43 protein-coding genes, 3 tRNA genes and 1 pseudogene are annotated in these 45,911 nt (G+C 72.5%); 26 read left to right on the forward strand and 21 right to left on the reverse strand.

What is annotated here, in order from left to right:
• Positions 1 to 25: 25 nt before the first annotated feature.
• Genes ABC138_RS11360 through ABC138_RS11370 form a run of 3 tightly spaced genes read right to left on the reverse strand, consistent with a single transcriptional unit; the run spans position 26 to position 1,924 of the window.
• The gene (locus ABC138_RS11360; RefSeq protein ID WP_345913742.1) at positions 26 to 820 is read right to left on the reverse strand and encodes an inositol monophosphatase family protein; all 795 of its coding nucleotides are present in this window, start codon (positions 818 to 820) and stop codon (positions 26 to 28) included.
• A 22-nt stretch (positions 821 to 842) separates the two neighbouring features.
• Positions 843 to 1,472 (reverse strand): hypothetical protein, encoded by a 630-nt coding sequence (locus ABC138_RS11365; RefSeq protein ID WP_345913743.1) that lies wholly within the window; start codon positions 1,470 to 1,472, stop codon positions 843 to 845.
• Positions 1,469 to 1,924: a thioesterase family protein gene (locus ABC138_RS11370; RefSeq protein ID WP_338537832.1), complete on the reverse strand. Its 456-nt coding sequence runs from the start codon at positions 1,922 to 1,924 to the stop codon at positions 1,469 to 1,471. Before ABC138_RS11370 ends, ABC138_RS11365 begins: the two co-directional genes overlap by 4 nt.
• Positions 1,925 to 2,012: 88 nt before the next feature.
• Between ABC138_RS11370 and ABC138_RS11375 the strand changes: the two genes are divergently transcribed.
• The 13 genes from ABC138_RS11375 (at position 2,013) to ABC138_RS11435 (ending at position 17,049) form a co-directional block, all read left to right on the forward strand.
• Positions 2,013 to 4,130: a RecQ family ATP-dependent DNA helicase gene (locus ABC138_RS11375; protein ID WP_345913744.1), complete on the forward strand. Its 2,118-nt coding sequence runs from the start codon at positions 2,013 to 2,015 to the stop codon at positions 4,128 to 4,130.
• A 60-nt stretch (positions 4,131 to 4,190) separates the two neighbouring features.
• Positions 4,191 to 5,153, forward strand: coding sequence for an acyl-CoA thioesterase II (locus ABC138_RS11380; protein WP_338537830.1), 963 nt, complete (start codon positions 4,191 to 4,193; stop codon positions 5,151 to 5,153).
• A gap of 200 nt (positions 5,154 to 5,353) precedes the next feature.
• Complete coding sequence (locus ABC138_RS11385) at positions 5,354 to 6,151, forward strand: helix-turn-helix domain-containing protein (RefSeq protein WP_345913745.1); 798 nt, start codon at positions 5,354 to 5,356, stop codon at positions 6,149 to 6,151.
• Complete coding sequence (locus tag ABC138_RS11390) at positions 6,148 to 9,870, forward strand: nitrate reductase subunit alpha (RefSeq protein ID WP_068322634.1); 3,723 nt, start codon at positions 6,148 to 6,150, stop codon at positions 9,868 to 9,870. The genes ABC138_RS11385 and ABC138_RS11390 overlap by 4 nt, the downstream gene beginning before the upstream one ends.
• Positions 9,870 to 11,537 (forward strand): nitrate reductase subunit beta, encoded by a 1,668-nt coding sequence (gene narH / locus ABC138_RS11395; RefSeq protein ID WP_338537827.1) that lies wholly within the window; start codon positions 9,870 to 9,872, stop codon positions 11,535 to 11,537. The genes ABC138_RS11390 and narH overlap by 1 nt, the downstream gene beginning before the upstream one ends.
• Before the next feature lie 35 nt (positions 11,538 to 11,572).
• Entirely contained in the window at positions 11,573 to 12,280 is a 708-nt protein-coding gene (narJ, locus tag ABC138_RS11400; RefSeq protein WP_345913746.1) for a nitrate reductase molybdenum cofactor assembly chaperone, read from the forward strand.
• Positions 12,277 to 13,029, forward strand: coding sequence for a respiratory nitrate reductase subunit gamma (gene narI, locus ABC138_RS11405; RefSeq protein WP_068322624.1), 753 nt, complete (start codon positions 12,277 to 12,279; stop codon positions 13,027 to 13,029). The genes narJ and narI overlap by 4 nt, the downstream gene beginning before the upstream one ends.
• Positions 13,030 to 13,048: 19 nt before the next feature.
• Positions 13,049 to 14,209: a ThiF family adenylyltransferase gene (locus ABC138_RS11410; protein ID WP_345913747.1), complete on the forward strand. Its 1,161-nt coding sequence runs from the start codon at positions 13,049 to 13,051 to the stop codon at positions 14,207 to 14,209.
• Positions 14,206 to 15,432 (forward strand): gephyrin-like molybdotransferase Glp, encoded by a 1,227-nt coding sequence (gene glp / locus ABC138_RS11415; protein ID WP_338537824.1) that lies wholly within the window; start codon positions 14,206 to 14,208, stop codon positions 15,430 to 15,432. The genes ABC138_RS11410 and glp overlap by 4 nt, the downstream gene beginning before the upstream one ends.
• Positions 15,433 to 15,912: a cyclic pyranopterin monophosphate synthase MoaC gene (moaC, locus tag ABC138_RS11420; protein ID WP_068322615.1), complete on the forward strand. Its 480-nt coding sequence runs from the start codon at positions 15,433 to 15,435 to the stop codon at positions 15,910 to 15,912.
• Complete coding sequence (locus ABC138_RS11425; RefSeq protein WP_068322612.1) at positions 15,909 to 16,535, forward strand: NTP transferase domain-containing protein; 627 nt, start codon at positions 15,909 to 15,911, stop codon at positions 16,533 to 16,535. The genes moaC and ABC138_RS11425 overlap by 4 nt, the downstream gene beginning before the upstream one ends.
• Positions 16,532 to 16,813 carry a DUF6457 domain-containing protein gene (locus ABC138_RS11430; protein WP_068322609.1) on the forward strand — a complete coding sequence of 94 codons (282 nt, stop codon included), beginning with the start codon at positions 16,532 to 16,534 and terminating at the stop codon, positions 16,811 to 16,813. Before ABC138_RS11425 ends, ABC138_RS11430 begins: the two co-directional genes overlap by 4 nt.
• On the forward strand, positions 16,810 to 17,049 hold the full coding sequence (locus ABC138_RS11435; RefSeq protein ID WP_068322607.1) for a MoaD/ThiS family protein: 240 nt from the start codon (positions 16,810 to 16,812) through the stop codon (positions 17,047 to 17,049). The genes ABC138_RS11430 and ABC138_RS11435 overlap by 4 nt, the downstream gene beginning before the upstream one ends.
• 3 nt (positions 17,050 to 17,052) lie before the next feature.
• Here the strand turns inward: ABC138_RS11435 and moaA are convergent, their stop codons facing one another.
• From moaA to ABC138_RS11455, 4 genes are all read right to left on the reverse strand, one after another.
• Complete coding sequence (gene moaA, locus ABC138_RS11440; protein WP_345913748.1) at positions 17,053 to 18,051, reverse strand: GTP 3',8-cyclase MoaA; 999 nt, start codon at positions 18,049 to 18,051, stop codon at positions 17,053 to 17,055.
• Positions 18,051 to 18,494, reverse strand: coding sequence for a molybdenum cofactor biosynthesis protein MoaE (locus ABC138_RS11445; RefSeq protein ID WP_068322601.1), 444 nt, complete (start codon positions 18,492 to 18,494; stop codon positions 18,051 to 18,053). Before ABC138_RS11445 ends, moaA begins: the two co-directional genes overlap by 1 nt.
• A complete protein-coding gene (locus ABC138_RS11450) occupies positions 18,494 to 18,985 on the reverse strand; it encodes a MogA/MoaB family molybdenum cofactor biosynthesis protein (protein ID WP_068423259.1) in 492 nt (163 codons plus the stop codon). The genes ABC138_RS11445 and ABC138_RS11450 overlap by 1 nt, the downstream gene beginning before the upstream one ends.
• A gap of 123 nt (positions 18,986 to 19,108) precedes the next feature.
• Complete coding sequence (locus tag ABC138_RS11455) at positions 19,109 to 20,263, reverse strand: acyl-CoA dehydrogenase family protein (protein ID WP_068323411.1); 1,155 nt, start codon at positions 20,261 to 20,263, stop codon at positions 19,109 to 19,111.
• A gap of 79 nt (positions 20,264 to 20,342) precedes the next feature.
• Here ABC138_RS11455 and ABC138_RS11460 point away from each other — a divergent pair, with 79 nt between their 5' ends.
• Entirely contained in the window at positions 20,343 to 20,954 is a 612-nt protein-coding gene (locus ABC138_RS11460) for a TetR/AcrR family transcriptional regulator (protein ID WP_245634743.1), read from the forward strand.
• A 29-nt stretch (positions 20,955 to 20,983) separates the two neighbouring features.
• On the opposite strand, the gene ABC138_RS11465 is transcribed toward ABC138_RS11460, so the two are convergent.
• Positions 20,984 to 21,589, reverse strand: coding sequence for a pentapeptide repeat-containing protein (locus tag ABC138_RS11465; protein WP_345913749.1), 606 nt, complete (start codon positions 21,587 to 21,589; stop codon positions 20,984 to 20,986).
• A 140-nt stretch (positions 21,590 to 21,729) separates the two neighbouring features.
• Between ABC138_RS11465 and ABC138_RS11470 the strand changes: the two genes are divergently transcribed.
• The 5 genes and pseudogenes from ABC138_RS11470 to ABC138_RS11490 form a co-directional block, all read left to right on the forward strand.
• Complete coding sequence (locus ABC138_RS11470; protein ID WP_345913750.1) at positions 21,730 to 23,904, forward strand: glycosyltransferase; 2,175 nt, start codon at positions 21,730 to 21,732, stop codon at positions 23,902 to 23,904.
• Entirely contained in the window at positions 23,901 to 24,665 is a 765-nt protein-coding gene (locus tag ABC138_RS11475; protein WP_345913751.1) for a hypothetical protein, read from the forward strand. The genes ABC138_RS11470 and ABC138_RS11475 overlap by 4 nt, the downstream gene beginning before the upstream one ends.
• On the forward strand, positions 24,662 to 25,969 hold the full coding sequence (locus ABC138_RS11480; RefSeq protein ID WP_345913752.1) for a polysaccharide biosynthesis C-terminal domain-containing protein: 1,308 nt from the start codon (positions 24,662 to 24,664) through the stop codon (positions 25,967 to 25,969). The genes ABC138_RS11475 and ABC138_RS11480 overlap by 4 nt, the downstream gene beginning before the upstream one ends.
• A 1-nt stretch (position 25,970) precedes the next feature.
• Positions 25,971 to 27,230: a glycosyltransferase gene (locus ABC138_RS11485; protein WP_345913753.1), complete on the forward strand. Its 1,260-nt coding sequence runs from the start codon at positions 25,971 to 25,973 to the stop codon at positions 27,228 to 27,230.
• A gap of 641 nt (positions 27,231 to 27,871) precedes the next feature.
• Positions 27,872 to 28,309: pseudogene (locus tag ABC138_RS11490) on the forward strand (O-antigen ligase family protein); the annotation flags it as partial.
• Positions 28,310 to 28,445: 136 nt separating this feature from the next.
• On the opposite strand, the gene ABC138_RS11495 reads toward ABC138_RS11490, so the two are convergent.
• The 6 genes from ABC138_RS11495 to ABC138_RS11520 form a co-directional block, all read right to left on the reverse strand.
• Positions 28,446 to 29,747, reverse strand: coding sequence for a polysaccharide pyruvyl transferase family protein (locus tag ABC138_RS11495; protein ID WP_345913754.1), 1,302 nt, complete (start codon positions 29,745 to 29,747; stop codon positions 28,446 to 28,448).
• A 113-nt stretch (positions 29,748 to 29,860) separates the two neighbouring features.
• On the reverse strand, positions 29,861 to 31,543 hold the full coding sequence (ettA, locus tag ABC138_RS11500; protein WP_345913755.1) for an energy-dependent translational throttle protein EttA: 1,683 nt from the start codon (positions 31,541 to 31,543) through the stop codon (positions 29,861 to 29,863).
• A 46-nt stretch (positions 31,544 to 31,589) separates the two neighbouring features.
• Positions 31,590 to 32,174 (reverse strand): single-stranded DNA-binding protein, encoded by a 585-nt coding sequence (gene ssb / locus ABC138_RS11505; RefSeq protein WP_345913756.1) that lies wholly within the window; start codon positions 32,172 to 32,174, stop codon positions 31,590 to 31,592.
• 152 nt (positions 32,175 to 32,326) lie between these two features.
• Positions 32,327 to 33,985, reverse strand: a complete 1,659-nt coding sequence (locus ABC138_RS11510) for a YfjP family GTPase (RefSeq protein WP_338537820.1) — start codon at positions 33,983 to 33,985, stop codon at positions 32,327 to 32,329.
• Positions 33,982 to 35,706 carry a dynamin family protein gene (locus ABC138_RS11515; RefSeq protein ID WP_068322564.1) on the reverse strand — a complete coding sequence of 575 codons (1,725 nt, stop codon included), beginning with the start codon at positions 35,704 to 35,706 and terminating at the stop codon, positions 33,982 to 33,984. Before ABC138_RS11515 ends, ABC138_RS11510 begins: the two co-directional genes overlap by 4 nt.
• A 60-nt stretch (positions 35,707 to 35,766) precedes the next feature.
• Positions 35,767 to 35,843: transfer RNA gene (locus tag ABC138_RS11520), tRNA-Arg, on the reverse strand.
• A gap of 74 nt (positions 35,844 to 35,917) precedes the next feature.
• Here ABC138_RS11520 and ABC138_RS11525 point away from each other — a divergent pair.
• On the forward strand, positions 35,918 to 36,595 hold the full coding sequence (locus ABC138_RS11525; protein WP_068322561.1) for a 4'-phosphopantetheinyl transferase superfamily protein: 678 nt from the start codon (positions 35,918 to 35,920) through the stop codon (positions 36,593 to 36,595).
• Positions 36,596 to 36,613: 18 nt separating this feature from the next.
• Here ABC138_RS11525 and ABC138_RS11530 read toward each other — a convergent pair whose 3' ends face one another.
• Positions 36,614 to 38,179 (reverse strand): PrsW family intramembrane metalloprotease, encoded by a 1,566-nt coding sequence (locus tag ABC138_RS11530; protein ID WP_345913757.1) that lies wholly within the window; start codon positions 38,177 to 38,179, stop codon positions 36,614 to 36,616.
• Positions 38,180 to 38,262: 83 nt separating this feature from the next.
• Here ABC138_RS11530 and orn point away from each other — a divergent pair, with 83 nt between their 5' ends.
• Positions 38,263 to 38,889 carry an oligoribonuclease gene (gene orn / locus ABC138_RS11535; RefSeq protein WP_211596861.1) on the forward strand — a complete coding sequence of 209 codons (627 nt, stop codon included), beginning with the start codon at positions 38,263 to 38,265 and terminating at the stop codon, positions 38,887 to 38,889.
• On the opposite strand, the gene ABC138_RS11540 is transcribed toward orn, so the two are convergent.
• Both ABC138_RS11540 and ABC138_RS11545 read right to left on the reverse strand, forming a co-directional pair.
• The gene (locus ABC138_RS11540; RefSeq protein ID WP_082807422.1) at positions 38,805 to 39,890 is read right to left on the reverse strand and encodes a phosphatase PAP2 family protein; all 1,086 of its coding nucleotides are present in this window, start codon (positions 39,888 to 39,890) and stop codon (positions 38,805 to 38,807) included. The genes orn and ABC138_RS11540 overlap by 85 nt on opposite strands.
• Before the next feature lie 94 nt (positions 39,891 to 39,984).
• Positions 39,985 to 40,060: transfer RNA gene (locus ABC138_RS11545), tRNA-His, on the reverse strand.
• A gap of 108 nt (positions 40,061 to 40,168) precedes the next feature.
• On the opposite strand from ABC138_RS11545, the gene ABC138_RS11550 reads away from it, so the two are divergent.
• The gene (locus ABC138_RS11550; RefSeq protein ID WP_338537818.1) at positions 40,169 to 41,020 is read left to right on the forward strand and encodes a copper resistance CopC family protein; all 852 of its coding nucleotides are present in this window, start codon (positions 40,169 to 40,171) and stop codon (positions 41,018 to 41,020) included.
• Between the two features lie 6 nt (positions 41,021 to 41,026).
• Here ABC138_RS11550 and ABC138_RS11555 read toward each other — a convergent pair whose 3' ends face one another.
• The 4 genes from ABC138_RS11555 to bcp all read right to left on the reverse strand — a co-directional run bounded on the left by ABC138_RS11555 (position 41,027) and on the right by bcp (position 43,259).
• The gene (locus ABC138_RS11555; RefSeq protein ID WP_345913759.1) at positions 41,027 to 42,160 is read right to left on the reverse strand and encodes a sugar phosphate nucleotidyltransferase; all 1,134 of its coding nucleotides are present in this window, start codon (positions 42,158 to 42,160) and stop codon (positions 41,027 to 41,029) included.
• A gap of 100 nt (positions 42,161 to 42,260) precedes the next feature.
• A tRNA-Lys gene (locus ABC138_RS11560) sits at positions 42,261 to 42,336 on the reverse strand.
• 134 nt (positions 42,337 to 42,470) lie between these two features.
• Positions 42,471 to 42,773, reverse strand: coding sequence for a DUF3618 domain-containing protein (locus tag ABC138_RS11565; protein ID WP_068322385.1), 303 nt, complete (start codon positions 42,771 to 42,773; stop codon positions 42,471 to 42,473).
• Positions 42,774 to 42,788: 15 nt separating this feature from the next.
• Entirely contained in the window at positions 42,789 to 43,259 is a 471-nt protein-coding gene (gene bcp / locus ABC138_RS11570; RefSeq protein WP_068322382.1) for a thioredoxin-dependent thiol peroxidase, read from the reverse strand.
• A gap of 44 nt (positions 43,260 to 43,303) precedes the next feature.
• Here bcp and ABC138_RS11575 point away from each other — a divergent pair, with 44 nt between their 5' ends.
• The 4 genes from ABC138_RS11575 to ABC138_RS11590 are packed head-to-tail and all read left to right on the forward strand — an operon-like array spanning position 43,304 to position 45,861.
• On the forward strand, positions 43,304 to 44,038 hold the full coding sequence (locus tag ABC138_RS11575) for an energy-coupling factor ABC transporter permease (RefSeq protein ID WP_245634853.1): 735 nt from the start codon (positions 43,304 to 43,306) through the stop codon (positions 44,036 to 44,038).
• Entirely contained in the window at positions 44,035 to 44,340 is a 306-nt protein-coding gene (locus ABC138_RS11580; protein WP_338537816.1) for a PDGLE domain-containing protein, read from the forward strand. Before ABC138_RS11575 ends, ABC138_RS11580 begins: the two co-directional genes overlap by 4 nt.
• 1 nt (position 44,341) lies before the next feature.
• A complete protein-coding gene (gene cbiQ / locus ABC138_RS11585; protein WP_068322373.1) occupies positions 44,342 to 45,106 on the forward strand; it encodes a cobalt ECF transporter T component CbiQ in 765 nt (254 codons plus the stop codon).
• A complete protein-coding gene (locus ABC138_RS11590) occupies positions 45,103 to 45,861 on the forward strand; it encodes an ABC transporter ATP-binding protein (protein ID WP_068322370.1) in 759 nt (252 codons plus the stop codon). Before cbiQ ends, ABC138_RS11590 begins: the two co-directional genes overlap by 4 nt.
• Positions 45,862 to 45,911 lie beyond the last annotated feature (50 nt).

The following is a 45,911-nucleotide window of genomic DNA, read 5'->3' on the forward strand; positions in this document are numbered from 1 at the left end:
GGCCGGTCGTGCGGCTCGACCCTGATCAGACCCGGCTGCGCAGCGCCGCGAGGACCTGCTCGACGGCCGTGGGGCGCCCGGCGACGCTCCACACGTGGCCGCGCACCTCGACCTGCTCCGCGCGGCCGCCCGCCGCGGTGACGAGGGCGGCACCGGGCAGCCAGTCCCACTCCGGCACCGACTGCTGGGCCCACACGCCGATGCGGCCCGCGGCGACGGCGGCGAGGTCGCACGAGCCGGAGCCGAACATCCGCACCGTCGCCGCGCCAGCGATGGCCGCCAGCCACGGCTCGCGCAGGTCGTCGACGTGCAGGACGGCGGGGTGCAGGTAGGTCGCCATGGCCACCTCGGCGAGCGGCAGGTCCGCGAGCTCCCCCGCGGCCGTGCCGTTGAGCGAGGTCGGCAGGTCGCGCCCGCCGAGCCAGGCCTCGTCGACGGCGGGCTGGTGCACGGCGCCCAGGACCAGCCCGTCGGTGTCGCGCAGGGCCAGCGCGCTGCACCACGTCCCGAGCCCGGCGAGGAAGTTGTACGTCCCGTCGACCGGGTCGACGACCCAGGTGCGGCCGGACCGCGACTCGGCCTCGGCGCCCTCCTCGCCGAGGATGCCGTCGTCGGGCCGCAGGCGACGCAGGGCGCCCTCCACGAGCTCCTCGGCCGCGTGGTCGGCGGCCGTCACCACGTCGGAGATCGAGGTCTTGGCCTGCCCCACGAGCCCGTCGGCGCGCATGCGGGCGGCCAGCTCCGCGGCCCGTCGGGTCAGCGCGGCGGCGAGGGCCGCGTCCTCGATGTCGGCGGGCAGGTCGGCGAGGTGGTCGTCCACGCGCCCCACACTATGGCCGTCCTCAGCGGGCGATGACGAAGCCCCGGTCGGTCGCCACCCGGGTCCACGGCCCGGCCGCGTGCACCTGCGCGACGGCACCGGCGGTGGGCCGCAGGAAGCCGAGCGCGTGCAGCCCGAAGGCCGTCCCCGCCGGCACCGGCGGCGTCGTCCGGGTGGGCCGTCCCCACACCCGGGCGCGCAGGTCGGCAACGGCCGCGGCGCCCGAGCCGTCGGGAGCCCCCTCGGCGACCTCGGCGACCCCCTCGCGGGCATGGGCGAGCAGCAGCTCGTCCGGCACGCGCCCGACGGGCTCCCAGCCGGAGCGCGGCGGGCTGATCGCGGCCCACGTGGGCGCGGAGGTCATCGGCGGGTCGGGCACCTCGGTGCCGCCGCGCGCGAGCCGGTCGGTCACGGCCGCGATCGGCACGGTGAGGTCGCGCTCGACCGGCTCGGCCAGGGCGAAGGTCCGCAGGCCCAGCACGAGCCCACCGTTGCCCAGGCCGCGGCCGGGCAGCACGCAGGTCCAGGCCGCGAGGACCGGACCGACCGCCTGGAGGCGCACGTCGCCCCCTTCGTCGACCCGCTTGGCCCGGCTGAGGTAGGTGGTGAGGTCGGCCGCGGACTCCTCGTCGGCGAGACGAAGGGGGGTCATCGCCGGCGGCGCATCGCGACGGGCTCGCCGAGCAGCGAGCCGAGAGCGGCCCGCTCGTCCGCAGTCAGCCGTCGAGGGCCCTGCGCGGCGAGGTCGAACGCGACGAGCGTGGACTCTGCCCGGGCGTACAGCATGTCGCGGTCGCGGATCTCGTAGCCCATGTCCCAGGTGGCGCCGCCGACCTGGGTCACCCACATCTCGATGGCGATCGGCTCGGGCCGGTAGACCATCTGCTCGAGGTACTCGATCTCCTGCCGCGCGAGGAGCACGCCGGAGCGGAGCATCGTGTCGCCGCCGCTGGAGTGGAACCACTCGCCGAAGGCCCTGATGCGTGCCTCCTCGAGGAGCCGGTGGTACTGCACGTTGTTGACGTGGCCGAAGGCGTCCATGTCGCCCCAGCGCAGGACCACCTCCGCCGTGAACCTGGGGTGGGCAGGGCTCTGGCTGGTCATGTCCACAGTCTCCCACCGGCTCGGTCGCCCGTCCCCAGGGTGTCCGCAGCCCACGGCGACGTCGGTGGGCTCGCCTACGGTGGACGTCATGAGCACCTCCACCACCACGACCCTGGCCGACGACGCGACCGCGGTCCTGCGCCGGCTCGTCGGACGCGACGACGTCACCTTCCGCGACGGCCAGCTCGAGGCGATCGAGGCGCTGGTCGGCGGCGGCCGTCGCGTCCTCGTCGTGCAGCGCACCGGCTGGGGCAAGTCGGCCGTGTACTTCGTCGCCTCGCGGCTGCAGCGGGCGAAGGGAGCCGGCCCCGCCCTCATCGTCTCCCCCCTCCTCGCCCTCATGCGTGACCAGATCGCGGCGGCCGAGCGCGCCGGGGTGCGTGCCGTGTCGATGAACTCCGCCAACGCCCAGGAGTGGGACGAGGTGCGAGACCGCCTCGCGCGCGACGAGGTCGACGTGCTCCTCGTGAGCCCGGAGCGGCTCAACAACCCGCGCTTCCGCGCGGAGCAGCTGCCCGACCTCACCCGACGGTGCGGCCTGCTCGTCGTCGACGAGGCGCACTGCGTGAGCGACTGGGGGCACGACTTCCGGCCCGACTACCGCCGGATCAAGGACCTGCTCGGGGAGCTCCCGCAGGGCACGCCGGTGCTCGCGACGACGGCGACGGCCAACGAGCGGGTCGTGCACGACGTCGAGGAGCAGCTCGCGGCGGGGACGCAGGACGAGGTGCTCACCGTGCGCGGACAGCTCGCGCGCGACAGCCTGCGGCTGGCGGTGCTGCCCCGCGCCGGGATGGACCAGCACCTCGCGTGGCTCGCCACCCACCTCGGGCAGCTCGAGGGCAGCGGCATCGTCTACACGCTGACCGTGAGCGCCGCCGAGGACGTGGCCGCCGCCCTGCAGGAGGCCGGGCACACGGTGGCCGCGTACACCGGGCGCTCCGACGCCGAGGAGCGCGCGTCGATGGAGGAGGCCCTGCGGCGCAACGAGGTCAAGGCGCTGGTGGCGACGAGCGCGCTCGGCATGGGCTTCGACAAGCCGGACCTGGGCTTCGTCGTCCATCTCGGGGCCCCGTCCTCGCCGGTGGCGTACTACCAGCAGGTCGGTCGCGCCGGTCGCGCCACCGAGCGGGCGGACGTCGTCCTCCTGCCCGGGCACGACGACGTGTCGATCTGGGAGCACTTCGCCTCGGCGTCCATGCCGCGCGAGGACCAGGCCGCGGCGGTGCTCACGGCCCTGGCCGAGGCCGGGCGCGCGCTGTCGACCGCGGCCCTGGAGACCATCGTCGATATCCGGCGCACCCGGCTGGAGCTGCTGCTCAAGGTGCTCGACGTCGACGGCGCCGTCCAGCGCGTGAGCGGCGGCTGGATCGGCACCGGCCAGCCGTGGGTCTACGACGCCGAGCGCTACGAGCGCGTCGCCGCTGCCCGCCAGGCGGAGCAGCAGCACATGCTCGACTACATCGCGACGGACGGGTGCCGCATGGCCTTCCTCCAGCGCACCCTGGACGACCCGAGCGCGCAGGACTGCGGCCGCTGCGACCGCTGCGCGGGACCGTGGATCGACGCGGACGTCGCGGCCGAGGCCCTCGGGTCCGCCCGCTCGACCCTGGACCGCGCCGGTGTCGACCTCGACCCGCGCGCGCAGTGGCCCACCGGCATGGACCGGCTCGGCGTGCCGGTCAGGGGCAAGATCCCGCCGACCGAGGGGATGTCACCCGGCCGCGCCCTGGCCCGCGTCACCGACCTCGGCTGGGGACCGCGGGTGCGCGACCTCCTGGCGCAGGACCAGCCGGTGCCCGACCAGGTGGTCCGCGCCGTCGTCCGCGTCCTCGCCGAGTGGGGCTGGCAGACCCGGCCCGCCGGCATCGTCGTGGTCCCGTCCCGCAGCCGGCCCACCCTCGTCACCTCCCTCGCCGAGCAGCTCGGCCAGATCGGCCGTCTGCCTGTCCTCGGGACGCTCGACCTCGTCGACGGCGGACCGGTCGGCGACCCCGGCGGCAACTCCGCCTACCGGCTCTCGGGCGTGTGGGAGCGGCTCGCGGTCGGCCCGGAGCTCGCCGCCGCCCTGCCCGGTCTCAGCGGGCCGGTGCTGCTCGTCGACGACATCGCCCACTCGCGGTGGACCCTCACCGTCGCCGCGCGCGCCCTGCGGCGTGCCGGGGCGCAGGAGGTCCTCCCCTTCGTCCTCGGCCTGGACGGCTGACGACACGTCCCCCACGTCGTCGCCTAGAGTCACGTCGTTGACCACCAGTCGAGGAGCCCCATGACCGCAGAGTCGATCGAGCAGGCACAGCGCATCGCGCTGAGCACGGCCCTGGCGGCCCTGGACCTCGAGGAGGTCGGGCACGCGACGATCCGGGTCGAGGGTCCCGAAGGGGTGGGCGAGCTCGGCGCGAGCGCCGCCGACGTCTTCGAGGGCGAGAGCATCGCGATGCCCCACGGCCGGGTCTTCGGCGGCCAGGTCCTCGCGCAGGCGCTCGTCGCGGCCGGACGCACGGTCCTGCCCGAGATGCCGCACCGCATGCCGCACTCCCTTCACGCGTACTTCATGCGGCCGGGCGACTCCAGCCTGCCGATCCGCTTCGCCGTCGAGCGCATGCGGGACGGCCGGTCCTTCTCGACCCGGCGGGTCCACGCGCTGCAGCACGGACGACCCATCCTGTCGATGACCGCCTCCTTCCAGGACCCCTCCGACGGGTTGGACCACCACCTGTCGATGCCCGAGGTGCCCTACCCCGAGGACCTCGAGTCGGTCGCGGACGCGTTCGCGCAGGTCGACCACCCCCGTGCGGAGTACATCGCCAGCCGGCCCGTCGACCACCGCTACGTCGACGGCGACGTGACGGTCGTCCCCGCACCCGACCACGAGGGCCGTCAGCGGGTGTGGTTCCGCACCGTCGCCCAGCTGCCCCACGACCAGCTGACCCGCTGCGCCGTGCTCGCCTTCGCCTCCGACTACACCCCCATCGACACCATGCTGCGTGCCCACGGGCTGACCTGGGCGGAGCCCGGGCTGACCGCCGCGACGATCGACCACACCATCTGGTTCCACCGACCGGTCGACCCGGGTGCCTGGTTGCTGTACGACCAGGAGTCCCCGTCGACCCGCTCCGGCCGCGGTCTCATGGTCGGCAAGGTCTTCAACGAGGACGGGGCGCTCGTCGCGACCATCGCCCAGGAGGCGATGGTGCGGATCAAGCCGCCCCGGGCCGACGGCACTGCCTGAGCCCTTCCTCTAAATTCGCGTCCCCGGCCCGCCCCGCGCGGCCCGGGTGGGGCTGCCAGTCGGCGGACGACCGGCCGCCCCGCTGCCGAGATCCGCGATGATCCAATGTTCTACGACATCGTCCTGTTGCCCAATTCACAGCCGATGCCGCGCCCGCGTCCACCTCGTGCCAATCATTTTTATCTGGCAGACTCCGGACTGTGACGAGCACACCGGCCCAGCCCGGACGCCGTAGCACTGTGGCCCCGCAGGAGGCCGGCGGCGGGAGCGACCTGCTGGACTCGGCCGTGCGTCGTGACCTCGTCGAGACCCTGGCCGCCCTGCCCGCGGGGCGGCGGGAAGAGGGCCTGACCGCACAGGAGCTGGGCGAGCTCGCCGGGCTCCACGTGACCACCGTCCGCTTCCACCTGGAGCGGCTCGTGGCGGGCGGACTGCTGACCACCCACTCCGTGCGCACCCGCGGCGTCGGACGCCCGCGCAAGAAGTACGCCATCGCCCGCGAGAGCCTGCCGGCGCCGCAGCGCGACGAGGCCTTCGTCCGGCTCGCGGAGCTCCTCGCGGAGACCTTCACGGCGCGGACCGAGGACGGCAGCCCGCTCACCCCGGAGCAGGCCGGCGCGGCCTGGGCCCACGAGCACGCCGCCCGGCTGCTCGGCGACCGTCCGCCCTCCGGGCCGGCCACCTCCCCCGGCGCCTGGCTGGCCACGGTCGGCCGGATGATCGACGTCCTGCGCGACTGGGGCTACACCCCGGACCTGCGCACGAGCGCCGAGGGCCGCACCGCCGACATCGACATCATCGGCTGCCCCTTCATCGAGCTCGCCCGCAGCCGGCCCGAGGTCGTGTGCGCCGTCCACCGCGGGCTCATGCGCGGCACGCTCGAGGTCCTCGGCGAGCCCGGTGCCGAGCTCGAGCTCACCCCCTTCGCCACCCCCACCCGCTGCACCGCCCACGTGACCACCCGGACCCCGTTCGCCCCTCGAGGAGGCACCGCATGACCCCTTCGCCCACCGGTGGACCCACCACCGACCTCCCCCGCTCCGCCGGGCTCGACGGGCCGCTGTCCGAGGCGCTCGTCGGCACCCGGCGCTTCTTCACCCGGGCGGGGATCTCGCAGGACCACCGGGCGATGTTCGTCGAGGGCGGACGCAGCGGCGACGCCTTCTACCGCGACCGCTGGAGCCACGACAAGGTCGTGCGCTCGACGCACGGCGTCAACTGCACCGGGTCGTGCTCGTGGAAGATCTACGTCAAGGACGGGATCATCACGTGGGAGGCGCAGCAGACCGACTACCCGAGCACCGGCGGCGACCGTCCCGAGTACGAGCCGCGAGGCTGCCCCCGAGGTGCCGCCTTCTCCTGGTACACCTACTCACCCACCCGCGTGCGCTACCCCTACGTCCGCGGCACCCTGCTCCAGATGTTCCGCGAGGCCAAGGAGCGCTACGGCGACCCCGTCGTCGCCTGGGGCTCGATCGTGCAGGACCCCGAGCTGACCCGCACCTACAAGAGCGGCCGTGGCAAGGGCGGGCTCGTCCGCGCCACGTGGGAGGAGGTGGTCGACATGGTCTCGGCCGCCTATGTCTACACGATCAAGCGGTGGGGCCCGGACCGCATCGCCGGCTTCTCCCCGATCCCCGCGATGTCGCAGGTCAGCTACGTCTCCGGCGCCCGCTTCAACGAGCTCATCGGCGCACCGATGCTCTCCTTCTACGACTGGTACGCCGACCTGCCCAATGCCTCGCCGCAGATGTTCGGAGACCAGACCGATGTCCCCGAGTCGGGCGACTGGTGGGACGCGGCCTACCTCATCATGTGGGGCTCCAACGTCCCGCTCACCCGCACCCCCGACGCCCACTGGATGACCGAGGCCCGCTACCGGGGGCAGAAGGTCATCGCCGTCGCCCCCGACTACGCGGAGAACGTGAAGTTCGCCGACGAGTGGGTCGCCGCGGCGCCGGGCACGGACGGGGCGCTGGCCATGGCGATGGGCCACGTGCTGCTCAAGGAGTACTTCGTCGACCGGCAGGTCGACTTCTTCACCGACTACAACCGGCAGTACACCGACCTGCCCTACCTCGTCACCCTCGAGCCCACGAGCGAAGGGGGGTACGCCCCCTCGAAGTTCCTCGTCGCCGGCGACTTCGACAACCCGGAGCAGACCTCGCAGAACGCGATGTGGAAGACCGCGGTCATCGACGAGGTGAGCGACGAGGTCGTGATCCCCAACGGCTCCATCGGCCACCGCTTCGGTGACGAGGGCCTGGGCCGCTGGAACCTCGAGCTCGGCGACGTGCGCCCGCGCCTGAGCCTCTACGGCGAGGCGCAGTCGGTGGAGGTCGAGCTGCCGCGCTTCGACAACCTCGACGGCGAGATGGGCACCGAGCGACGCGGCGTCCCGGTGCGCCGCGTCGGCGACCACCTCGTGACGACCGTCCTCGACCTGATGCTGGCCCACTACGGCGTCGCCCGCGAGGGTCTGCCCGGCGCCTGGCCCACGGGCTACGAGGACCCGAGCGTCCCCGCCACCCCGGCGTGGGGCGCCGAGATCACCGGTGTGCCCGTCGAGCAGATCGTGCGCCTGTCGCGCGAGTGGGCGGACAACGCCATCGACACGACCGGCCGCGGGATGATCCTCATGGGCGCCGGCACCAACCACTGGTACCACTCCGACCAGATCTACCGGGCGATGCTCGTCCTGACGACGATCACCGGCTGCCAGGGACGCAACGGCGGCGGCTGGGCCCACTACGTCGGCCAGGAGAAGGTGCGCCCCCTCATGGGCTTCCAGCACATGGCCTTCGCGCTCGACTGGGTCCGCCCGCCACGGCACATGAACCAGACGGCGTACTGGTACGTCAACACGAGCCAGTACCGCTACGACACCTTCGACGCCGACGAGGTCAACGGCAGCACGGGCACCTTCGCCGGACGCACGACGATGGACCTGCTCGCCCAGTCGGTGCGGCTGGGGTGGACCCCGAGCTACCCGCAGTTCGACCGCAGCTCGCTCGTCGTCGCCGACGAGGCCAAGGAGGCCGGTGTCCCCGTCGGCGAGTACGTGGCACGCTCCCTCACCGAGGGCAGCCTGCGCTTCGCGATCGAGGACCCCGAGGCGGAGGACAACCACCCGCGGATCCTGTCGCTGTGGCGGGCCAACCTCTTCGGCAGCTCGGCCAAGGGCAACGAGTACTTCCTGCGGCACCTGCTCGGCACGGACAACGCCGTCAAGGCGCGTGAGGCCGACGAGGCGCACCGCCCGCAGGACGTCGTCTGGGCCGACGAGGCCCCGGAGGGCAAGCTCGACCTGCTCGTCACCCTCGACTTCCGCATGACGAGCTCGACCCTGCTGTCGGACGTCGTCCTGCCGGCGGCCACCTGGTACGAGAAGCACGACATCAACACCACCGACATGCACCCCTTCATCCACTCCTTCAACCCGGCGATCGCGCCCCCGTGGCAGTCCAAGAACGACTGGGACACGTGGAAGGTCATCGCCAAGCGCTTCTCCGAGCTCGCGGCCGACCACCTCGGCACCCGCACCGACGTCGTCGCCAAGCCCCTGTGGCACGACACCCCCGAGGCCATGGCGACCGTCCACGGGCGCGTCCTGGACTGGGCGAAGGGAGAGTGCGAGGCGGTCCCCGGCAAGACCCTGCCGGTCCTGGCCGAGGTGACCCGCGACTACACCGCGGTGTACGACAAGATGACCTCGATCGGCCCGCTCCTCGACACCGTCGGCATGGTCACGAAGGGGGTGCCCTACGACCCCTCGCGCGAGATCGACCTGCTGCGCCAGCGCAACGGCACGGTCCACGGCGGCGCCGGCGACGGCCGCCCCCGGCTCGAGACCGACATCCACGTCGCCGAGGCGATCATGCACCTGTCGGGCACGACCAACGGCCACCTGTCGACCCAGGGTTTCAAGGCGCTCGAGAAGCGCACCGGCACCCGGCTGCACGACCTGGCCGCCGAGCACGAGGGCAAGCTGATCACCTTCGCCGACACCCAGGCGGCGCCCGTGCCGGTCATCACCTCCCCCGAGTGGTCGGGCAGCGAGTCCGGCGGTCGGCGCTATGCCCCCTTCACCATCAACATCGAGCGGCACAAGCCCTTCCACACCCTCACCGGACGCCAGCAGTTCTTCGTCGACCACGACTGGATGCTCGGCATGGGCGAGGGGCTGCCCACCTACCGACCACCGCTCAACATGACCCGCCTGTTCGGGGAGACACCGATCGGCGAGCAGACCGAGCTCGGGGTGAGCGTGCGGTACCTGACCCCGCACAACAAGTGGTCCATCCACTCGGAGTACCAGGACAACCTCTTCATGCTCAGCCTCAGCCGCGGCGGGCAGACCGTGTGGATGTCCGACGTCGACGCCGCCAAGATCGGCGTCAAGGACAACGACTGGATCGAGGCGGTCAACCGCAACGGCGTCGTCGCGGCACGCGCGGTGGTGAGCCACCGCATGCCGGAGGGCACCGTCTTCATGCACCACGCGCAGGACCGGCTGATCGACGTGCCGCTCACCGAGACCGACCAGCGACGGGGCGGCATCCACAACAGCCTGACCCGGATCCTGCTCAAGCCGAGCCACATCATCGGCGGCTACGCCCAGCTGTCCTACTTCTTCAACTACATCGGGCCCACGGGCAACAACCGCGACGAGGTCACGATGATCCGTCGTCGCACCAACCAGGAGGTCCAGTACTGATGCGCGTCATGGCACAGATGGCGATGGTCATGAACCTCGACAAGTGCATCGGGTGCCACACCTGCTCGGTCACCTGCAAGCAGGCGTGGACCAACCGCTCGGGCACCGAGTACGTGTGGTTCAACAACGTCGAGACCCGCCCGGGTCTGGGCTACCCGCGCGGCTACGAGGACCAGGAGGAGTGGAAGGGGGGCTGGGAGCGCGCCGCCAACGGTCGCCTCAAGCTGCGGGCGGGGGGACGGATCAACAAGCTGCTCAACATCTTCTCCAACCCGAAGATGCCGAGCATCCACGACTACTACGAGCCGTGGACCTACGACTACGAGACCCTGCTCAACGCCCCGGCCCAGAAGCACTTCCCCGTCGCGCGTCCCTACTCGCTGATCTCCGGCAAGAAGATGAACGTGTCGTGGTCGGCCAACTGGGACGACGACCTGGGCGGCAGCCTCGAGCACGCCGTCAAGGACCCGATGCTCAAGGGCATCGAGGACAAGGTGAAGTTCGAGTTCGACCAGACCTTCATGTTCTACCTGCCGCGGATCTGCGAGCACTGCCTCAACCCCAGCTGCGCGGCCTCCTGCCCCTCCGGCGCGATCTACAAGCGCGAGGAGGACGGCATCGTCCTCGTCGACCAGGACCAGTGCCGCGGCTGGCGCATGTGCGTCACCGGGTGCCCCTACAAGAAGGTCTACTTCAACCACAAGACCGGCAAGGCGGAGAAGTGCACCTTCTGCTACCCGCGGGTCGAGGTGGGCATCCCGACGGTCTGCGCCGAGACCTGCGTGGGACGCCTGCGCTACATCGGGATCATGCTCTACGACGCCGACCGGGTCCTCGACGCGGCCTCGGTGGAGGACGACCACGACCTCTACGAGGCCCAGCGCTCGGTCTTCCTCGACCCCTTCGACCCGCAGGTGCAGCGGGCCGCAGAGCAGGCCGGCATCCCCGGTGACTGGGTCGAGGCCGCCAAGGCCTCGCCGGTGCGCCGGTTGATCATGGACTACAAGGTGGCGCTCCCCCTGCACCCGGAGTACCGCACCATGCCGATGGTCTGGTACATCCCGCCGCTGTCGCCGGTCGTCGACGTCATCAAGGACACCGGGTACGACGGCGAGGACAAGGACAACCTCTTCGCGGCCATCGACACCCTGCGCATCCCGGTCGAGTACCTCGCCAACCTCTTCACCGCCGGCGACGTCCGGCCGGTCGACGAGGTGCTCAAGAAGCTCGCCGCCATGCGCAGCTACATGCGCGACATCAACCTCGGCCGCGACCCCCGGGCGGAGATCCCGGAGGCCGTCGGCATGGAGGAGGAGGCGATGTACGACATGTACCGCCTGCTCGCCCTGGCCAAGTACGACGAGCGCTACGTGATCCCCACCGCCCACGGCGAGCAGGCCCACGGGCTCGAGGAGCTCGCCACGGACTGCGCCGTCTCCGGCTACGACGAGGAGATCGACCTGTCCGGCCCCTTCGGCGAGGGGTCCGGCCGTGGTGCCCTCACCCCGGTGGCGGTGGAGAACTTCCAGATGCTGCAGGAGCGGCAGACCTCCGACCAGCTCGTCGCGGGTGGCACGAAGGCCGGCCGGGTCAACCTGCTCAACTGGGACGGCAAGGGCACCCCAGAGGGGCTCTTCCCGGACCAGTCGCGCGGTGACCGGCCATGATGCCCTGGCGACGCCACCGCAGGAGCGAGCCCGCCGTGCAGGGACGGGCCCTCGCCGACGCCTGGCAGGTGATCTCGCTGCTCCTCGACTACCCCGACGAGCGTCTCGTCGCGCTCGTCCCCGTCCTGCGCCAGAGCGCGCAGGGGCTGCCGGCCTCGGTCGGCGAGCCCCTCGTCGACCTCCTCGACCACATCGAGCGCACCGACCTGACCGACCTGCAGGCGCAGTACGTCGACACCTTCGACGTGACCCGTCGGTGCGCGCTGCACCTGACCTACTTCCTGCACGGTGACACCCGGAAGCGGGGGGTCGCGCTCGTGCAGTTCAAGCAGGCCTACCGGGCCGCCGGGGTGCAGCTGGACGACGAGGACGCCGAGCTGCCCGACCACCTGTGCGTCCTGCTCGAGTTCGGTGCCACCTGCGACCCGGACACGGCGTGGCGGCTGCTCAACGACCACCGCGTCGGGATCGAGCTGCTGCACACCGCCCTCACCGGCAAGCAGTCCCCGTGGCTGCCCGCCGTCCGGGCGCTGCGCGCCACCCTCCCCCGGCTGCGGGGCGACGACGAGGAGGCGCTCGGCCGCCTCATCGCCGAGGGCCCGCCGCAGGAGGACGTCGGCATCGACACCGCCCCCTACGCGCAGGACCCGGCGCTCGACGAGCACCTGGCCGGCCCCCTTCGTCCCTCGCCTCCCGCCGCGTCCCACCTCGGCGCGACCATCCCCGTAGGAGCCCCCCGATGAGCACCTTCCTCTGGGTCATCGTCCCCTACCTCACCCTGGCGACCTTCGTCGTCGGGCACGTCTGGCGCTACCGGTACGACAAGTTCGGCTGGACGACGCGCTCCTCCCAGCTCTACGAGGACCGGCTGCTGCGCATCGGCAGCCCGCTCTTCCACTTCGGCATGCTCGGCGTCATCGCCGGTCACGTCATCGGCCTGGTCATCCCGCAGGTGTGGACCGACGCGCTCGGCCTGAGCCGGCACGCCTACCACGTCATCGCGCTGGCCGGCGGCATCCCGGCCGGCATCGCGACCCTCGTGGGCCTGGCCATCCTCGTCTACCGCCGGCGCACGACCGGCCCGGTCTTCTCCGCCACCACGACGAACGACAAGGTGATGTACGTCTTCCTCGCCGCCGTCATCGTCCTGGGCATGTGGAACACCGTCGCCGGCTCGCTCCTGCAGTTCGGCGGCGAGTACAACTACCGTGACGGGGTCTCGCCGTGGTGGCGCGGGGTCTTCACCTTCCGTCCGGACGCCCAGCTGATGCAGGACGCGCCGATCGGCTTCAAGCTGCACGCCCTCGTCGCCATGGGGCTCTTCGCGATGTGGCCGTTCACCCGGCTCGTCCATGTCTTCAGCGCACCCGTCGGGTACCTCACCCGGCCCTACCTGGTCTACCGCTCCCGGGACGCCCGCAGCGGGTACGGCACGGGCACCTCGGCGCCGCGCCGTGGCTGGGACAAGCCCGACCTGCCCAGCCGGAGGTGACCGGGCTACCGTCGGCACCATGACCCTCTCCCCGCTCGTGGCTCCCGGTCCGGCGCTCACCGGGGACCAGGTGAGCCGGTACTCGCGCCACCTCCTCATGCCCACGATCGGCGAAGGGGGACAACGTCGCCTCCTCGCCGCCCGGGTCGCCGTCATCGGTGCGGGAGGGCTCGGCTCCCCCTCGCTGCTGTACCTCGCGGGCGCGGGCGTCGGGCGCCTCACGGTGGTCGACGACGACCGCGTCGACGAGACCAACCTGCAGCGACAGGTCATCCACGCGACGGGCGACGTCGGCCGCCCCAAGGTCGACAGCGCTCTGGAGCGGGTGCGGGCGCTCAACCCCGACATCGAGGTCGTCGGCGTGCGCGAGCACCTCGACGCGGACAACGCCCGTCAGCTGCTCGCCGACCACGACCTCGTGCTCGACGGCAGCGACAACTTCGAGACGCGCTACGCCGTCGCCGACGCCTGCGACGAGCTCGGGATCCCGCTCGTGTGGGCGGCGGTGTACCGCACCGAGGCCCACCTGACCGTCTTCTGGCCGGGGGCACCCGAGGGACTGCCGGCGCCCGGTCTGCGGGACCTCTTCCCCGAGCCGCCGGCCCCCGGCAGCGTGCCGGCCTGCGGCGACGCCGGGGTCGTCGGGCCGCTCGTCGGGCAGGTCGGCTCGATGATGGCGACCGAGGCCATCAAGCTCATCACCGGTGTCGGAGCGCCCCTGCTCGGGCGGCTGCTCTTCATCGACGTGCTCGCCGCGACCCAGCGCGAGATCCCCCTCGTCGCGCGGCACCCGCGGGCGGCGGGGACGCCCCGCCCGGCCCGCACGGCACCAGCACCCCCGGAGGAGCCGGGCGTCCCGACGCTCTCCGCCGCGGAGCTGGCCGCTCGTCTGGCTGGGGCGGACGCCCCCTTCGTCCTGGACGTGCGCGAGGATCACGAGCTGGCCGCGGGGGTCGTCCCCGGCGCCGTGCACATCCCCGTCGCTCGGCTGACCTCCGACCCCACCGCGGCGGCGGAGGTCCCGACCGACCGGGACGTCGTCCTCGTCTGCCGCGCTGGGCCACGGGCCCGGCTCGCCGCGAGCGCCCTGCTGGCGCGCGGGCACGACCGGCTGCTCGTCCTCGACGGTGGGATGCTCGCCTGGCCCGACCCCGTCCCGCACACCCCGGAGACCCCATGACCACCGACCGCGTGCTGCTCACGGTCGAGGAGTACCTCGACGAGCTGCTGACCCACCTGCTCGACGGGTCCGGGCCCCTCGACGAGACCGAGGAGGTCCCGCTCCCCGACGCGCTCGGGCGCGTGCTCGCGCAGCCGGTGACGGCGGTCGGCGACGTCCCGGCCTTCGCCAACTCGGCCATGGACGGCTACGCGGTGCGGCGGGAGGACCTGGGCACGCTGCCCACCATCCTCCAGGTCGTCGGCGCCGTGCCCGCCGGCTCGGGCGAGGACCCGGCACTCGCACCGGGGCAGTGCGTGCGCATCATGACCGGCGCGCCCGTCCCGACCGGCGCCGACACGATCGTCCCCGTCGAGGCCACCGACGGCGGGACTGCGGAGGTGACGATCGCCCGGGTCGGCGAGCGCGGGCAGCACGTCCGCGGCGCGGGCGAGGACGTGCGCGGGGGCGACGTCGTCGCGGCCGCCGGGACCACCGTCACCGCGCGGGTGCTCGGGTCGCTCGCCGCGGCCGGGACCGCGACCGTCACGGTCCGCCGCCGCCCCGTCGTCGCGATCGCCGCGACCGGCGACGAGCTCGTCGCCCCCGGCACCCCGCTCGCGCGGGGGCAGATCTTCGAGTCCAACGGCACCCACCTCGCCGCCACCCTGCGCGAGCTGGGCGCCGAGGTCCGGGCCACGGTCGTGCTCACGGACGACACCGAGGCCTTCGCCGCGGGACTCGACGAGCTGACCTCCGGCGCGGACCTCGTCCTGCTCACCGGCGGGGTGAGCGTCGGCGACTTCGACGTCTCGCGGATCGTGCTGGAGCGCTCGGGCGCGACCTTCCGCCACGTGCGCATGCAGCCGGGCAAGCCGCAGGGATGGGCCCGCTGGCGCGAGGTGCCGGTGCTCGCCCTGCCGGGCAACCCGGTCTCGACGGCGATCTCCTTCGAGGTCTTCGGCCGTCCGCTGCTCGACCGGCTCCTCGGCCGCGCGCCCCTGCCCGGGCCGACCCGGGCCGTGGCCGGGTCGGCGTGGCGCTCCCCCGCGGGACGCCGCCAGTACGTCCCGGTCGTCCTGTCCAGCGACGACGTCGGACGGCTCGTCGCGACCCCCAGCCACGCGCGCGGCTCGGCCTCCCACATGGTCACCTCGCTCGCCGGCGCGCAGGCGCTGGCGGTCGTCGCCGAGGAGACCGATGCCGTCGAGCCCGGCGACCTCGTGCAGATCAGGAGCCTGTAGATGAATCACCCCCTCACCCACCTCGACCACCGCGGGCACGCCCGCATGGTCGACGTCACCGACAAGACCCCGACCGTGCGATCCGCGACCGCGGCCGGACGGGTGGCCACCTCCCCCGAGACGGTCGCGCTCCTGCGGGACGGCACCGTGCCGAAGGGGGACGTGCTCGCCGTCGCGCGCATCGCCGGGATCCAGGCGGCCAAGAAGACCCCCGAGCTGCTACCGCTCGCCCACGTCATCGGGGTCCACGGGGCGGTCGTCGACCTGGAGATCACCGACGCGGGCGTGGAGATCACCGCGACCGTGCGCACGGCCGACCGCACCGGCGTCGAGATGGAGGCGCTCACGAGCGTCACCGTCGCGGCGCTCGCCGTCATCGACATGGTCAAGGGACGTGACCGCGGCGCCCACATCACCGACGTGCGGCTGCTGGAGAAGACCGGCGGTCGCAGTGGCACCTGGACCCGGGAGGACGCATGAGCGAGCCCATCCCCTTCGACGCCGTCGTCCTCGCCGGGGGTGCCGCCGAGCGGCTCGGCGGGGCGAGCAAGCCCGATGTCGAGCTCGGCGGCGCACGCCTCGTCGACCGCGTGCTCGTCGCCGTCTCCGACGCCCGCGAGATCGTCGTCGTCGGCGACGTCGACGTCCCCCCCGGCGTGCACCGCACCCTCGAGGACCCGCCGCTCGGCGGCCCCGTCGCGGGGGTGGCCGCCGGCCTCGACGCGCTGGCTGCCGACGGTGCCGCCGACTGGACCGTGCTGCTCGCCTGCGACCTCGCCGACCCCCTCCCCGCCCTCGGCCGGCTGCTCGCCGCCTGGTCGTACGCACAGCGCAGCGCGGACGTGGACACGGCAGAGCACGACGGCTGGTGCCTGGAGGACTCCACGGGGCATCCCCAGTGGCTGCTCGGGATCCACCGCACGGCGTCCCTGCGGCGAGCGCTGGAACGGCTGGGCCCGCCCAGGGACCGGTCGATGAAGAGCCTGCTCGGGCAGTCGGTGCTCGTCACCGTGCCGGCGAGCGACGACGACGTGGCCGACATCGACACCTGGACCGACCACGCCCGCTGGGTGGAGCGACTGCGCGACGAGGAGGCACCGTGACCGATCTCGAGACGACCCGCGCGCTGTGGGCGGACTGGATCGAGGACGCCTGCGCCGCGGTCGGCATCGACCCCGAGTGCGTCGACGTGGTGACCATCCACGCGATGACCAAGACGATCGCCCACGGCTTCGAGCGCCCGATGGCGCCGGTCGGCGCCTACATCCTCGGGGTCGCCGTCGGGCACCTGCAGGAGCAGGGCCGGCCGGTCGACGTGGACTCCCTGAGCCAGGCGCTCGAGGCGACGATCACCGACCGTGAGCAGGAGGAGCAGGCATGACGACGATCAGGTACTTCGCGGCAGCGGCCGAGGCCGCCGGCACCGACGAGGAACGCCTGGACGGGAGGACCGTGGGCGAGGTCCTCGCGCAGGCCGAGGCGGCCCACGGTGCACGGCTGACGGAGGTCCTGCAGCGGTGCTCGGTGCTGCACGCCGGGCGCTACGTCGACGACGGCGACACCCCGGTCACCGCCGGCGCGACGATCGACGTGCTGCCCCCCTTCGCCGGGGGCTGATGCTCAGCCGCCGATCGCGCTCATCGGCCGCGGCGGCTGGAGGAACCCGGGCTCGTTGATCCCGTGCCCGGGACGCTTGGTGGCCAGGCAGGCGTGGACGAGCTCGTGGACCTCGGCCTCGCTCGCCCCGGAGCGCAGCGGTCCACGCAGATCGGTCTCCCCGCGCGCGAAGAGGCAGTTGCGCAGCTGGCCGTCCGCGGTGAGGCGCAACCGGTCGCACGAGCCGCAGAAGGGCATCGTCACCGAGGCGATGACGCCCACGGTCGCCGGCCCACCGTCGACGTGGAAGCGCTCGGCCGGGGCGGCTCCTCGACCGGGCACCTCGGTGAGCTCGAAGGCCGTGCGCAGCTGCTCGAAGATCTCCGCGCCCGTGACCATCTCGGTGCGTTGCCACGTGTGCTGCGCGTCCAGCGGCATCTGCTCGATGAACCGCAGCTCGTACCCGCGCTCGACCGCCCAGCGCGTGAGGTCGACGGCCTCGTCGTCGTTGATCCCCCGTTGCAGCACGGAGTTGACCTTGACCGGCCGCAGGCCGGCGTCGTGGGCCGCCGCCATGCCGGCGACGACCTCGTCGAAGCGGTCGCGGCGGGTGATCTCGTGGAAACGCTCGGGCCGCAGGGTGTCGAGGCTGACGTTGACCCGGGCGAGCCCGGCCTCGGCGAGGGCTGCGGCCACCTTGGTCAGCCCCAGGCCGTTGGTCGTCATCGACACCTCGGGCGCGCCCTCGGGGCCCTCCATCGCCGCGATCGCCGCGACGATCTCGACGACGTCGGGGCGCACGAGCGGCTCGCCGCCGGTGAGCCGCACCTCGCTGATGCCGGCCGTCACGGCCGCCTCGACGAGGGTCAGCAGCTCCGGTGTCGTGAGCAGCTCGTCCTTGGGCAGCCACGGCAGGCCCTCGGCGGGCATGCAGTACGTGCACCGCAGGTTGCACTTGTCGGTGAGCGAGACGCGCAGGTCGCGGTGGAGGCGGCCGTGGGGGTCGACCAGCGGGCGGGTCATCAGCAGCTCAACCCCGACCACGCGTGCGTGCCGTCCGCCTCGAACTGCTGCTTCCACACCGGCAGCTCGTGCTTGACCGCCTCGACGAGCGCCCGGCAGATCGTGAAGGCGAGGTCCCGGTGCGCGGTCCCCACGGCCACGACGAGCGCGAGGTCGCCGACCTCGAGGTCCCCGACGCGGTGCACGGCGTGCACGCTCGCCTCGCCCTGCGGGTCGAGGTCGCGCAGGACGCGCTCGACGATCTCGACGACCAGGCGCGGCGCGTCGGGATGACAGGTGTAGCGCAGCGCGACGACCCTGCCGCCGGCCTCGGGGTCGTGGTCGCGCACCTGCCCGACGAAGCTCGCCACCGCCCCGTGGCCGGGGTCGTCGACGCTCGCGAGCACCCCGGCGAGGTCGACCTCGTCGGTCGCGATGCGGGCGATGCGGGTCAGGTCGGCCATCAGTGGTCGCCTCCGGAGATCTGGTCGAGGACGTGGCCGACGAGGGGCAGCAGGACCTGCAGGCCCTGCGTCACCCCCTTCGTGCTGCCGGGGAGGTTGACGACGAGCGCGCCGGGACACTCGTCGCTCGCGTCGACGATGCCGACGAGACCGCGCGAGATGGCGGCGAAGGGGGTCTGCCGCGCGCCCTCGGCACGGAGCAGCTCCGCCAGCCCGGGCACCTCGCGGTCGAGCACGGGCGCGGTCCCCTCGGGGGTGCGATCGCGCGGGGAGAGACCGGTGCCCCCCGTGGTGACGACGAGTCGGGCACCGTCGGCGAGCGCGGCACGCAGCGCTGCCTCGACGGCGTCCGCGCCGTCGGGCACGAGGCTCGTGGTGACCGTGTGGCCCTCCGCCTGCAGGAGCTCGACTGCGGCGTCGCCGGAGACGTCCTCGCGCGCGCCGGAGCTCACCCGGTCGGAGACCGTGATGACGTGGACGGTGTCGCTCACCGGACCCCCTTCGCTCGTGGTCTCCCCCAGTCTCTCAAACTCGGGTGCGCGCACGGGGGCCGGCGGCTCCGTGTCTCACGGAGCGGCCGGCCGCCGGTGCAGCGTCGGGGGTGCGGACCCGGGTCAGAGCCCGAGGTCGCGCCCGATGAGCTCCTTCATGATCTCGTTGGTGCCGGCCCAGATCTTGTTGATCCGGGCGTCACGCCAGGCGCGGGCCACGCGGTACTCGTTCATGTAGCCGTAGCCGCCGTGCAGCTGGACGCACTCGTCGAGGACCTTGCTCTGGGTCTCGGCGGCCCACCACTTCGCCTTGGCGGCGTCGACGGCGCTGAGCTTGCCCTCGGCGTGCGCGACGACGCACTCGTCGACGTAGGCCCGGGCGACCTCGATGCTCGTGACGAGCTCGGCGATCTTGAACTTGTTGTGCTGGAAGGAGCCGATCGGCTGACCGAAGGCCTTGCGCTCCTTGGTGTACTCGATCGTCTCCTGGAGGATCTGACCGGCGTGGGCGACGCAGCCGATCGCGTTGCCGAGGCGCTCCTGCGGGAGCTTCTGCATCATCGTGATGAAGCCCATGCCTTCGGGACCGAGGAGCCGGTCCGCGGGGAGGCGGACGTTCTCGAAGAAGAGCTCGGAGGTGTCGGACTCGGGCTGACCGACCTTGTCCAGCGGCTGGCCCTTGGTGAAGCCCTCGTCGCTCGCCTCGAGGACGAAGAGCGAGATGCCCTTGGCGCCCTTGGCCGGGTCGGTCCGGGCCGCGACCACCGCGAGGTCGCACTGGTGGCCGTTGGTGATGAAGGTCTTGGAGCCGTTGAGCACCCAGTCGCCGCTGCCGTCGTCGGCCTTGACGGCGGTCGACTTCAGCGCGGCCAGGTCGGAGCCGCCGGAGGGCTCGGTCATGCCGATCGACATGATCGCCTCGCCGGTGACGACCTTCGGCAGCCAGCGCTGCTTCTGCTCCTGCGTCCCCATGGCCACGAGGTAGGGCGCGGTGATGTCGGCGTGGATGCCGAAGCAGGAGGAGACCGCCACGTTGAACTTCGACAGCTCCTCGGCGAGGACGGCGTTGAAGCGGTAGTCCTCGATGCCCGCGCCGCCGAACTCCTCGGGGATCGTCAGGCCGAAGAATCCCTGCTTGCCGGCCTCGAGCCAGACCTCGCGGGGGATGGTGTGCTCGACGATCATCGAGTCCGCCCGGGGCACGAGCGTGCGCTCGACGAACTCCTTGACGGAGGAGCGGAAGGACTCGTGGTCCTCGTCGTAGATGTTGCGGGGCATGGTCACCTCTCTGGAACGTGGTGTGCGTCATCGCACTAAGCGCTTGCTTAGTCTCGCCCCCGGCGGGCATGCTGTCAACGTGACGACGCCGACGCCCTCTCTCCCCGAGCACGACAACCCGACCGTCGTGAGGCTCTTCGAGGCGGCCGCGGACGCCTTCGCGGACAAGGGGTTCCATGCCACGACGACGCGTGACATCGCCTCCCGTGCCGGCCTCTCGCCGGCTGGCGTCTACGTCCACTTCGCGAGCAAGGAGGACCTGCTCTTCCAGCTCAGCCGCGTCGGGCACGAGGGCGCCCGCGACGCGCTGGCCTCGGCCGCGGCCCAGGCAGGCTCGCCCACGGACGCCCTCCAGGAGGTCATCTCCACCTTCGCCCGGTGGCACGCCGAGCAGCACCAGGTCGCCCGCATCGTCCAGTACGAGTTCCGCCACCTCGCTCCCGAGCACCAGCGCGAGGTCCTCACCCTGCGTCGTGAGATCGACGCGGTCGTCGAGGGGATCATCACCGCCGGTGTCGAGTCCGGCGAGTTCGTCGTCGACGACGTGCGCGCCACCGCGCTCGCCGCGCTCTCGCTCGTCGTCGACGTCGCTCGCTGGTACCACCCGGGCATCAAGCGCACCACCCCGGCCGCCATCGGCGAGACCTACGGGGCGCTCGCCCTGCGGCTGGTCGGGGCGCGCACTCCCTGACGTGACACCGGTCCCCGGCCGGCGCCGCCCTACCCCACGACGATGCCGAAGGGGGTGAGGAACCCGAGCGCACCGGTCAGGTCCGCCCGGAGCCCCTCGACCCTGGCATCGCGCACGTCGACGACGAAGTCGCGCGCAGTGCGCAGGTCGGCGCGCCGCAGGTCCGCCCGGACGAAGCGGGCCCCACCCAGGGAGCACTCGTCGAAGACGACCTCGACCAGGGTGGCCCCGTCGAAGTCGGCGTCCGTCAGCACGCACCGCTCGAAGCGGGCACCCGTGAGGTCAAGCCCGGTGAAGCTGCCCATCGACAGCTGGCAGTCCACCCAGGCGCTCGGACCGGGCACGAGCACCGGGGCGCGCAGCATCGCCCACGACGTCGCGAGTGCCTTGCACCCGACGAACCTGCAGCCATCGACGACCGAGTCCGGCAGGCGGGCACGGGAGAGGTCGACCCGCTCCACGGCACAGCCCTCGAGCCGCACCCCCGACAGCGTCGCTCCCGCGACGGACGCGTCGCGCAGCGTGCACCCGACCATCTCCACGCCGGAGAGGACCTCCCCTTCGCCCAGGGAGCCGGTGAGCACCTCGTCGACGATGCTCGTGCGACCGGCGACCTGCTCCAGGAGTGAGGGCATGACGGCACCCTAGGTGTGGGCACCAGCGGGACCTGGGACGCGAGGGCTGCTTTCGCTATGTCGCTGCTCCCGTGCTGGCGCTATCGTGGCGACATCGTGCTGAATGGGGAGGCCCACACAGAGCTGAACGGGGAGCGGGTATGCGCATCGTGATGCTGGGGACACGAGGTGTACCGGCGCACTACGGGGGCTTCGAGACGGCCGTCGAGGAGATCGGCAGTCGCCTCGCCGACGCGGGGCACGAGGTCACGGTCTACTGCCGCCGCCCGGCGGACGACTCGGCTGCACCGCGGACGACCCATGCCGGGATGCAGCTCGTGCACCTGCCGTGCATCCGCCGCAAGACCCTCGAGACGCTCTCGCACACCGCCTTGTCCGCGTTGCACGTCGCAGCGTCGGGCACCCGCCACGACGTCGCCCTCGTCTTCAACGCCGCCAACACCTTCGCCCTGCCCCTGCTGCACCTACGGGGTCTGCCCGTGGCCGTCCACGTCGACGGCCTCGAGTGGCGGCGGGCGAAGTGGGGGCCCGCCGGGCAGACCTTCTACCGCCTGTCCGAGGCGGCCGCCGTGCGGTGGGCCGACGCGCTCATCGCCGACTCCCCCGGCATCCAGCAGTACTACCGCGACGAGTTCGACGCCGGCACCGCGCTGCTCGAGTACGGCACCGCGGTCATCGCGGATGCTCCCACCGCCCGGCTGGCGGAGGTGGGCCTCGAGCGTCGTCGCTACCACCTCGTCGTGGCGCGGATCGAGCCCGAGAACCACGTGCTGGAGATGATCCGGGCCTACGGGGCGAGCGGCGCCCACCTGCCCCTCGCCGTCGTCGGCAGCATCCCCTACGCCTCCGAGTACGAGGCTGCCGTCAGGTCCGCCGCCGAGCAGACGCCGGGCGTGCGGATGCTCGGGGGCGTCTGGGACCCTGAGCTGCTCGACGAGCTGTACGCGGGCTCGGCGAGCTACCTGCACGGGCACTCCGTCGGCGGGACCAACCCGTCGCTGCTCCGCGCGATGGGCGCCGGTGCCACGACGATCGCCCACGACAACCCCTTCAACCGTGAGGTCCTCGGCGACGACGGGTTCTTCGGCGACACCGTCGAGACGCTGGCCTCGGCGATCGCCCGGATCGACGCCGCACCGGACGCCGACACGGAGCGGCGACGACGTCTCGTCGAGCGTTGCACCCGGCGCTACGACTGGGACAAGGTGGCGGCGGGCTACGCCGACCTGTGCGCCGACCTGGCCCAGGGCGTCTCCCAGCGAGGCAGGCACTCCGGCCGACGCGACCCCTCGTCGCCGTGGCGCCGCGCCTCCGGGCTGCCCGGGACCCGACCGTGGGCGGCCGCTGACGTGCGAGCGGCGGGACCCGCGGTGACGATCGTCGTGCCGACCTACCGTCGGCCCGAGATGCTGCGCTCCTGTCTCGAGGCGTTGCGCACCCAGACCTTCGCCGACTTCACCGTCGTGGTCTGCGACAACGCCGCCCAGCCGGAGGTGGGCAGGGTCGTCGACGAGCTCGCCGATGCGCGCTTCCGCTGGGTGCCGCGGGAGTCCAACCTCGGGATCCTCGGCAACGTCTGGCAGGGCTTCATCGACTCGACGACGGACCTCGTCATGGAGGTCGACGACGACGACGTCCTCCGCCCGGACGCGCTCGAGCAGCTCGTGCGACCCATGCTGGAGGACCCGTCCCTTGCCGTCTGCTTCGCTGACGTCGACCTCGTCGACGCAGACGGTCTGCCGCTGCCTCGCACGCACCCGATGCACGCGATGGTCGACCGGCGCCGGGTGCCGGAAGGGAGGCTGCCCGCCTTCGACGACGTGGCGGCGCGCGGAGACATCCTCATGGTGGCCGCGGTCCTGCGTCGTCGCGCCGTCGACTGGAGCGAACGCCCCGACTGGGCCGCGACGGCCTACGACCGCTACCTGGCTCTCGCGCTCTCCCGGTCGGGAGGGGCCGCGCTGCACGTCGAGCGCCCCGTCATCGCCTACCGCATCCACGACGCCGCCGACAGCGTCGGCGACTTCACCCGGCAGCTCGACGGGGCCGTGGCGGTCCTCGAGAGGGAACTGCAGTCGAGCGACGATCCACGGCACCTGCGGGCCGTGCGCGACGAGCTCGTCCGCACGAGGATCCTGCGGATCCGCAGCCTCTTCGCCGACGGGCGACGCCGCGAGGCCGCCGGCACCGCCCGCGACGTCCTGCGCAGTCCCCGGGGCCTGCGGGGGAGCGCACGCTTCACCGCCCACTACCTCGAGCGGGTGCTCGCCCGTCCCGCCCGTCGACGCTTCCGCCCGGCCAGCGGGTCGGCATGACCGGACCGTCCCGCGGTGTCAGACGACCTTCCGTCAGCTCCGCCGCCATCCTCGTCGTCACCGCCGGCGTGGCGGCAGCCGTCACGTGGTCCGGGACCGCGGGGTGGTCACCGGCCACCGTCCGTGCGACGGCGGACGTCAACATCGCCCCGCTCATCGGCACCTTCTCCAACTACGAGGTGGCGACGCACGCGGCCGACTTCACCTCGGCCTACGGCGACGACGTGGGTACGGGCGACGTGGCCGGCGACCCCGACGCACCGGGGGCCTTCGTCGACTCCTCTCGTGTCGGCAACGGCACGATCATCCGGGTCACGTACGTGGCCAGCACGGCGGACGCGGCCGAGAGCGGTCTGCGCCGACAGGTGCGCCATGCCCTCGACGACGTCTCCGACGGCATCGAGCAGCAGCTGGATGCCGATGTCGCCGGTGCCGAGCTCGCCCGGAAGTCGCTCGAGTCGGAGGGGGGCAGGGGCCCTGCGTCCCCGGCGGACACGGCCGCCCTCAACCGCGTCGGGGAGATCGTCGCCGACGCCACCTCATCGCTCAAGAGCATCCAGGTGGCCCAACGACGCAACGCGGACCGGGCCTCGTCGCTCCAGGTGGACACCAGCCCGATGAGCACGACCTCGACCCGGGCCCGCGCCAGCGTCGCCGGCGGGCTCGCGGCCCTGGTCCTCACTGGGGGTGCCCTCGCGCTGCTCACCGTCCGCAGGCGCCGGCGTCACGAAGAGCGTGGCGACACCCGGTCGTCGGCGTGACCACCGACCAGAGCCGCCCGTCCACCGGACGGGCCTTCGCCACGACACTGGCCACCAGTGGCACGACGATCCTCCTGGGGCTCGTCTCGGGTGTGCTCACCGCCCGTTTCCTCGGCGCCGACGGACGCGGGGTCGTCGCCGCGGTGAGCACGTGGACACTGACGCTCACCTGGGCCTCCAACCTCAAGTTCGCCGACGGCATGATCTTCCTGCAGGGCCGGGGCGCCGACCAGCGCCGGGTGCTCGGCACGACCCTCACCATGGCGCCCGTCCTCGGGGTGCTCGGTGTCGGCATCGCACAGTTCCTGGTCCCCGTGGGCTTCGCCGCGCAGGACGACGAGACGAAGCTGATCGCGCGGATCTTTCTCTGCGCGATCCCCGTCGTCCTCACCACCGAGGCGATGTGGGCCATGCTCATGGCCCGCCACCGCTTCCGCTTCCTCGGAGTCGTGCGCATCACCCAGCCCGCGACCTACGTGCTCACGCTCCTCACCCTGCTCGGTCTCGACCGATTCACCCCGGTGACCGTCCTGTCGGCCCAGGTGGCCAGCTACGGGGTGGCACTCACCGTGGCGGTCGTCGGCCTCGTGGCGGAGGGCATCACCCGTGGCGATCGCCGGCTGGCGCGCGCGTCCCTCGGGTACGGGTTCCGCATGCAGGGGATCAGCCTGAGTGCGCTCCGACTGGACTCACTCGTCCTGCCAGCCTTCGTCAGCGCCTCCCAGATCGGCTACTACTCCATCGCGGTCAACGTCTCCTCCATGGTCGTCTCCCTCTTCGGGAGCGTGGCCATGGTGATCTTCCCGCTGACGGCTGCCGGTCATGGGCCCGCGGCCCGGGGCGCGCTCGAGCGCGGGCTGAGGATCAACCTCGTCGGCGGTGGCCTCGCCATCCTCGCCATCGCTGCCACGGCACCGTGGGTCATCCCCTTCGTCTACGGCGACGAGTTCTCCGCCGCTGTCCCCGCTCTGTGGCTCATGCTGCCGGGTATCGTGCTCTTCTCCGCGAGCATGGCCCTCATGGCGACGCTTCAGGGCCTCGGGGCACCCGGGTGGGCCAGCGTGGCCCACGTGGGCGGCACGATCGTGCTCCTCGTCGGGCTGGTCCTCCTCGTCCCCCGGCACGGGATACTGGGCGCGGCGATCATGAGCACGGTCGGCTACACGACCGTCTTCGTCCTCGGCGAGCGGCTCGTGGCGCGCCACATCGGCCTGTCCGTCCGGGCCGTCCTGTCGCCGGGTGAGCTGCGCCGGGACATGGACTGGTTGCGCAGCCGACTCCTGCGGGCCCGGAGCGGGGCCTGACGTGCGCATCCTCCAGGTCAGCAAGTTCGCGCACCACGTCGGCGGCGTGGAGACCTACGTGGGCTGGCTCGTGCGCTCCCTCGTCGCCGACGGCCACGACGTCGGGGTGGTGGCGATGACGCCGCCACCGGGGCGGTCCCCGATGGACCTGTCGGGGGCGCCCACGTGGTTCACCCGGCGTCGGTCCTTCGAGCCCGGCTCCCCCGACCGCTGGCGCAGCGCGGCCGTGTCGGTGTGGTCGCCGGAGGCCGGGGTCACGATGCGACGAGCGATCCGCGAGCACCGTCCCGACATCGTGCACTTCCACGGGACCTGCTACCAGCTGACGTCATCGGTCGTACGAGCCGTCCGCGAGGCGGGTCTCCCCGCCGTCCTCACCGCCCACGAGTACAAGCTGGTGTGCGCCAACCAGACCCTCTTCAGCGATCCGGACGGCACCATCTGCACCGACTGCGTCGGCCGCTCACCGCTGCACCGCGCCCTCGCCCCCGTGCGGCGCCGGTGCATGAAGGGCAGCCTCGCGGTCAGCGTCCTCGGTGCCGCCGAACAGCTCGTCTCCGCCCCGCAGTGGCGACGGTCCGGCCCGCGCATCCTCGCGCCGTCGGACTTCATGAGAGGCGTCATCGCCGACGAGGGGTGGCCGGCCGCAGCGGTCGAGTACCTCGACCTGCCGTGGCGCTCGCAGGGCGAGGACGTGCTCCCTTCGGACGGTCCGCGGGACGCGATCGTCTTCGCCAGCCGGCTCGTCCCGCTCAAGGGGCCACACGTGCTGCTGCAGGCGTGGCGGCGGATCGCGCACCTCCACCCGGAGGTGCGGGTCGAGCTCATCGGCGAAGGGAGCCAGGCCGGCGAGCTGAGATCGATGATCGCGGCGGACGGCATCCCCCGGGTCGACCTGCCCGGGGTGACCGACGCCGCGGGCGTGCGCCGGGCACTCGACCGCGCGATCGTCACCGCACACCCGTCGCAGTGCCACGAGAACTCCCCCTTCGCCCTCCGCGAGAGCCTCATGGCCGGCGTGCCGGCCGTCGTGTCGCGGGTCGGCGGCATGCCGGAGATGGTCGGCCCGGCGAGCGGCTGGACGGTGCGGCACGACGACGTCGACGCGTGGGCTGCCACCCTCGACACCGCACTTCGCTCCCGGCTGGCCGGGAGCGCCGCGCTCGTCGACGAGGTGCGTCGACGCAGCACGACGACGCAGGAGCACCTCGCCCGCCTCACGGCGGTGTACGGCGAGGCGACCCACGGGGTGCGGTCGTGACCCGCCGGACCGGGTACGCCGCCGTCATCGGCCTGGGTGCCGGCATCGCCGGCATCGCCTCCGTACGGGTCGGTGTCGACCTCTTCTCCGTGGTGGTCCTCGTCGTCGCGGCCCTCGTCGTCGTCACTGCGGCGGTGCTCGCGGTACGTCAGTTCGCTGCCCTGGCGCTGCTCCTGCTCGTCGTGCGACCCGAGCTCGACGCGGTGGGCCACGGGTCGGCGATTGCCATCGGGCTGATCTTCATCGCTGCCTCCGGGTGGTGGTTGTGGTCGCAGTGGCGCACGGACCAGCTGCGGCGTCCCTCCGTCGCCGTGTGGGCGCTCCTCGGCTTCGTCGGGGCCGCGGCCCTGAGCACGCTCAGCTCGCACGTGCCGGCCCTGTCCGCGGCCAGCGCGGCGCGGCTGACCGCAGGCGTGCTGATGTTCGTCGTCATCGAGCAGCTCGTGCGCAGCCGGCAGCTGACCTCGTCCGCGGTCCACCGAGCGCTTGCTGCCTCGGCCGTCATCGTGTGCGGCCATGTCATCGTCCAGGTCATGACGGGGACCTCTCCCGTCGACAGCGACACCGGCCTCTCCCGGGTCACCGGGCCCTTCGTGCACCCCAGCGTGCTGGGCAAGTACGCGGCGGTGCTCTGCGTCCTCATGCTGGCACGTCTCGTGTGGTCCCGGTCCGGCCACCGGCTCCTCTGGGGGTGCGGCACGCTGGCGACGGGCGTCGTCGTCCTGCTCACCTACACACGGGCCGCATGGATCGCCGTGGCCCTCGGTGCCTTCGTCATCGCCTATCGCAGGGACCGGCGCTGGCTGCCCGTCGTCATCGCCGTGTGTGTCGTCGTCGTGGCGCTGACACCCAGTCTCAATCAGCGGGTGGTCGACATCTGGGATCCGCCGCCCCCGCCCCCCGGGGCGCCTGAGAGCTCACTCGCCTGGCGATGGGGCTACTGGCAGGCGCTCGCGCCCCTGGGCTGGCTCAACCCCCTGACGGGGATCGGGTTCGGCGTGGTACCGACGATGCGCAGCGAGGGCCTGCTCCCGCACAACGTGTGGGTCCAGACCTGGGTCGAGCTCGGCGCGGTCGGGATGGTGGCGCTCGTGGCCGTCACCATCGGGGTCACCGTCACGCTCCGCGAGGCCGGCCGGGCACTCCGGCAGCGCGAGGGCGAGGCACGCGCCGCCTTCGAGGCGGCGGCGGCCGTCGCGCTCGGACTCGTCACGGTCACGCTGACCGAGAACCTCCTCGACGAGACCACCACGCTCTGGGTCGCCGGAGCCGTGATCGCCACCGGCTGGTCGGTGTCACCAGACCCACCACACGCCGCTGCTGACTGGTGGCTCGGTCGATCCGGGTGGCGAGCCCGTCGATCTCGTCACGCACGAGGCGTGCCCAGCCAGCGATGATCTGCCGGTCGGCACGCCACGGAGCCCTGCCCTCCGCGACGGCGTCCACCTCGCCGAGGACCCAGGCCGCGTCGATCTCGTCCACGGGCCGGTCGGCGTGGTCCAGGCCCACCCGCTCGAGGACGGCGCGGTTCTTGGGTGCGTAGCCCGCCGACACGATCGCGCGGTCGGCTGCGAGGGCGGCGACGACGGTGTGGAACCGGGTCGCGACGACGAGATCGACGCCCTGCACCACCTCGACCAGCTCGTCGAAGCTGCCGACGTCGGAGAGGGGCAGCCGGGCCTGCGGACGTTCCCCCAGGACCCGCCGGCGCACCTCCCGCGCGGGCTCGACGTCGACCGGCTGTCCGACCGTCAGCACCACCCGGCAGCCACGGTCGAGGAGCCCGACGACGACCTCCGCGAGGATGTCCAGGTACTGCTCCGTGCCCCGACCTGAACCGGACCAGCCCCTCCAGTCCATGATGCCGACGGCGACCCGCATCCCCGGTCCGGGCTGCGCGGGCGCCACCGAGCCGACCGCGCGGCCGAAGGCGAGGTCGCAGGTCACCCGCGCGTCGGGACGGGCCGCGCCCAGGTCGGCCATGGTGCGCAGCGAGTCCGCGTCGCGGTAGGTGACCTCGGACGCCAGCCTCACGGTCGCTCGGAAGAGCAGCGCACTGGCCCGGCTCCCTATGGGCCCGGCCCCGACGGCCAGCAGCACGAAGGGGCGTCGCCGCGCCCGCGCGGCGGCCGCCCAGAGGAAGAGCGACCACGGCATCCCCCACGGCGGCTCCTCGAGGTCGTCGAGGACCCCGGTGCCGCAGACGACGACGGCCTCCAGCGAGCCCATCCACCCCAGGACCGAACCCACGTGACGCAGCTCGGCGACGACCCTTCGCCCGAGCCGCACGGCCCGTGCACCGCCGCGCGTGCGGTCGGCTCGGAAGGACAGCACGGGCTCGTCGCCGTGGACCACCCCGCGGGCCCGGGCACCGTCGGGCATCGGCGTGACGACCGCGAACCGCAGGTCGGGCCGTGCGGCAGCCAGCTGGTCGTGGACCACGGCGAGACTGACCTCGTTGCCGGTGTTTCCGCCACCGACCCCGCCGACGAGCCCGACCTGCCGCACATGCGTCATGGCCGTGTGTGCTCAGTCCCGAGCCGGCGGTATGACCATGGCCACACCCTACCCAGGGGGCGGCGACGACGGCAGGGTCGGACGAGCTGCGCTGCCCCTGCCTCGCGGCGCCCTCAGTCGCGGGTCAGGCGGCGGTGCGTCACGCGGTGCGGACGCGCGGCGTCCGCCCCGAGGCGCTCGACCTTGTTGGCCTCGTAGCCCTCGAAGTTGCCCTCGAACCAGTACCAGGAGGCCGGGTTCTCGTCGGTCCCCTCGTAGGCGAGGATGTGCGTCGCGACGCGGTCGAGGAACCACCGGTCGTGGGAGATGACCACGGCGCAGCCGGGGAACTCCAGGAGCGCGTTCTCCAAGGAGCCCAGGGTTTCGACGTCCAGGTCGTTGGTCGGCTCGTCGAGGAGCAGCACGTTGCCGCCCTGCTTGAGGGTGAGCGCGAGGTTGAGGCGGTTGCGCTCACCGCCGGAGAGGACACCGGCCTTCTTCTGCTGGTCCGGGCCCTTGAACCCGAACTGGCTGACGTAGGCGCGCGAGGGGATCTCGACCTGGCCGACCTGGATGTGGTCGAGCCCGTCGGAGACGACCTCCCAGACGTTCTTCTCCGGGTCGATGCCGCCACGGTTCTGGTCGACGTAGGACAGCTTGACCGTGTCACCGATGTCGACCACGCCGGCGTCCGGCTGCTCGAAGCCGACGATCGTCTTGAAGAGGGTCGTCTTGCCGACGCCGTTCGGGCCGATGATGCCGACGATGCCGTTGCGAGGCAGGGAGAAGGACAGGTCCTCGATGAGCACCCGGTCGCCGAAGCCCTTCGTCAGGTCCCGGACCTCGATGACCTTGCTGCCGAGGCGCGGGCCCGGCGGGATCGCGATCTCCTCGAAGTCGAGCTTGCGGGTCCGGTCGGCCTCCGCCGCCATCTCCTCGTAGCGCTCCAGACGGGCCTTGTTCTTGGTCTGGCGGGCCTTGGGGTTCGAGCGCACCCACTCGAGCTCGTTCTTCAGTCGCTTGGCGAGCTTCTGGTCCTTCTTGCCCTGGATCTGCAGCCGCTCCTGCTTCTTCTCCAGGTAGGTCGAGTAGTTGCCCTCGTACGGGTAGAGACGGCCGCGGTCGACCTCAGCGATCCACTGCGCGACGTTATCCATGAAGTACCGGTCGTGCGTCACGGCGACGACGGCACCCGCGTAGGCCGCGAGGTGCTGCTCCAGCCAGAGGACGGACTCGGCGTCGAGGTGGTTGGTCGGCTCGTCGAGGAGCAGCAGGTCCGGCTTCTGCAGGAGCAGCTTGCACAACGCGACGCGCCGACGCTCACCACCGGAGAGGTTGGTGACCGGGCTGTCCGGCGGTGGGCAGCGCAGGGCGTCCATCGCCTGCTCGAGCTGGGAGTCGAGGTCCCACGCGTCGGCGTGGTCGATCTCCTCCTGGAGCTTGCCCATCTCCTCCATGAGCGCGTCGAAGTCCGCGTCGGGCTCACTCATCTCCTCGGAGATGGCGTTGAACCGGTCGAGCTTGGCCTTGATCTCGCCAGCGCCCTCCTCGACGTTGCCGAGGACGGTCTTGTCCTCGTTGAGCGGCGGCTCCTGGAGGAGGATGCCCACGGTCGCGCCCGGCTTGAGGCTCGCCTCGCCGTTGCTCGGCTGGTCGAGCCCGGCCATGATCTTCAGGATGGTCGACTTGCCGGCCCCGTTGGGGCCGACCATCCCGATCTTGGCACCGGGGAAGAAGGACATCGAGACGTCGTCGAGGATGACCTTCTCGTTGTGCGCCTTGCGCGCGCGGACCATGGTGTAGATGTAGTCGGCCATGGGGGCAGGCTATCCACTCCCGCCCCCACGCCCGAATCCACCGTCGTCAGGCCGGCACGGCGACCTCCTCCGCCTCGTCGGCGCCCTGCCCGTCCGCCTCCGTCGGGTCGAGCACCTCGCCGGTGCTCTCGTCCACGACCTCGCCCGCCGGGCCCTGAGCCGGCGCCGGGTGCGCCGTGCCCCACCCGGGTCCGTCGGACTCCTCCATGCGGGTGCGCATCCGGTCGAAGCCCGCCTCGCTGGCGGCCAGGGCCTCGGCGTCGCCGGCGCCTCGCTGCGCCTTGGAGTACTCGGTCGTGCCGAAGGTCAGGTCGTGCCCGACGCTCATCGCCTCGATGTCGGCAGACGAGCCCCACGAGCCGTCGGTGCGCTGCCAGTCGTTGATCGTCAGTCTCCCGTGGACGACGACGGGGTCACCCTTGCCGAGGGACTGGTGGGCGTTCACCCCCAGCGCGCGGTAGGTCGCGACGTTGTAGAAGCTCGTCGGCCCGTCGACCCAGACGCCCTCGCGGCTGCGCCGCCGTACCGTGCTCGCGATCCGGAAGATCGTGAACTGGATGCCGTTGCGCGTGGTGCGGTGCTCGGGGTCGGCGACGACCCGGCCGCCCACGGTGATCTCGGTCTCGTTCATCTCGTGTCCCATCCCTGTGCGCCCACCTGCGATCGGGTGGGTCCGTGGGACCAGCGTCGCGCCGGACCAGCGGGCGCGACGGGGCGAGTCACTCCCTGTGGACGACCGGGCGGGTCACCCTCCCCCTGTGCACGACGGCTGCGGAGCCGCGGTCAGCCGTGGGCGCGCTCGATGCCCGCGCGAGCTCGGGCGTGCTCGCCGAGCACGGTCTCGACGGGCTCGATGACCCGGGCGTCCGCGACCTCGCCGATGGAGCGGCGCAGCCGCTTGTCGACGACCCCGGCTCGCTTGCGACCACCGATCCTCGCCAGCCAGCGGGCGATCGCGGCGAGCAGCAGCCCACCCAGCAGCCCGCCGACGAGCAGCAGGAAGGGGGTCGCGAAGGGCCCGACGTCGAAGGTCGGGATCTCCGGCAGCTGCAGCCAGCCGGCGAGCGCGATGACGACGAGCCACACGAGGCCGACGACGGCGGTGATCGCCAGGAGGACCTGCAGCAGCCCGAAGACCGTCCACCACATCGGCTTGCGGCTGCGCAGGGGGGTGCGCATGACGGCCTGGTCGAGCTCGTCGGCGAGGTCGTGGTCGGCAGGTCTCGCGGCATCGGCGACCGCGTCGGCCCAGCGGGTCGGCAGACCCTCGCCGGCGGCGGTGCCGATGCGACGGGCCGCGAGGTCGACGCTCGCGCGGGCCGCGGGCGCCGGTGGCGGGATGGAGGAGCGGCCGAGCACCGCGCGCACGTCCTGCTCGGTGATGTCCGGGGTCCCGTCGCTCGTGCGGTCGAGCCGTAGCCGCTTGAGCGGCGCCGGCCGGAAGGCCCGCACCCAGCGGGTGAAGGGCCAGCCGGTGCGCGCCCAGGCCTCCATGCGGAAGTCCCGGGCCACGGCCTCGACGACGGTCGGGACGCCCGCACTGCGGGCCAGGGCGTCGACGAGCTCCCCGCGGGAGCGGTCGGGGATCGCTGCCTCCCGATCGGCCACCGACGCACGCAGGCCCTCTGCGGCCGTGCGCAGGTCCGCGCCGAGCCGGTGGCGGGCGGCATCGGAGTGCTGGACGGCATCGGCGAGGCGGGTGCGCAGGGCCTCGAGCCCCTCCCCCGTCCGCGTGGAGGTCCCGATGACCTCGTGGGTCTGCAGGCCGTCGCGCTCGAGCAGCCGGGAGAGGTCGGCGGCCACCTGGGCCTGGCCCTCCCCACGCAGCCGGTCGACCTGGTTGAGCACGACGATCGTCACGGCGCCGTACTCGCGCAGCACCGCGACGTAGTCGTCGTGGAGCACGGCGTCGGCGTACTTCTGGGGGTCTGTGACCCAGACGAAGACGTCGACGAGCTCGAGGACCCGCCGGGCCTCCTCGCGGTGGGCGGCCTCGCGCGAGTCGAAGTCGGGCAGGTCGACCAGGACGAGCCCGTCGAGGTCGGAGGCACCCTCCTGCACCTGGTGCCGGGTGCCCACGGAGAGCCAGTCGAGCAGCTCGCCGGCGGGCTCACCGCCCCAGACGGCGGCGGTCGGCGTGGACGTCGTCGGGCGCCGCTGGCCCACCCGGGCCACGTCGGCGCCGACGAGGGCGTTGAAGAGCGAGGACTTGCCGGAGCCGGTCGCCCCGGCGAGCGCGACGACCGTGTGCCCGCCGACGAGCGCGGTCCGCTCGGAGACCTTGGCGACGACCTCGCGGGCCCGGCCGGCCGGCTGCGGCTCGAGTCGGCTGCCCCCGGCCTCGAGGGCCTCGGAGAGTGCGTCGGCCCGGGCGGTCAGCTCCTCGACGGACAGCGCGGAGGCGTCCCCACCGCCACGACGAAGGGGGTTGCGCGGGCTCATCGGGTGCCCTCACCGACCGCGGCAGCGGCCTGCTGCAGCCGGCGCAGCTGCGCCTCGCTCACGGCGAGGTCACCGGTGACGTCGGTGTAGCGCGACCGCTCCGCGGTGTAGAGGTCCTCGACCCGCTCGAGGAGCAGCTGGCGGGCCTTCTTGGCCATGTCGCGCACCGCCTGGTCGCCGAAGATCGCCTCGAGCACCTTCTGCGCCAGCGCGGTGGTCCCACCCGCGATGGCGACCTCGGGCGCGACGAGCACGCCCCCGGTGTGCGCGAAGGACACGAGCATGAGGAAGAGGCCGATGCCGTTGACGCCGTAGGCGGCGATCCGGGCGTTGGTGCGCCGGTTGCCGCCCTCGGCCCGGACGATGTCGAGGACATCGCCCTGCCAGTCGCGCACGAGCCGCTCGACCTCGCCCTCGAGCCCTCGCGAGGAGTGCGCCAGCTCGGGGTGCTGGTCGAGGACGACCGGGCCGGCCTCGGTCGAGCGCCACGTCCGGGCGACGGTGCTCGCGGCGGCGTCGGCCTCGGCGATGAGCAGCGCGCTGACGCCAGTGTGCAGGGCCTGGTCGAGCTCCGCGGACGGCGGGGGGCCTCCGCCCACTGCGGCCGTGACGCGGTCGCGGAGGCGCGAGACCCCCTTCTCCACCTTGCGGAAGAACTCACCGGTCCCGACGAACTCCTGCCACCGGGCGAGGACCTCTCCGCGCAGGAGCTGCCCGTCCTTCATGCCCTCGGTGACGCCCTCCTCCGCCTTGTCGTAGGCGTCGTAGGCGGCCTGGGCGAGGGTGTCCGTCTGGTCGCGGTGGCTCTGGGCGGCGTCGACGAGCGCGCGGGTGCGGCCGTCGAGCGAGCGCAGCGCGCCCCGGAGGGTCTGCCGGATGATGATCGAGCGGGCCCGCTGGTCGCCGGCGAGCGCCGTGAGCCAGGCGCGCACCCGCTCGATGTCCTGCTCCGGGATCAGGCCGTCGTCGTCGAGGTCGGTCTCGGGGACGGTGAAGACCGGCGCGGTCTCGAGGCCGTGGTCGCGCAGCATGTCGACGAGGTGCGTGCGCACGTCGGCCATCGCGGGCCGGTCGACCCGGTCGAGCACGATCGCGACCGCGGTCCCCCGCTCGGAGGCCTGCTGCAGCAGGCGCCACGGGATGGCGTCGGCGTAGCGGGCGGCCGTCGTCACGAAGAGCCAGAGGTCGGCGGCCGCGAGCAGCTGGGCGGCGAGCTCGCGGTTGGCCGAGACGACCGAGTCGATGTCGGGTGCGTCGAGGATCGCCATGCCCGGGGGCAGTGTCGGCGACGGCGTCAGGCGGACGGTCCCGGGCTGCGGGTCGGCGCCGGCGCCACCGGTGACGCGGGCGAGGGAAGGGAGGACCCGCGCGTCGCGGAACCACCGCTCGTCGTCGGGGTGGTGGATGAGCACGGGGCTGGTCGTCGTCGGGCGCAGCACCCCGGACCGGCTCACCTCCCGGCGCAGGATCGAGTTGACCAGCGTCGACTTGCCGGAGCCGGTCGAGCCACCGACGACGGCGAGCAGCGGCGCGTCCATCGAGGACAGGCGCGGGATCACGTAGTCGTCGAGCTGGTCGAGGAGCGCCTGCCGCTCCGTCCGCGCCGCGCGGGTGCTCGGCAGGTCCAGCGTGAGCCGGCTGCGAGCCACCTCGTCGCGCAGGCTCGTCACCCGCTGCAGCAGGCCGGCGTCCGCCCCGTTCGCGCTCGAGATCTCAGCCATGCGCCCACCCTATATACGTGCGCCCGGCTGTCCTGCCCGAACGCTCGGCGTGACGGCGCGTGGCGCCCCCGGCAGGACTCGAACCTGCGACCTAGGGATTAGAAGGCCCTTGCTCTGTCCAGCTGAGCTACGGAGGCACGCCCGGCGTGGCGGTGTCCACGCACGGGCGGAGCCCAGTGTAGTGAGCGTCGCGACCTGACATGATCGGGACATGTCCGTCCGCGTCCTGGTCCGTGAGGCGGGGGTGGGCCACTCCCCCGCCGATCTGGCGCTCCTCGACCCCGGCGAGATGTCCCGGGCGCACCGCAAGCGGCAGCCGGCCCCCTTCGTCACGGGCCACGCGCTCGTGCGACGGGTCCTCGGCGAGCTGGTCGAGCGCGACCCCGCCGGGCTCGTCCTCGAGCGCCGGTGCACGACCTGCCGCAGCGACCTCCACGGCAAACCGGTCCTCGTCGAGGGCGACGGCTGGCACTTCTCCCTCTCGTACACCCCCGAGGTCGCCGTCGTGGCGGTGGCGAAGGGGGTCGAGGTCGGGGTCGACACCGAGGACCTGACGGATGCCGACTTCGACAGCTTCGCCCGGGCCACGCTGGCGCGCGAGGAGGTCGCCGGCTTCGACGGCCTCGAGGGCCACGAGCTGCTCGTCGCCCGCGCCCGGGTGTGGGCCCGCAAGGAGGCGGTCCTCAAGGCGACCGGTCACGGCCTGGTCGTCGACCCCGCCGAGGTCCTGGTCTCCGGGCCGCTGGAGGCCGCGCTCCTCGTCGACTGGCGGGCCACCGAGCCGCGACCGGCGCGGATCTCGCTCGCCGACGTGACGCTCGACGCCGCGAGCCACCGCGCCGCGGTCGCAGCCCTCACGGACGAGCCCCTCGAGGTCGTCACGACCTGAGGATCGCGTCGACCGCGGTCAGACCGCGCCGGCGAACTCCCGCCGTCGGGCGGTCATCGAGTCCAGCAGGACCCGTTCACGCTCGAGCGAGCGCGGGTCGGCCTCGTGGCTGAGCATCCGGAAGCGCAGCAGCGCCAGCTCCGAGGCGCAGTCCTGGAAGCTGCGCATCGAGCTCAACCCACCCGGCCCCCGGTGGTACTTGGCCCACTGGCGCGCCTGGCGGCGGGCCTTCATGTCCGCGAGCATCCCGACCTCGTCGCCCGAGATCCAGCCCGTGTCGACGTAGGCCATGAGGTGCTGGCCGATGACCCGCCCCTCGCGCTTGCGGGTCCACACGACGAAGCAGACGAAGCTGACGAAGGCACCGAAGCCGACGACCAGGCCAATGCCCAGGCCGACCAGCCCGGTGGAGGCGCTGAGGTTCCACAGGCCGTGGAGGAGCACCGCCGCGCACCACCCGAGGACCGGGGCGATGATCTTGACCGGCATCGACCGGGAGACCGCTGCCACGCCGATGCCGATGCCCGTCATCGACGTGAACATCGGGTGGAGGAAGGGGGTGACGAGACCGCGCAGGACGAAGGTCCAGCCGAAGCCCGCGGCGCCGGCCTCGGTGGCCGCCCCCGCGAAGTACTGGATGTTCTCCGTGAAGGCGAAGCCGGCCGCGACGATGCCCGCGTAGACGACGCCGTCGGTGAGCCCGTTGAACTCACGCCGCATGAACCACCACATGACGAGGATGAAGACCCCCTTCGTCGTCTCCTCGACCGGCGGGGCGACGAGCACCGCGGTGAGGGTGCTGACGTCCTGCGGCGACGAGGCGAACGAGCTGATGACCGCCCCGCCGAGGGTGTTGGCGAAGATCGCGAGGAAGGTCGAGACGAGCGCGCCGTAGAGGAAGGCCGTGACGAGGTAGCGCAGCGGCTCCGCCTCGAAGCGGTCCAGCCACAGGAAGATCGGCAGGACGAGACACAGCGGGATGAGCGCGGCGACCAGCGACACGAGCGTGAGGATGACCCCGAAGGCGAACCCGTAGTACAGCGCGAAGAGCAGGACGAGCACGAGCGAGCCGATGAGCACCGTGCCGCCGAGCAGCCAGGTCCGCAGCGTCGGGCGCGGCGTGGGGTTGGCCTGCGCCTGGGCGGTCACGTAGTGGGCGGTGTACTGCTGCTGCTGCAGCCACGCCTGGTGCTGCTGGTACTGCGCGGCGGCGGCCTGCTGCTGGGCAGCCAGGCGCGCAGCCCGCTGCTGCTCCTCGTAGGCCTGCTGCTGGGCGAGGACCTTCGCGCGCGAGTCGGTCCTGGCCTCCTGTTCGGCGAGGGCGATCGAGCGCGAGGCGGTGCGGAACCACTCCGGCTCGTCCGGCGCGGAGCGACGCAGCACGCGTCGGGAGAGGGTGTCCTCCGCCGGGCGGCTCGACGACGGCGGGGCCGGCGGCTGTCCGGGCGGCGGCGGGGGCGTCGGGGTCACGGACGGCGGCGGCGGGGTCGCGGACGCGCCGGCGGTCCGTCCCGGGGGCGGCGGCGGGGGGCCCGCTGGGGCCGGCGGCCGGCCGGGCGGGGGCGGAGGGGGCGTCGCGCTCATGGGCGACACGCTAACCCGGCCGGGGGGCCCTGTCGGCGGGTAGGACTCCCCGTGACGGGGACGACGCCCGGCGGGTCGCTAGGGTGATCGCCGTGACTTCTTCGACCCAGGCCTCGTCCGACCGCATCGTGTGGATCGACTGCGAGATGACGGGACTCTCCCTCGAGCGCGACGCGCTCATCGAGGTCGCCGCCGTCATCACCGACTACGAGCTCAACCAGCTCGACGAAGGCATCGACATCGTCATCCGTCCGCCGGAGGCGGCGCTGGCGCAGATGAACGACTTCGTGCGCGACATGCACACGAGCTCCGGCCTGCTCGACGTCCTCGCCGAGGGCACGACGATGGCCGACGCGGAGGAGGCCGTGCTCGCACACATCAAGGAGTACGTGCCCGACGCCGCCAAGGCGCCGCTCGGCGGCAACAGCGTGGCGACCGACCGCGCCTTCCTCGTGCGGGACATGCCGACCCTCGAGGCCCACCTCCACTACCGGATGATCGACGTCTCCTCGATCAAGGAGCTCTCCCGCCGCTGGTACCCGCGGGCCTACTTCGCCTCGCCGGACAAGAACGGCGGCCACCGCGCGCTCGCCGACATCGTCGAGTCGATCGCCGAGCTGCGCTACTACCGCGAGGCGGTCTTCCGGCCGCAGCCCGGGCTGGAGAGCGCCGAGCTGAAGGAGATCGCCGCGCGCCACCAGGTGCGCTGAGACCTCCGCGCCCGGCGGTGCTGGCCGGTGGCCCGGGCACCGATCACCACGGCGAGGTAACCGACGAGCACCCCGGCGAGGTTGTCGAGCACGTAGTGCCAACCGAAGTAGAGGGTCGCGACGAAGGTCAGGCCGAAGAAGGTCCACGCGGCCAGGCGCAGGTAGCGGGCCGGGCTGGTGCGGTGGAGGAAGAGCGCCAGGGCGAAGGTCACCGACACGTGCAACGACGCGAAGGCCGCGACCCCCTGGATGGCGTCGCTCGTGAGCGGGTCGGCGAGGAACTCCACCCGGTTGCTCAGCAGGGCCTGCTGCAGGTCGGCCACCTCGGTGCGCGGCAGCCCCGCGTACAGGCTGGGCCTGGCGTAGACCGGGCCGAGCGCCGGAAGGACGTAGTAGCTGAGCGTGCCGAGGACCCAGTTGAGGCTCAGCGCCGTCGCGTACCACGCCCCCACCGCCACGTCACGGCTCAGGACGAGGACCGCCATGAGGCTCACCGGGACCAACGGCAGGTAGAGCAGGTAGACGAAGGAGAGCAGACCTGCCGTCCAGTCCACCCCGAGGACCGAGTGGAGGACCACGGCCGGGTCGCTGCCGCCGAGGAACCACTGGTCGACGGCGTGCAGCTGGTGGTCGTAGAGGACTCCCTCCCGGTGGACGGGCAGCACGCTCTTGAGGTTGCGGTAGGCGACGTAGCAGACGTAGAAGGTGACCAGACCGGTGCCGACGTAGGCCAGGCGACGCAGGCTCCACTCGTGGCGCACGACCTCGCCCATGCCGAGCCACAGCTGTCGCACCCCGCGGCGCCGGAGCCCGGCGAAGACCAGGCCGATGCCGAAGAGGACGAGTGCCAGCAGGGGCAGGCGCACGTAGGCGGGGCCCAGGAAGCCCTCCGGGTCCTTCAGGGGGATCCCGAGCGAGGAGGTGCCGGCCACCGCGGCCGCCCCGACGAGGACCGAGACGACCACGGCGACGGAGTAGGGCCACGAGCGCACGGTCTGCATCACGACCACTATGGCCTGAAATGGACGACAAGGTTAAATCCAGGCGTCGAGAGGACGACGAAGGGCCCCCGGCGCACCGGGGGCCCTTCGCCCTTGGGGTGAGTAACGGGACTTGAACCCGCGACCCTCGCGACCACAACGCGATGCTCTACCAGCTGAGCTATACCCACCAAGTTCTGCCTGTCTCAGGCAGCGCGGACCATCGTACCTGTTCCCGAAGGGTGCTCGTGACCACCCACCTCCCGGACGCACGCAGGCCGATCAGGCACGATGGGCCGGTGACCACACCGCACCGCTCCGCTCCCCCCTTCGTCCCCGTCATCACCGCGATCATCGCTCTCGCAGCGATGCTCGCCGCACTGGTCGCCACGGCCGGGCCGGCCTCAGCGCACGCGCGCCTGGACAACTCCAGCCCGCGCGACGGCTCGACCCTCACCGCTACCCCACCCGAGGTGATGCTGCGGTTCAACGAGCCGATCAAGAGCGGTCTCAACCAGGTGACGGTCACGTCCGGGTCGACGGACGCGACGGAAGGGGAGCTCGAGGTCGACGGTGCGACGGTCTACCAGCCGTTGAAGTCCTCGCTGCCCGCCGGCACCTACAAGGTCTCCTACAAGGTCGTGAGCGCCGACGGGCACCCGATCAGCGGGTCGCTGTCCTTCCGCTACGCCCCGCCCGGCGGTGACGAAGGACCGGTCGAGGAGCCGGGCGGCGAGGGCACCCCACCCGCGACGAGCACCACCACCACCACCAGCAGCTCGTCCTCGACGAGCGCGCCCACGGCCAGCACGTCCGCGCCGAGCACGACCTCCGCCACCGCGCCGTCCTCGTCGACCAGCGAGCCGACGTCGTCGAGCACCTCGGAGCCGAGCTCGACGACGAGCTCCAGCTCCTCCTCCACCACCGGTGACGGCGAGACCGAGCCCTCGCAGCGCCCCACCTCGTCCTCGACGACGGCCGCCGTCCCCGCCCAGGACGACACGAGCGACGACGGTGGCGTCCCCACGTGGGTGTGGGCCGCGATCATCGGCGGCCTGCTCGTCGTGGGCGCCGTCGTCGGGCTGCTCGCCCGTCGGCGCGGCGACGACGGCGACGACGAGGACATCCACCTCGAGGAGTGGCGCGGCTGACGCCCGTCAGGGGCGGTCCTCGACCGCCCCCACCGAGGCGTCGGCGTCGACGAGCGTGACGCTCGACGCGTCACCCAGGTCGGCCCCCTCGAGCCGGGCACCGACGTCGACGACGCAGCCCGTCAGGCGCACGCCGCTCGTGACGTGCACGCGGTCGAGCAGGACGCAGTCGAGCACCTCGGCGCCCTCCTCGACCACCACCTCGGGACCGATGACGCTGTGCCGGACCGTGCCGGCGACCCGGCACCCCGGCGACAGGAGGCTCTCGACGGCCTGACCGGTGGCGGCCACCCGGGCGGGCACGAGCTGCGGCTGGGCCGAGTGGATCGGTCGGTCGGGGTCGTCCAGCTCCACCCCCGTGCCGTCGACCAGCTCCATGTGCGCGCGCCAGTACGACGCCAAGGTACCCATGTCGGTCCAGTAGCCCTCGAACGCGACCGCGCGCGTGGAGCGGTGCTCGACGAACCACGGGACGAGGTCCTCGCCGTAGTCGCCGAGCCCGCCGAGCTCGTCATGCAGGCGCTCGAGAGCCCCCGTGAGCTCGTCCGTCGTGAAGCAGAAGATCTCGGTGGCCACGACGTCGGTGCTCGGCTCGTCGGGCTTGTAGTCGAAGCCGGTCACCTCCCCGTCGTCGTCGGACTCGACGACGGCGTGCTGGCTCGCGTCCCCCGCGGTGCGTGTGGTGACGACCGTCAGGTCGGCGCCCGTCGCGACGTGCTCGTCGACGACCGCCCTGAGGTCGGCCGTGTAGAGGTGGTCGGCGCTCAGGACGAGGACGACGTCGGCTCCGCTCGCGGCGATGCGCCTGCGGTGGCGCCACAGCGAGTCGCTGTTGCCCTCGGCGAAGCCCTCGCCCGTCGCGCCGCTGAAGGGCGCCAGGATCTGCAGGCCACCCCGGTTGCGGTCGAGGTCCCAGGGCCGACCGTTGGCCAGGTGCTCGTTGAGCGAGTGCGGCAGGTACTGCTCGACGATCCACACGTCGGTGATGCCGCTGTTGGCCAGGTTGGACAGCGCGACGTCGATGAGCCGGTAGGTGCCCGCGAAGCGCAGCGCGGGCTTGACCCGGTGCTCGGTGAGCGCGCCCAGCCGGGACCCCTTGCCCCCGGCCAGGATGACGGCCAGCACCCTCGGACCTTGCATGTCGTCTCCCTCTGCTCGACTGCCAGCGAAGGTAGCACCGCTGCTGCGACCCGGGACGAAGAAGGACCCCACCGGATCAACCGGTGAGGTCCTTCGTGGGTGGTGCGCCAACAGGGACTCGAACCCCGAACCCGCTGATTAAGAGTCAGCTGCTCTGCCAATTGAGCTATTGGCGCGCGAGGAGAAACATTAGCACCACGATGCGGCGAGATGAAATCGACTCCGCGACAGGGCTGCCGGGACGTGTCCGGCACATGACGAAGGGCGGGACCCCCGCTGGAGCACCGCCCTTCGCCGTCGTGGTGAGGGGTCACCAAGAGCGCTTGGCGCGCTGCTTCTCCCACTTCCTGTGCTTGCGGCTGGCCGCGATCGCCCGGAGGACGACGAGGCCCACGACCGCGGCCGCCGCGATGGCGACGCGGTCCATGCGCAGCTCACCGGACTCCGTCCGCGTGGCGTGGGCGAAGGAGGCCTTGGCCTGCGCCTTCTGCCGCTCGATGACGTTCTTCGGGGCCGCCCGCACCGACAGCTCGTCGATCGTCTGCGCGAGCCGGTCACGGGTCGTGATGATGTCGTTCTCGAGCCTGGTCGTGCTCGGGTTGTCATTGCTCACGTGAGGATTCCGTCCTTACTCGATGCCGAGGTCGCGGCGGATGCGGGCCACGTGGCCCGTCGCCTTGACGTTGTACTGGGCGTGGGTGACCACGCCGTCTGCTCCGACGACGACCGTCGAGCGGATCACTCCCTCGACGACCTTGCCGTACAACTTCTTCTCACCATAGGCGCCCCAGGCGGTCATGACCGCCTTGTCGGCGTCGGAGAGCAGTGTGATCGTCAGCCCATCGCGCTCGCGGAACCTCGCGAGCTTGTCCGGGGCGTCCGGCGAGATGCCGACCACCTCGGTGTCCGCCGCGCGCAGGGCCTCGAGCGAGTCGCTGAAGTCGCACGCCTGCGTGGTGCAGCCCGGGGTCATCGCCGCCGGGTAGAAGTAGACGATGACGCGCTTGCCGCGGAAGTCGCTCAACGAGACCTCTGCGCCGGTGTCGTCGGTGAGGGTGAAGTCGGGTGCCCGGTCGCCCGGTGTGAGTCGCTCGCCCACGAGTACCTCGCAATCCAGTTGCACATGAGATGCAATAAGGTCGGATGTCTGCACCAACCTATCCCAGCGACCTGCCCCCCGAGGAGCACCAGATGCACGTGCCCGATGGCTTCCTCGACGCCCCGACCTCCGTGGCGACCGCCGCGGTCGCGGTCGGTGGCGTCGCACTGGCGCTGCGTCGCAGCCGTGGTGACCTCGACGACCGGGTCGCCCCGCTCGCCGGGCTCGTCGCGACCTTCGTCTTCGCCGCCCAGATGATCAACTTCCCCGTGGCAGGCGGCACCTCCGGCCACCTGCTCGGCGGTGCCCTCGCCGCGGTCCTCGTCGGGCCGTGGACGGCGACCCTCTGCGTCACCGTCGTCCTGCTCGTGCAGGCCCTCGTGTTCGCCGACGGCGGGCTCACGGCCCTCGGCACCAACGTCACGCTCATGGCGATCGTCGGCGTGTGGGTCGGCTGGGTCCTCTTCGCCCTCGCGCGACGGGTCCTGCCCTCGCGCCCGGCGAGCGTGCCCGCGGCCGCCGCCGTGGGGGCCTTCGTCTCGGTGCCGGCCGTCGCCGCGGTCTTCGCCGGGCTCTTCGTCGTCGGCGGCACCGCCCCGGTCGACGCGGGTGCACTGCTCACCGCGATGCTCTCCTGGCACCTGCTCATCGGCATCGGCGAGACGGTCATCACCTTCCTCGTCGTCTCCGCGGTCGTCTCCGTCCGCCCCGACCTCGTCCACGGGGCGCGGGGCCTGTCGCCGGCCCCCGCCGCCGCCCCGCAGGAGGTCGCCCCGTGAGGTCCCGCATCTCCACACGCACGCTCGTCGTGACCGGGCTCGTCCTCTGCCTGCTCCTCGCGGGCGTCGCGAGCTACTACGCCTCCGCGCACCCCGACGGGCTCGAGCACGTCGCCGGGACCCTCGGATTCTCGGGGTCGGCCGACGAGCACGGGTCCGCGGACTCCCCCTTCGCCGACTACGGGACGAAGGGGGTCGACGACGGCTTCCTCTCCGGTGGGCTGGCCGGGGTCGTCGGCGTCGTCCTCACGGGCGCGGTGATGTGGCTCGTGCTGCGCTTCCTCGCCCGCCGGCGCGACTGAGGTGGGCGGTCCGCACGGTCATGCGCTGAGCCACCACGGCCACTCCCCCGCGCACCGGGCGCCGGCGCACCTGAAGATCCTCGCGACCTTCCTCTTCGTCGTGCTCGTCGTGGCGACGCCGCGGGAGGCCTTCTGGGCCTTCGGCGCCCACGCGCTCGTGCTGCTCACGGTGCTCGTCGTGACGCGGGTGCCCGTGCGGCACCTGGCCCCACGGCTGCTCGTCGAGGTGCCCTTCCTCCTCTTCGCCGCGCTCATGCCCTTCGTCGCCACCGGCCCACGGGTCGAGGTCGGACCGCTCACGCTCTCGGAGGCGGGCCTGTGGGGCGCCTGGACGCTGCTCGCCAAGGCCACGCTCGGGGTCGGCGCATCGCTCCTGCTCGCCGCGACCACGGAGCCGGCCGACATCGTCTCGGGGCTCGCCCGGCTGCGGCTGCCGAGCCAGCTGGTGATGATCCTGGGGTTCATGGTCCGCTACACCGAGGTCGTCACCGCACAGCTGCGCTCGATGCGGGTGGCCCGGGAGTCCCGGGGGTTCCGCGGTGGCGGGCTGCGCTCGTGGCCGGTCCTCGCCGGCACGGCCGGGGCCCTGTTCATCCGCTCCTACGAGCGCGGCGAGCGGGTCCACCTGGCCATGCTCGCCCGCGGGCACGACGGCCGGGTGCACGCCGGGCCCACCGCCCCCGTCGCGCCGCGCGTGCTCACCGCGACGATGTCCGTCCCCCTGGCGGCGGCCGTCATCGCCCTGTCGGCGAGGATGCTCGGATGAGCACACCGGTCATCCAGCTGCGCGGGGTGCGGCACACCTACCCGGACGGGCACTCCGCCCTCGACGGCGTCGACCTGCACATCCACCCCGGCGAGCGGGTGGCCCTGCTCGGCCCCAACGGCGCCGGCAAGACGACGCTCGTGCTGCACCTCAACGGGATCCTCGTCCCGACGAGCGGGGACGTCACGGTCTCCGGGCTCCCGGTGACGCGTGAGCACCTGCTCGACGTGCGCCGCCGGGTCGGCATCGTCTTCCAGGACCCCGACGACCAGCTCTTCATGACGACGGTCGCGCAGGACGTGGCCTTCGGGCCACGCAACCTCGGGCTGCCCGCGGACGAGGTCGACCGGCGGGTCGCCGAGGCCCTCGGTGCCGTCGGCATGAGCGAGGTCGCGGACCGGCCGCCGCACCACCTGAGCTTCGGGCAGAAGCGCCGCGTCGCCGTCGCCACCGTCCTCGCGATGCGACCGGAGATCCTCGTGCTCGACGAGCCGAGCAGCAACCTCGACCCCGCCTCGCGCCGCGAGCTCGCCGAGATCGTCGACGGGCTGGACATCACAGTGCTCATGGTGACCCACGACCTGCCGTACGCCCTCCAGCTGTGCGAGCGGTCGGTGGTCCTCTCCGGCGGGCGGGTCGTCGCGGACGGCGCGACACCGGAGGTCCTGGCGGACGAGGAGCTCATGCACACCCACCGCCTCGAGCTCCCCTACGGGTTCGACCCGCGGTCGGTGCCGGCCCGCACGCGCCGCTGACGTCTGCATTCCCCTAGGTGTTGCGGGGCATGAGGTTGGTGACACGAGGA

It is taken from the genome of Janibacter sp. LM, from assembly GCF_039631275.1.
Taxonomy (GTDB): Bacteria; Actinomycetota; Actinomycetes; order Actinomycetales; family Dermatophilaceae; genus Janibacter; species Janibacter terrae.

Bases quoted from the DNA above. Each gene is read 5' to 3' on its own strand.
- moaC (WP_068322615.1), top strand. From the start codon at position 15,433: ATGAATCACCCCCTCACCCACCTCGACCACCGCGGGCACGCCCGCATG.
- narI (WP_068322624.1), top strand. From the start codon at position 12,277: ATGAGCACCTTCCTCTGGGTCATCGTCCCCTACCTCACCCTGGCGACC.
- ABC138_RS11445 (WP_068322601.1), bottom strand. From the start codon at position 18,494: ATGGCCGACCTGACCCGCATCGCCCGCATCGCGACCGACGAGGTCGAC.
- ABC138_RS11510 (WP_338537820.1), bottom strand. From the start codon at position 33,985: ATGAGCCCGCGCAACCCCCTTCGTCGTGGCGGTGGGGACGCCTCCGCG.
- ABC138_RS11555 (WP_345913759.1), bottom strand. From the start codon at position 42,160: ATGCAAGGTCCGAGGGTGCTGGCCGTCATCCTGGCCGGGGGCAAGGGG.
- ABC138_RS11410 (WP_345913747.1), top strand. From the start codon at position 13,049: ATGACCCTCTCCCCGCTCGTGGCTCCCGGTCCGGCGCTCACCGGGGAC.
- ABC138_RS11365 (WP_345913743.1), bottom strand. From the start codon at position 1,472: ATGACCCCCCTTCGTCTCGCCGACGAGGAGTCCGCGGCCGACCTCACC.
- ssb (WP_345913756.1), bottom strand. From the start codon at position 32,174: ATGAACGAGACCGAGATCACCGTGGGCGGCCGGGTCGTCGCCGACCCC.
- ABC138_RS11380 (WP_338537830.1), top strand. From the start codon at position 4,191: ATGACCGCAGAGTCGATCGAGCAGGCACAGCGCATCGCGCTGAGCACG.
- ABC138_RS11390 (WP_068322634.1), top strand. From the start codon at position 6,148: ATGACCCCTTCGCCCACCGGTGGACCCACCACCGACCTCCCCCGCTCC.
- ABC138_RS11525 (WP_068322561.1), top strand. From the start codon at position 35,918: ATGTCCGTCCGCGTCCTGGTCCGTGAGGCGGGGGTGGGCCACTCCCCC.
- ABC138_RS11575 (WP_245634853.1), top strand. From the start codon at position 43,304: ATGTCTGCACCAACCTATCCCAGCGACCTGCCCCCCGAGGAGCACCAG.
- ABC138_RS11425 (WP_068322612.1), top strand. From the start codon at position 15,909: ATGAGCGAGCCCATCCCCTTCGACGCCGTCGTCCTCGCCGGGGGTGCC.
- ABC138_RS11515 (WP_068322564.1), bottom strand. From the start codon at position 35,706: ATGGCTGAGATCTCGAGCGCGAACGGGGCGGACGCCGGCCTGCTGCAG.
- moaA (WP_345913748.1), bottom strand. From the start codon at position 18,051: ATGACCCGCCCGCTGGTCGACCCCCACGGCCGCCTCCACCGCGACCTG.
- narH (WP_338537827.1), top strand. From the start codon at position 9,870: ATGCGCGTCATGGCACAGATGGCGATGGTCATGAACCTCGACAAGTGC.
- ABC138_RS11470 (WP_345913750.1), top strand. From the start codon at position 21,730: ATGCGCATCGTGATGCTGGGGACACGAGGTGTACCGGCGCACTACGGG.
- ABC138_RS11495 (WP_345913754.1), bottom strand. From the start codon at position 29,747: ATGACGCATGTGCGGCAGGTCGGGCTCGTCGGCGGGGTCGGTGGCGGA.
- ABC138_RS11540 (WP_082807422.1), bottom strand. From the start codon at position 39,890: ATGCAGACCGTGCGCTCGTGGCCCTACTCCGTCGCCGTGGTCGTCTCG.
- ettA (WP_345913755.1), bottom strand. From the start codon at position 31,543: ATGGCCGACTACATCTACACCATGGTCCGCGCGCGCAAGGCGCACAAC.
- ABC138_RS11530 (WP_345913757.1), bottom strand. From the start codon at position 38,179: ATGAGCGCGACGCCCCCTCCGCCCCCGCCCGGCCGGCCGCCGGCCCCA.
- glp (WP_338537824.1), top strand. From the start codon at position 14,206: ATGACCACCGACCGCGTGCTGCTCACGGTCGAGGAGTACCTCGACGAG.
- ABC138_RS11465 (WP_345913749.1), bottom strand. From the start codon at position 21,589: ATGCCCTCACTCCTGGAGCAGGTCGCCGGTCGCACGAGCATCGTCGAC.
- ABC138_RS11455 (WP_068323411.1), bottom strand. From the start codon at position 20,263: ATGCCCCGCAACATCTACGACGAGGACCACGAGTCCTTCCGCTCCTCC.
- ABC138_RS11435 (WP_068322607.1), top strand. From the start codon at position 16,810: ATGACGACGATCAGGTACTTCGCGGCAGCGGCCGAGGCCGCCGGCACC.
- ABC138_RS11590 (WP_068322370.1), top strand. From the start codon at position 45,103: ATGAGCACACCGGTCATCCAGCTGCGCGGGGTGCGGCACACCTACCCG.
- ABC138_RS11370 (WP_338537832.1), bottom strand. From the start codon at position 1,924: ATGACCAGCCAGAGCCCTGCCCACCCCAGGTTCACGGCGGAGGTGGTC.
- ABC138_RS11375 (WP_345913744.1), top strand. From the start codon at position 2,013: ATGAGCACCTCCACCACCACGACCCTGGCCGACGACGCGACCGCGGTC.
- ABC138_RS11475 (WP_345913751.1), top strand. From the start codon at position 23,901: ATGACCGGACCGTCCCGCGGTGTCAGACGACCTTCCGTCAGCTCCGCC.